The organism is Pseudomonas caspiana (assembly GCF_040224095.2).
Classification (GTDB): domain Bacteria; phylum Pseudomonadota; class Gammaproteobacteria; order Pseudomonadales; family Pseudomonadaceae; genus Aquipseudomonas; species Aquipseudomonas caspiana.
In genome coordinates this window covers 1669966-1727636 of sequence record NZ_CP167995.1, presented here as the reverse complement: position 1 = coordinate 1727636, position 57671 = coordinate 1669966, and the positions used below count along the sequence as shown (strand labels likewise).

Annotated in this window: 52 protein-coding genes, 4 tRNA genes and 1 riboswitch (2 of these 57 only partly in view); of the genes, 16 read left to right on the top strand and 40 right to left on the bottom strand. The window is 56.1% G+C overall.

The annotated features are described in order from the left end of the window. From ABRP31_RS07815 to ABRP31_RS07785, 7 genes are all read right to left on the bottom strand, one after another. Window positions 1–7, bottom strand: partial view of a flagellar hook-associated protein 3 gene (locus ABRP31_RS07815; RefSeq protein ID WP_087273173.1) — the 5' end (the start) only. The gene continues 1586 nt to the left of window position 1, outside the view; only the first 7 of its 1593 coding nucleotides appear in the window; it begins with the start codon at window positions 5–7; its stop codon lies off the left edge, out of view. A gap of 13 nt (window positions 8–20) precedes the next feature. Continuing rightward, complete coding sequence (flgK, locus tag ABRP31_RS07810; protein ID WP_349971841.1) at window positions 21–2084, bottom strand: flagellar hook-associated protein FlgK; 2064 nt, start codon at window positions 2082–2084, stop codon at window positions 21–23. A gap of 10 nt (window positions 2085–2094) precedes the next feature. Then, window positions 2095–3309 (bottom strand): flagellar assembly peptidoglycan hydrolase FlgJ, encoded by a 1215-nt coding sequence (flgJ, locus tag ABRP31_RS07805; RefSeq protein ID WP_349971840.1) that lies wholly within the window; start codon window positions 3307–3309, stop codon window positions 2095–2097. Between the two features lie 11 nt (window positions 3310–3320). Next, the gene (locus ABRP31_RS07800) at window positions 3321–4430 is read right to left on the bottom strand and encodes a flagellar basal body P-ring protein FlgI (RefSeq protein ID WP_087273164.1); all 1110 of its coding nucleotides are present in this window, start codon (window positions 4428–4430) and stop codon (window positions 3321–3323) included. A 13-nt stretch (window positions 4431–4443) separates the two neighbouring features. Then, entirely contained in the window at window positions 4444–5127 is a 684-nt protein-coding gene (gene flgH, locus ABRP31_RS07795; RefSeq protein WP_238599626.1) for a flagellar basal body L-ring protein FlgH, read from the bottom strand. Between the two features lie 123 nt (window positions 5128–5250). Then, entirely contained in the window at window positions 5251–6039 is a 789-nt protein-coding gene (gene flgG / locus ABRP31_RS07790) for a flagellar basal-body rod protein FlgG (RefSeq protein WP_087273159.1), read from the bottom strand. Window positions 6040–6086: 47 nt separating this feature from the next. Beyond that, entirely contained in the window at window positions 6087–6824 is a 738-nt protein-coding gene (locus tag ABRP31_RS07785; protein ID WP_087273235.1) for a flagellar basal body rod protein FlgF, read from the bottom strand. Between the two features lie 308 nt (window positions 6825–7132). Here ABRP31_RS07785 and ABRP31_RS07780 point away from each other — a divergent pair, with 308 nt between their 5' ends. Further along, window positions 7133–7324 (top strand): hypothetical protein, encoded by a 192-nt coding sequence (locus tag ABRP31_RS07780; RefSeq protein WP_372489428.1) that lies wholly within the window; start codon window positions 7133–7135, stop codon window positions 7322–7324. Here ABRP31_RS07780 and ABRP31_RS07775 read toward each other — a convergent pair whose 3' ends face one another. The 8 genes from ABRP31_RS07775 to ABRP31_RS07740 all read right to left on the bottom strand — a co-directional run bounded on the left by ABRP31_RS07775 (window position 7325) and on the right by ABRP31_RS07740 (window position 12869). Next, window positions 7325–7609, bottom strand: coding sequence for a flagellar basal body rod C-terminal domain-containing protein (locus tag ABRP31_RS07775; RefSeq protein ID WP_372489342.1), 285 nt, complete (start codon window positions 7607–7609; stop codon window positions 7325–7327). It abuts the gene before it with no gap. A gap of 121 nt (window positions 7610–7730) precedes the next feature. Next, window positions 7731–9086, bottom strand: coding sequence for a flagellar hook protein FlgE (gene flgE, locus ABRP31_RS07770; RefSeq protein WP_349971839.1), 1356 nt, complete (start codon window positions 9084–9086; stop codon window positions 7731–7733). Window positions 9087–9114: 28 nt separating this feature from the next. Then, the gene (locus ABRP31_RS07765) at window positions 9115–9795 is read right to left on the bottom strand and encodes a flagellar hook assembly protein FlgD (protein WP_349971838.1); all 681 of its coding nucleotides are present in this window, start codon (window positions 9793–9795) and stop codon (window positions 9115–9117) included. A 14-nt stretch (window positions 9796–9809) separates the two neighbouring features. After that, window positions 9810–10250, bottom strand: a complete 441-nt coding sequence (gene flgC / locus ABRP31_RS07760) for a flagellar basal body rod protein FlgC (RefSeq protein WP_087273143.1) — start codon at window positions 10248–10250, stop codon at window positions 9810–9812. A gap of 3 nt (window positions 10251–10253) precedes the next feature. Beyond that, window positions 10254–10661 carry a flagellar basal body rod protein FlgB gene (gene flgB, locus ABRP31_RS07755; protein WP_087273141.1) on the bottom strand — a complete coding sequence of 136 codons (408 nt, stop codon included), beginning with the start codon at window positions 10659–10661 and terminating at the stop codon, window positions 10254–10256. Continuing rightward, complete coding sequence (locus ABRP31_RS07750) at window positions 10658–10903, bottom strand: hypothetical protein (protein WP_349971837.1); 246 nt, start codon at window positions 10901–10903, stop codon at window positions 10658–10660. The genes flgB and ABRP31_RS07750 overlap by 4 nt, the downstream gene beginning before the upstream one ends. A 161-nt stretch (window positions 10904–11064) precedes the next feature. After that, on the bottom strand, window positions 11065–11892 hold the full coding sequence (gene cheR / locus ABRP31_RS07745) for a protein-glutamate O-methyltransferase CheR (RefSeq protein WP_167384390.1): 828 nt from the start codon (window positions 11890–11892) through the stop codon (window positions 11065–11067). 44 nt (window positions 11893–11936) lie between these two features. Then, window positions 11937–12869, bottom strand: a complete 933-nt coding sequence (locus ABRP31_RS07740) for a chemotaxis protein CheV (protein ID WP_087273137.1) — start codon at window positions 12867–12869, stop codon at window positions 11937–11939. 79 nt (window positions 12870–12948) lie between these two features. On the opposite strand from ABRP31_RS07740, the gene flgA reads away from it, so the two are divergent. The 4 genes from flgA to ABRP31_RS07720 all read left to right on the top strand — a co-directional run bounded on the left by flgA (window position 12949) and on the right by ABRP31_RS07720 (window position 15540). Then, complete coding sequence (gene flgA, locus ABRP31_RS07735) at window positions 12949–13707, top strand: flagellar basal body P-ring formation chaperone FlgA (protein WP_349971836.1); 759 nt, start codon at window positions 12949–12951, stop codon at window positions 13705–13707. 172 nt (window positions 13708–13879) lie between these two features. Continuing rightward, the gene (gene flgM / locus ABRP31_RS07730; protein WP_087273131.1) at window positions 13880–14197 is read left to right on the top strand and encodes a flagellar biosynthesis anti-sigma factor FlgM; all 318 of its coding nucleotides are present in this window, start codon (window positions 13880–13882) and stop codon (window positions 14195–14197) included. 49 nt (window positions 14198–14246) lie between these two features. After that, entirely contained in the window at window positions 14247–14711 is a 465-nt protein-coding gene (locus ABRP31_RS07725) for a flagella synthesis protein FlgN (RefSeq protein ID WP_087273128.1), read from the top strand. Between the two features lie 82 nt (window positions 14712–14793). After that, window positions 14794–15540, top strand: a complete 747-nt coding sequence (locus ABRP31_RS07720; RefSeq protein WP_087273232.1) for a flagellar brake protein — start codon at window positions 14794–14796, stop codon at window positions 15538–15540. A gap of 244 nt (window positions 15541–15784) precedes the next feature. Here ABRP31_RS07720 and ABRP31_RS07715 read toward each other — a convergent pair whose 3' ends face one another. After that, window positions 15785–17155, bottom strand: coding sequence for an MFS transporter (locus ABRP31_RS07715; RefSeq protein ID WP_349971835.1), 1371 nt, complete (start codon window positions 17153–17155; stop codon window positions 15785–15787). Between the two features lie 54 nt (window positions 17156–17209). Beyond that, the gene (locus ABRP31_RS07710) at window positions 17210–18451 is read right to left on the bottom strand and encodes a glutamine synthetase family protein (protein ID WP_349971863.1); all 1242 of its coding nucleotides are present in this window, start codon (window positions 18449–18451) and stop codon (window positions 17210–17212) included. Between the two features lie 377 nt (window positions 18452–18828). On the opposite strand from ABRP31_RS07710, the gene vioA reads away from it, so the two are divergent. The 3 genes from vioA to ABRP31_RS07695 all read left to right on the top strand — a co-directional run bounded on the left by vioA (window position 18829) and on the right by ABRP31_RS07695 (window position 24266). Continuing rightward, window positions 18829–19947 carry a dTDP-4-amino-4,6-dideoxy-D-glucose aminotransferase VioA gene (vioA, locus tag ABRP31_RS07705; RefSeq protein ID WP_349971834.1) on the top strand — a complete coding sequence of 373 codons (1119 nt, stop codon included), beginning with the start codon at window positions 18829–18831 and terminating at the stop codon, window positions 19945–19947. Further along, on the top strand, window positions 19947–20669 hold the full coding sequence (locus ABRP31_RS07700; RefSeq protein WP_349971833.1) for a class I SAM-dependent methyltransferase: 723 nt from the start codon (window positions 19947–19949) through the stop codon (window positions 20667–20669). The genes vioA and ABRP31_RS07700 overlap by 1 nt, the downstream gene beginning before the upstream one ends. Window positions 20670–20747: 78 nt before the next feature. Next, a complete protein-coding gene (locus ABRP31_RS07695) occupies window positions 20748–24266 on the top strand; it encodes a glycosyltransferase (RefSeq protein ID WP_349971832.1) in 3519 nt (1172 codons plus the stop codon). Between the two features lie 65 nt (window positions 24267–24331). Here the strand turns inward: ABRP31_RS07695 and ABRP31_RS07690 are convergent, their stop codons facing one another. From ABRP31_RS07690 to ABRP31_RS07660, 7 genes are all read right to left on the bottom strand, one after another. Next, entirely contained in the window at window positions 24332–25360 is a 1029-nt protein-coding gene (locus tag ABRP31_RS07690) for a ketoacyl-ACP synthase III (protein ID WP_349971831.1), read from the bottom strand. Next, on the bottom strand, window positions 25360–26001 hold the full coding sequence (locus ABRP31_RS07685) for an acetyltransferase (protein WP_349971830.1): 642 nt from the start codon (window positions 25999–26001) through the stop codon (window positions 25360–25362). The genes ABRP31_RS07690 and ABRP31_RS07685 overlap by 1 nt, the downstream gene beginning before the upstream one ends. Beyond that, complete coding sequence (locus ABRP31_RS07680; protein WP_349971829.1) at window positions 25998–26762, bottom strand: SDR family oxidoreductase; 765 nt, start codon at window positions 26760–26762, stop codon at window positions 25998–26000. The genes ABRP31_RS07685 and ABRP31_RS07680 overlap by 4 nt, the downstream gene beginning before the upstream one ends. After that, window positions 26763–27854, bottom strand: a complete 1092-nt coding sequence (locus tag ABRP31_RS07675; protein ID WP_349971828.1) for a ketoacyl-ACP synthase III — start codon at window positions 27852–27854, stop codon at window positions 26763–26765. 61 nt (window positions 27855–27915) lie between these two features. After that, the gene (locus ABRP31_RS07670; protein WP_349971827.1) at window positions 27916–28125 is read right to left on the bottom strand and encodes an acyl carrier protein; all 210 of its coding nucleotides are present in this window, start codon (window positions 28123–28125) and stop codon (window positions 27916–27918) included. 234 nt (window positions 28126–28359) lie between these two features. Beyond that, window positions 28360–29052 (bottom strand): HAMP domain-containing sensor histidine kinase, encoded by a 693-nt coding sequence (locus ABRP31_RS07665; RefSeq protein WP_349971826.1) that lies wholly within the window; start codon window positions 29050–29052, stop codon window positions 28360–28362. Next, a complete protein-coding gene (locus ABRP31_RS07660; RefSeq protein ID WP_087273102.1) occupies window positions 29049–30653 on the bottom strand; it encodes a response regulator in 1605 nt (534 codons plus the stop codon). Before ABRP31_RS07660 ends, ABRP31_RS07665 begins: the two co-directional genes overlap by 4 nt. A 671-nt stretch (window positions 30654–31324) precedes the next feature. Between ABRP31_RS07660 and ABRP31_RS07655 the strand changes: the two genes are divergently transcribed. From ABRP31_RS07655 to ABRP31_RS07645, 3 genes are all read left to right on the top strand, one after another. Next, window positions 31325–33727 carry a TonB-dependent receptor gene (locus ABRP31_RS07655; RefSeq protein WP_349971825.1) on the top strand — a complete coding sequence of 801 codons (2403 nt, stop codon included), beginning with the start codon at window positions 31325–31327 and terminating at the stop codon, window positions 33725–33727. A 320-nt stretch (window positions 33728–34047) separates the two neighbouring features. Further along, window positions 34048–35052, top strand: coding sequence for an AraC family transcriptional regulator (locus ABRP31_RS07650; protein ID WP_349971824.1), 1005 nt, complete (start codon window positions 34048–34050; stop codon window positions 35050–35052). A 747-nt stretch (window positions 35053–35799) separates the two neighbouring features. Further along, a complete protein-coding gene (locus tag ABRP31_RS07645; RefSeq protein WP_349971822.1) occupies window positions 35800–39285 on the top strand; it encodes an autotransporter domain-containing protein in 3486 nt (1161 codons plus the stop codon). Between the two features lie 161 nt (window positions 39286–39446). Here ABRP31_RS07645 and ABRP31_RS07640 read toward each other — a convergent pair. Further along, window positions 39447–39523 (bottom strand) — tRNA-Arg (locus ABRP31_RS07640). A gap of 316 nt (window positions 39524–39839) precedes the next feature. On the opposite strand from ABRP31_RS07640, the gene ABRP31_RS07635 reads away from it, so the two are divergent. From ABRP31_RS07635 to ABRP31_RS07625, 3 genes are all read left to right on the top strand, one after another. Continuing rightward, window positions 39840–40091: a hypothetical protein gene (locus tag ABRP31_RS07635; RefSeq protein ID WP_349971820.1), complete on the top strand. Its 252-nt coding sequence runs from the start codon at window positions 39840–39842 to the stop codon at window positions 40089–40091. Window positions 40092–40145: 54 nt separating this feature from the next. After that, window positions 40146–40331: a PA3371 family protein gene (locus tag ABRP31_RS07630; protein ID WP_349971819.1), complete on the top strand. Its 186-nt coding sequence runs from the start codon at window positions 40146–40148 to the stop codon at window positions 40329–40331. A gap of 419 nt (window positions 40332–40750) precedes the next feature. Further along, entirely contained in the window at window positions 40751–41080 is a 330-nt protein-coding gene (locus ABRP31_RS07625; protein WP_027900088.1) for an Arc family DNA-binding protein, read from the top strand. 155 nt (window positions 41081–41235) lie between these two features. On the opposite strand, the gene mgtE is transcribed toward ABRP31_RS07625, so the two are convergent. Further along, window positions 41236–42678 carry a magnesium transporter gene (gene mgtE / locus ABRP31_RS07620; RefSeq protein WP_349971818.1) on the bottom strand — a complete coding sequence of 481 codons (1443 nt, stop codon included), beginning with the start codon at window positions 42676–42678 and terminating at the stop codon, window positions 41236–41238. 320 nt (window positions 42679–42998) lie between these two features. On the opposite strand from mgtE, the gene bamE reads away from it, so the two are divergent. Continuing rightward, window positions 42999–43493, top strand: coding sequence for an outer membrane protein assembly factor BamE (gene bamE / locus ABRP31_RS07615; RefSeq protein ID WP_372489427.1), 495 nt, complete (start codon window positions 42999–43001; stop codon window positions 43491–43493). A 43-nt stretch (window positions 43494–43536) separates the two neighbouring features. Here the strand turns inward: bamE and ABRP31_RS07610 are convergent. The 7 genes from ABRP31_RS07610 to ltaE all read right to left on the bottom strand — a co-directional run bounded on the left by ABRP31_RS07610 (window position 43537) and on the right by ltaE (window position 49480). Then, a tRNA-Arg gene (locus tag ABRP31_RS07610) sits at window positions 43537–43613 on the bottom strand. Window positions 43614–43684: 71 nt separating this feature from the next. Continuing rightward, window positions 43685–43761, bottom strand: a tRNA-Arg gene (locus ABRP31_RS07605). Between the two features lie 108 nt (window positions 43762–43869). Continuing rightward, a tRNA-Ser gene (locus ABRP31_RS07600) sits at window positions 43870–43960 on the bottom strand. Window positions 43961–44022: 62 nt separating this feature from the next. After that, complete coding sequence (gene csrA / locus ABRP31_RS07595) at window positions 44023–44211, bottom strand: carbon storage regulator CsrA (protein ID WP_002554426.1); 189 nt, start codon at window positions 44209–44211, stop codon at window positions 44023–44025. 166 nt (window positions 44212–44377) lie between these two features. Beyond that, window positions 44378–45610 (bottom strand): aspartate kinase, encoded by a 1233-nt coding sequence (locus ABRP31_RS07590; RefSeq protein ID WP_087273066.1) that lies wholly within the window; start codon window positions 45608–45610, stop codon window positions 44378–44380. A gap of 96 nt (window positions 45611–45706) precedes the next feature. Then, window positions 45707–48331, bottom strand: a complete 2625-nt coding sequence (alaS, locus tag ABRP31_RS07585; protein WP_349971816.1) for an alanine--tRNA ligase — start codon at window positions 48329–48331, stop codon at window positions 45707–45709. Window positions 48332–48475: 144 nt separating this feature from the next. Then, on the bottom strand, window positions 48476–49480 hold the full coding sequence (gene ltaE / locus ABRP31_RS07580) for a low-specificity L-threonine aldolase (RefSeq protein WP_349971815.1): 1005 nt from the start codon (window positions 49478–49480) through the stop codon (window positions 48476–48478). Between the two features lie 181 nt (window positions 49481–49661). Next, window positions 49662–49807: riboswitch (FMN riboswitch) on the top strand. A 126-nt stretch (window positions 49808–49933) separates the two neighbouring features. On the opposite strand from ltaE, the gene ABRP31_RS07575 reads away from it, so the two are divergent. Next, window positions 49934–50443, top strand: a complete 510-nt coding sequence (locus ABRP31_RS07575) for a 6,7-dimethyl-8-ribityllumazine synthase (protein ID WP_087273057.1) — start codon at window positions 49934–49936, stop codon at window positions 50441–50443. Between the two features lie 491 nt (window positions 50444–50934). Here ABRP31_RS07575 and astE read toward each other — a convergent pair whose 3' ends face one another. The 7 genes from astE to ABRP31_RS07540 all read right to left on the bottom strand — a co-directional run. Next, the gene (gene astE / locus ABRP31_RS07570; RefSeq protein WP_349971814.1) at window positions 50935–51942 is read right to left on the bottom strand and encodes a succinylglutamate desuccinylase; all 1008 of its coding nucleotides are present in this window, start codon (window positions 51940–51942) and stop codon (window positions 50935–50937) included. A gap of 33 nt (window positions 51943–51975) precedes the next feature. Continuing rightward, window positions 51976–52260 (bottom strand): hypothetical protein, encoded by a 285-nt coding sequence (locus ABRP31_RS07565; protein ID WP_027900080.1) that lies wholly within the window; start codon window positions 52258–52260, stop codon window positions 51976–51978. A 62-nt stretch (window positions 52261–52322) separates the two neighbouring features. Continuing rightward, entirely contained in the window at window positions 52323–53669 is a 1347-nt protein-coding gene (astB, locus tag ABRP31_RS07560; RefSeq protein WP_087273896.1) for an N-succinylarginine dihydrolase, read from the bottom strand. A 207-nt stretch (window positions 53670–53876) separates the two neighbouring features. Beyond that, complete coding sequence (gene astD / locus ABRP31_RS07555) at window positions 53877–55346, bottom strand: succinylglutamate-semialdehyde dehydrogenase (RefSeq protein WP_349971862.1); 1470 nt, start codon at window positions 55344–55346, stop codon at window positions 53877–53879. After that, a complete protein-coding gene (gene astA, locus ABRP31_RS07550; protein WP_087273892.1) occupies window positions 55343–56368 on the bottom strand; it encodes an arginine N-succinyltransferase in 1026 nt (341 codons plus the stop codon). The genes astD and astA overlap by 4 nt, the downstream gene beginning before the upstream one ends. A gap of 75 nt (window positions 56369–56443) precedes the next feature. Further along, complete coding sequence (gene aruF, locus ABRP31_RS07545) at window positions 56444–57475, bottom strand: arginine/ornithine succinyltransferase subunit alpha (protein WP_349971812.1); 1032 nt, start codon at window positions 57473–57475, stop codon at window positions 56444–56446. Window positions 57476–57622: 147 nt separating this feature from the next. Next, window positions 57623–57671, bottom strand: the end of a protein-coding gene (locus ABRP31_RS07540; RefSeq protein WP_349971811.1) for an aspartate aminotransferase family protein. The gene runs 1172 nt beyond the window's last position; the window shows 49 of its 1221 coding nt (coding positions 1173–1221); its start codon lies beyond the right edge, outside the window; its stop codon occupies window positions 57623–57625.

Sequence of the window (57671 nt, the reverse complement as noted above, 5' to 3'; positions counted from 1 at the left end):
TACGCATGATTTACGATTCCTTAAAGGCTGTTGAGCAGCGTCGAGAAGATCGACTGCGCTGCTTTGATGATTTGCGAAGACGCGGTGTAGTACTGCTGGTACTTGATCAGGTTGGCCGCTTCTTCATCCAGGGAAACGCCCGAGACGGAATCACGTGCAGACTTGGCCTGGGTCAGAACGGCCGCGGTCGCGGTGACGTCACTTTTACCCTGACTTGACCGGGTACCCACCGTGCCCACCAGATCACCGTACGCACCGGACAGGCTGGTGCCCACATTGCCATTGTTCACACCGACCGTCTTGGCGGTCTGCAAGGCTACAGCGGCCGTAGCATTGCGGTTATCCGAAGAGCCCCCGCCTGTCATCGAAATGCTGAAGGTGTCATTGGGTTGCGGCGTACCGGACAATGACATTTCAATGGTCAGTGCGGTTTGTGAAGCCGGAGTGGTGCTGTTGTCTGTGTAGCCCACGTTGAGCTTGAGGCTGTTGCTCTGGCCAGGGATGATCGTGCCGGTGATAGCCGTACCATTCTGATCGAGCACTGGTGCGCCTTGGGCATTCACCAACGAATAGCTTTGCACGCCACTAGTGACCGTTCCCATGACAATACGCATCGGCGTATTGCTCTGAACAGCGTTTCTCCAGTCGGTCACTTTGGTCGTGTCGTAGATATCGACAGGGCTGCTAATCGACGGCTGAGTGAAACCGCCGGTGCCGGAGTTGCTCGCACCGGCAGTCGCCGTCAGCGGCGCAGCAGCAGCGATGTCTTTGGGATCGGTCAGCGCTACAGCCAGGCCCGAGGCGCCATTGCGCGTCGGCGTCACTTTGAATACGTCGCCGGCTTTCACCGCTGCCCCGCTGAGGGACAGGCTGAAACCTTCGAATTGCTTGGGAGGATCGTCGGTCAGCGAACCCGTACCGACAGACTCACCATTGGGCAAACGGCGCACCAGATAGTCGTTATCGGTAGGGCCGGTGAAGGTCACTTCGTAATCGTCAGCGGTCAACGCACTGGCATTGCCGATCGTCACGCTCAGGTTGCCGGAACCCGCACTGTTGGTCGTTGCACCGGTGCTGCGCTGGGTGATCAGAGCAGCATCGTTGATGCTATTGAACAACGCGGTGCCGAAGTTGCCTTTGCTGTCGATACCCTGCATCAACTGTTTGTTGATCTGATCGGACAAGACAATAGCAACCCGACCCAGCTCGTTGGTTGCAGGCGTCAACACTTCGGAACGGTAACGCAGCAAACCACCAATCGAGCCGCCCGTGATCACTGACGTCACATCGGTATCAGTGTTTCCATAAGTGATCTGGACGTTGTACTGCAGCGGATCTTCTTTACTCGGTGTAGCCGACATTTTGTACGCCGACGAGCCGCTGACCAACGATTGTCCGGTACCGGTATAAACGTCGTAGTTACCATTGGTTTCAATGACTTTAACGCCCACCAGGCCGCTGAGCTGGCGTACCGCTTCGTTGCGCGAATCAAGCAGGCTGTTTGGCGAAGTGTTGCCGCCAGACGCCTGGGTAATCTGTTTGTTCAGGCTGGCAATGGTCGTGGTCAACTCATTGACTTGAGTCGTAAACGTACTCAATTGCGAGTTGACGTTTTCGTTCTGCGAAGACAGCTGCGCAGCCACTGAGTTGAAGCGAGCCGACAGTGCATTTGCCTGCGTCAAAAACGAAGAACGCTCCGCCGACTGCGTAGGGTATGTCGCAATACTTTGCAGGTCGGTGAAGAACTTCGACAACTGCGCCGCCACGCCGGTCGTGCTGTCAGACAGCAATGTGTCGGTCTTGCTGGCCTGCCCGGAATAGGCAACCGCGTCCGCACTGAGTGAGGTACTGGACTGCAATTGGGCGTCAAGATAGCTGTTGTAGATGCGGCGCACATCGGACAGGGTCGTGCCTGTACCGATGAAGCCAACACCAATGCCGATATTGCGCTGTGCCGATGCAGTGGTCATCACCTGCTGACGCGAATAACCAGCGGTATCCACGTTAGCCGTGTTGTTACCGATGGTATTGATCGCGGCACTGCTCGCGTTAATCCCGGACAACCCAATTGAAAGCAGCGACATGATTAAAACCTTATAAAGTCGTGGAAGAGCCCGTAGCGGCGGCGTAGTTCTGGTAACTCTTCATCTGTTTCGCAATCTGCGAAATTTTGCTGGCATAGTCTGGATCGGTAGCGTACCCAGCCTTCTGCAACTCTTTTACAAACTGTTCCGGGTTATCGGCAGAATTAACCACTTCTTTATAGCGATTGTTGTTCTGCAACAGGCTTACCAGGTCGTGGAAGCTGTCTGCGAAGGAGTCGTACGAACGGAAGTCCGCCGTCTCCTTGACCATCTTGCCGTCACGGAACTCGCTGGTGATTGCCCGGGCTTGCGCCCCGTTCCAGCTACCCGTGGCCTTGATACCGAACAGGTTGTGACTGCTGCTGCCATCCTGCTGACGCATAATCGATTTGCCCCAACCGGTTTCCAGCGCAGCCTGTGCCACCAATATCGCCGGATCCACGCCGATACGCGCGGCAGCGTCCTTGGCCAGCGGCAACATCGTGGCCATGAACTCATCGGAATTACCGAACGTGCGCTTGGCCGGAGCCAGTGGCGGCTGAGCCATGCTGCGCACATACTGCGGCGTCGCTGGGGCTAGGTTCGGATCCATCGTCCAGTCGCCATTGCCCGTGCTTTTGCTCGCCACATTATTGCGGGCAAGAGGCGCCAACTCAGTCGCGCTCGACGGCACGATGCCCGCCAGCAAACGATCAGTGAGCTTGCTGGGCAACGCCAGACGCCGGGAATTGAGCGCGGCCATGTCGTTGCGTCCTTCGGCCACAACAGCGGACTTATCGCTTGAAGCAGAACGGGTTGCCCACAATGGCCGCTGCTGGACGCTGGCAGCCAGGCCGTTTGCTGCGGCCGAAGCATCGCCCTTGGCCGCGTCAGCTGTTGCAGCGGTGTGCATGTTGCGGGTCTTGGACAACTGACGCATCAGCACGTCTTGCAGACCAATGCCGTTACCGCGACCGGACAGGGTCACGGAGAGCTGCTGGTCATACATGTCCTGATACTGCCGGGTTGCGGCAGTGTTCATCGGGTTATCCTTGGCCAGCACTTCGTTGGCAGAACGCATTGCCTTGAGCATCTGACTGACGAACAGCGACTCGAACTCCTGCGCCACCTTTTTCAGGTTGGCGTCGCTGTTCACGTCACCGGTTTTCAACGAGCTCAAACGATTGAGGTCGGTGTACGCACCTGAATCGACACCTGAAGAAATCGGGCTCTTTGGCATATCCATCGACAACGTCCTCAGATCACGATCAGGTCGGCTTGCAATGCACCGGCCTGCTTCAATGCTTCAAGAATTGCCATCAAGTCACCGGGCGCAGCCCCCACCTGGTTAACCGCACGGACGATCTCGTCTAGCGTGGTACCAGGGCCGAACTTGAACATCGGGTGCAGCTCTTGCTGGGCGTTAACCTTGGAGCGCGGAACCACCGCCGTCTGACCACCGGACAACGGTCCTGGCTGGCTGACAATCGGGTCTTCGGTAATGGTCACCGTCAGGCTGCCGTGAGTCACCGCCGCAGGCGAGACCTTGACGTTCTGCCCAATCACAATGGTGCCCGTACGCGAGTTGATAATGACTTTGGCTGCAGTCTGACCCGGATCGATTTCGAGGTTTTCCAGCACCGACAGATAGTCAACGCGCTGCCCCGGATCCAGTGGCGCAGTCACTCGGACCGAGCCGCCATCCAGCGCCTGAGCAACACCTGGACCAAGCAGATCGTTGATCTTGTCCACCACGCGCTTGGCGGTGGTGAAGTCCGAACGATTCAGGTTCAGCGTCAGCGTGTTGCCCTGGTTGAAGCCGCTTGGTACGGCCCGCTCTACAGAGGCGCCGCCAGGGATACGACCGGACGACGGAACGTTGACAGTAATCTTCGAACCGTCTCGACCTTCAGCATCAAAACCGCCCACGACCAGGTTGCCCTGAGCGATCGCATAGACGTTGCCGTCGACACCTTTCATCGGCGTCATCAACAAAGCACCGCCCCGCAGACTTTTCGAGTTACCGATCGACGACACGGTAATGTCGACGGTCTGACCCGGCTTGGCGAACGCAGGCAAGTCTGCATACACCGCTACTGCCGCAACGTTTTTCAACTGCACGGTGCCGGAGCCAGGCGGCACCTTGATGCCAAACTGGGCCAGCATGTTATTGAAAGTCTGCAGGGTAAACGGGGTTTGCGTGGTCTGGTCACCCGTACCATTGAGCCCCACCACCAGGCCGTAACCGATCAACTGGTTGGCCCGTACGCCGGAAATACTGGCGATGTCTTTCAAGCGCTCGGCATGAGCGCCGAACGTGGTGGACAACAACAGGACTGCCGCGAGCAGTTGCTTGAGATTGATCATGTTTATCCCGCTATCAGAAAGGGAACAACGGGCTGAGGAAGAACCGGTCGAACCAGCCTGGCTGACTCGAATCGGCAAATGCACCAGTACCTGAATACGTAATGCGCGCATCGGCCACACGAGTGGACGAAACGGTGTTATCGGTTGCAATGTCGTCGGCACGAACCAGGCCCGCGATGCGCACCAGCTCATCACCGGTGTTCAGGGTCATCCACTTTTCACCACGAACCGCGAGGATGCCATTGGGCATCACGTCAGCAACGGTCACGGTGACCGAACCGGTCAGGCTGTTACTTTGCGCAGCCTTGCCGTCACCCTCAGTGGAACGCGCGCCGTTATAGCCAGCGCTCAGGCTCAAATCGTTACGACCGATCGGGTTGTTGGTAACCAGACTGGAACCGAACAGCGAGGTCAGACCGATATTGGCCGTGCTGTCTTTGGTAATAGCCGAACTGGCTGCCTTACTCGCTGCCATACGCTCGGACAGGGTAATGGTAATGATGTCGCCCACACGGAAAGCCTTGCGGTCGCCATACATGTTCTGCTCAAAACCCGCCTGATAAATCGAACCGTTGTTCGCCGCAGCCGGCAACGGTGTACGCGGCATCACCGGCGCGTAATAAGGGTCATTAGGCTTGGCATTGGGCGCAACGCAGCCTGCCAGCAGAGCAACTCCACAGAATGGCACCACCAACATTGAAAACCGCAGAACAGATAGCCGTTTCATGACACTTAAAACCTCGCGGTGTAGCAGGCGCCGGGCAGACGCCTCATCGAATTGAGCGGGTACAGCAACAGGTCAAACAGATGGATCAAGGTGTTACAGATTCTGCGTCAGGTTTTGCAGCATCTGGTCAGCGGTGGAGATGACTTTGGAGTTCATCTCGTAAGCGCGTTGAGTGGTGATCATGTTGACCAGCTCTTCAACGGTGCTGACGTTGGAAGCTTCCAGCGTGTTCTGCAACGTAGTACCCAGACCGTTCAAGCCAGGCGTACCGACTTGCGGTGCACCGCTGGATGCAGTTTCCAGGAACAGGTTGCCGCCCTGAGCCTGCAAACCGGCCGGGTTGATGAAGTCAGCTGTCTGGATGTTGCCGATGATTTGTGGCGTTGCAGTAGCACCCGCCAGCGTGATCGATACGGTACCGTCCTGGCCGACCGTGAAGGTCTGGGCGTTTTGTGGCACGACGATGGCTGGCTCCAGCGCATAGCCGTTGGCGGTCACGATCTGGCCGTTGCCGTCCAGGTGGAACGTACCGTCACGGGTGTAAGCGATAGTGCCGTCCGGCTGCATGATCTGCAGGAAACCACGACCGTTGACCGCGATATCCAGCGGGTTTTCAGTGGTCTCAAGGCTGCCAGCAGTGAAGCTTTTCTGCGTGCCGACAATGCGCACACCGGTACCCAGTTGCAGACCGGACGGCAATTCGCTGTCCTGAGTCGACTGAGCGCCCGGCTGACGCTTGATCTGGTAAAGCAGGTCCTGGAATTCGGCGCGATCACTTTTAAAGCCTGTGGTCGACACGTTTGCCAGGTTGTTGGAAATGGTCGTCAGGTTCATGTCCTGAGCGGCGAGACCGGTTTTTGCAACGTACAGTGCTGGAAGCATTCTTGAATCTCCTCGAGCGTCGGATTATCGACGCAAGCTATCAATCGTTAGCCTTGCAAGATGCGAGTCGCGGACTCGTCATTGGTCTCGGCGGTTTTCATCATCTTGACGTGCAACTCAAACTGGCGGGACAGCGCCAGCACGGCGGTCATTTCTTCTACGGCATTAACGTTGCTGGCTTGCAGGAAACCTGACTCGACCTGAACGTTGGCATCTGCCGGAGCAGCAGCCCCGCTCTTGAGGTGAATCAAGCCATCAGGACCTTTCTCCATGGTGGATACGTCAGGTCTGACCAGCTTGATGCGGTCTACCTGAGCCATCACCTGAGCACTTTCACCCAGCGACCGAACGCTGATAGTGCCGTCAGCGCCAATTTCAATCTGCTGCTGAGGCGGCACGGCAATCGGACCGCCGTTGCCCATGACCGGCAAACCGTTGCCAGCACGAAGCACGCCCAGCGCGTCAATATTCATACCTGCGCTGCGGGTATAAGCCTCGCCACCGTCAGGGGTCTGAACTGCGATCCAGCCATCACCCTTGACTGCGATGTCCAGTTCACGACCGGTTTCGATCAATGCGCCGCCACTGAAGTCAGTACCGGGACGTTCGCTCATGGCATAGGCACGCGAAGGCTGAACCTCGCCAAATACCGGCATCGAACGCGCCTGCTCCAGGTCACGCATGAAGCCATTGGTCGAGACGTTTGCCAGGTTGTTGGCATGAGCCTTTTGCGCAACGGCGTTTTCAGATGCACCGCTCATCGCGACGTAAAGCAACTTGTCCACAGTCATCCTCCTCTGACAGACGCTTGCCGCCTGTAGCTGTTCTGACAGAGAGATAGCAATATCCGGACCAACTTGTCAGGCGCGATACAAAGCACTGATTGCTCAGCAAAAACGGACGCGCCTGAGTCACTCGCCAAAGTCAGCAGCGCGAATGCGGCGGAGGATTGCCACATTTCAAGAATTGCAGCGCACTGGCCGCCAAAAAAACTACTCTGATGATCCACCCGCGCCAGAAAATGACTCTTAATCCACCCAACGCGGTGATAGGCTTGGGCCCAACTGAATACCGAGAACGCCAGACAACCGACATGAAAAATCATGCAGGTTTTGCCCTGATCATTGCTGCAATCCTTGCGATGACCACAAACGTCACCCAAGCCAAGAACGCCCGCTATTACAAATGGCAAGGCGCAGAACGCGTCGTTTGCGCGCAAACCAGCCCCGGCAAGGGCTGGAAACGACTTAATGGCTCCTTTATCAAGTCAGACTGCTCGATCTGATCAGGTCGACTGAATCAACGTCTGCATCAACGTCACTTCGGTGGAAATCGCCTTCGGGTTGGCCTGATAGGCTGCTTGCGCCTGAATCAACGCGATCAACTCGTCAGCCAGCGTGACATTGCAATCGTCCATCGCCCCTCCGACAATCCCGCCCAGACAATCCGCGCCCGGCGTATCGTAATCCGCCGCGCCTGAAGCAACGGGTCGGGTCCAGCGAGCATTACCGGTATCGGTTTTTAGTGAGGAAGTTTTTATTCTCACACCATTGTGCGTGGAAATTTCCATAGTAAGTGCGTGACCAACCCTCACTTCAAGACGCGCTGTAGGGCCACCTTTTATTATTTAAACGCCCATAAAAAAGCCCCTTCGAAAAGGGGCCTTTGTGCAGCTTAAACAGCGACTCTCATCAAGCCATCTGGATAGTGGTCTGCATGATGGTGCTCTGGGTCGAGATGGTCTTGGCGTTTGCCTGATAGTTGCTCTGCGCCTTGATCAGGTTTACCAGCTCCATGGTCAGGTCGACGTTGGAGTCTTCCAGCGCCTGCCCGGTGATATCACCCAGAGTGCCCGACTGAGGAGCGCCAGTTACCGCCACACCCGAAGCGAAGGTTTCACGCCAGTTAGTACCGCCCGCAGGGGACAGACCTTGAACGTTAGCGAAGTTGGTCAAGGAAACCTGACCAATCACTTTCGACTGACCGTTGGTGTAGGTCGCGAACATGTTGCCGGTAGCATCAACGTTCATCGAGCTGATCTGGCCAGTTGCATAGCCATTCTGGCTCTTGGTAATCGCACCAGACACCGATGCCGTTTGAGTGGTCGCCAACATATCCAGCTCAATACCGCCCGTTGCAGCGACAGCACCATTCCCAACCCAGTTCGGAACAGTTGCGGTACCCGTGTTGAGAGCCGGCTTCCAGTTATTGATCTGGAGCGTGCCGTCAGCATTGACCGAAACGTTGGCCAGCGCTGGCGGGACAGGTATTGGCGACTTCACTGTCGAACTGGTCAGCTTCCCGGCGGAGTCGAAGGTCAATGTAGTCACATCAGGAGTTACCACATCCGGGCTGGTGGTTTCCGGACTATCAATAGTACGACCGTCAATCAGGGTATACATGTCCCAGGTATTGGTGCCAGTCTTCACGAAATACTGGTTCAGCGAATGCTCATTACCTTGAGAGTCATACACCGGCGTGCTGAACGTGCTGTTGTAAGACTTGGTATTGGACGGGCTGAAAGGGCTGACAGTAGGAGCCACTTCGGTAGAGTTCAGGTTCGACGCAATCGTCACATTGTTAGTCGGGTTAGGTGCCAGGTTGGAAGAGTCGACACGCAGGTTCGACAAAACACCCGTCACGACGTTGCCGTTGGCATCTACGTTGTAACCTTGCAGGTTCATACCCGAACTGTTGACGATAAAGCCTTCTTTGTCGGTATGGAATGCTCCAGCACGGGTATACAGACTTTCGCCGTTGTTGCTGAGCATGAAGAAACCATTACCGTTGATCGCCAGGTCCAGGCTGTTCGCGGTACCGGTAGTCAAGGTGCCCTGCGTGAACTGCTGGGAAACCGCAGCAGTTCTTACGCCGCTGCCGACGTTGGTATTGCCGGAAGTACCACGAATGGATTGCGCGTATTGGTCGGCAAACTCCACACGGGAAGCTTTGAAACCCGTGGTCGCAACGTTGGCAATGTTGTTGCCTGCCACGTCGAGGCTTTTATTTGCTGCGTAGAGCCCACTAAGACCGGTATTGAATGACATGTAACACTCCTTCGCCGTCGAGTCGGCTCTAAATTCCGATTGTTTTTACTTGGGACAGACCGATACTTTGGCCGCCGGCCAGATTGAGTACCATTTCTGCACCGTTAACGCCGGTCGTTACGCTATTGACCGTTGCAGGGAGGTAAGTCGCCAGCGAGGTGGGCTTGCCTTCCAGAGAACCGTTAGCCACAAAGCTGTAGTTACCTGCAGCCACTTTTTCACCGGCATCATTGGTGCCGTCCCAGGTGAAACTTGCATTACCGGCAGACTGAGTCCCCATATCAATGGTCTTGACCAGGTTCAGCTGAGGGTCATAAATCTTCACAGTTGTAACGGAGCTGGCCGACGGCACAACAACCGAGCCAGTCATGCCCTTGGTCGTATCGACCGAGGTCGAACCGGCATTGACGATGACCGAACGCCCGACCAGCGAAGACGCCTGCAGTGCTTGCGACGACTGGTAGAGGCCAGCAATGCTGTCAACCGTCGTGGTCAGGTTCTGCATGCTTTCCAGACTACTGAACTGTGCCAACTGAGCAACGAACTCACCGTTGTCCTGCGGCTCCAGCGGGTTCTGGTTCTTCATCTGCGTAACCAGCAACTGCAAGAAAGCATCTTTGCCCAGCGCGTCATTCTTCGACGAAGAAGACGCCGCAGGGTTTTGCAACCCATTTATAAACTTCGTTGATACATCGTTTTCAACGGCCATTTATTCGCCCCTTATCACTGACCGAGGGTCAGAACCTTCTGCATCATGGATTTGGCGGTGTTCATAATTTCCGCGTTGGTCTGGAACGAACGGCTGGCAGAAATCATGTCGGCCATTTCTTCAACGACATTCACGTTCGGGTAGTACACGTAGCCATTGCCGTCAGCAGACGGGTGATTGGGCTCGTAGCGCGCTTCAAGGTTGGAAGCATCTTCGATGATGCCGTTGACCTGTACGCCCTGCCCGGCTTCACCCTGCTCTTGAAACAAGGAACCGCCACCCTGTTGGCTTTGCTGGAAAACCGTCGCGAACACCGGGTGACGGGCGCGATAGGTTTGATCCATGCTCGAAGACACGGTTTCGGCGTTGGCGATGTTACTGGCAGTGGTGTTCAACCGAGTGGTCTGAGCACTCATGCCGCTACCGGCAATATTGAAGACGTTAGCTAGAGACATGAATTACTCTCCGCGAAGGGCTGCAACCAGCCCCTTGAATTTACTGTTGAGCAGGGTGAAGCTGGCCTGGAAACCTACGGAGTTCTCCGCGTAGTTGGCGCCTTCAACCTGAGCGTCGACGGTGTTCTGATCCAGCGACGGCGCAGACGGCGTGCGGTACATCAACGTACCGTCTGTGTTGCCCAGACCTTCAGCTTCGATATGACGGCTATTGGTCATGTTCAGGCCAAACTTGCCGTTTTTTGCCTTGTCGCTCTCAGCGGCCAGCACGGACGAGAAGTCCAGATCACGAGCCTTGTAATTAGGCGTATCGGCGTTGGTGATGTTGTTGGCGAGCACTTCGGCACGCTGAGCGCGGAAGCTCAGTGCCTTTTCGTGAATGCCTAGCGCTTTATCGAAGCTGATGCTCATTTCGGGAAACCTTTACCGGTTGACCAGATTTTCTTGATAGAGACATAGCAATCAGCGTGCCAATCTTTGAAAAGCCCATTTTCAAAGGGCTGCGAGACTGAGAGGCAGGCGTGATGCCAGAAAAGCGGCAAGCCATTTCCGCCGAAAGCGGCATAAGCGGCAAGGTGAGTGCCGTAAAGTTGCCAGTTGCCGGGGTATGCCTGCGATTTGCGCTTTAGCCACATCGACGCCTTCGCGGGCAAGCCTCGCTCCAACAGTCGCTATCCGCTGGAGCGAGGCTCGCCCGCGAAGGCAATGGAACAGCTAGCAAATCAAAATCTGGCACATCCAGGCGCACCGCGTCACTGCAGGGTAAAAACAAAAAAGAGACCCGAAGGTCTCTTTTTCTGAACAGCAAAGAAGCTTATTTGGCCTGGTAAATAATGCCCGGGCTGCATTGCACCATCTGGTAATGGTCCGGCAAACCGTTCAACGCCTCGGAAGCACCGAGGAATAAATAGCCACCCGGCTTGAGCGTGCCGTGAATGCGCAGCAGGATGTCCTTCTTCACTTCAGCCGAGAAGTAGATCAGCACGTTGCGGCAAAAGACGATGTCGAACTTGCCCAGGCTTGCGTAGCTGTCCAGCAGGTTAAAGGCGCGGAACTCGACCCGACTCTTGATCGGAGCCTTTACGACCCACTTTCCCGGCCCCTTGACGTCGAAATAACGTTGCAACCGGTCCGGAGACAGCCCCCTGCCGATTGCCAGGCTATCGTACTCGCCCGACTTGCAGTTGGTGAGCATCAAGCCTGACAGATCAGTGGCAACAATTTGCGCTCCGGACTTGAGCTGACCAGGATTGCTGCGCTCGAACTCATCGATAGTCATCGACAGCGAGTACGGCTCCTGCCCCGAAGAGCAGGCGGCCGACCAGATGCGCAAACGCTGACCAGGGGCCGCCTTGATCGCCTCTGGCAACACCTTGTTCTTCATCACTTCGAACGGATAGGTGTCGCGAAACCACAAGGTCTCGTTGGTCGTCATCGCATCCACCACCTGCTCACGCAAACCGCTGCGTGGCTGAGACTGAATCCGCTGAATCAACTCCCCCAGAGTTTTGATGCCTTGCTGTTCCATCAACTTGTTGAGGCGACTGGAAACCAGGTATTGCTTGTTTTCACCCAAAAGGATGCCACAGGCTTTTTCCAAAAATACCCGGAACTGCTCGAAATCCAAATTACCCGTAGCCAAAATGCCGCCTCTCAAATCATGTAAAACCACCAGGAACGACGCCCCTAGCTGATGTCTGCTGCCTTGATTCTGTCCACGACTCGCGCTGCCAGGTCGTCAGGCCGGAATTTGGCAAGGAAGTCATCCGCGCCAACCTTCTTCACCATAGCCTGATTGAACACACCTGACAGGGATGTATGCAAAACGATGTGCAATTTCTGCATCCGGGGATCGTTACGGATCTCGGAAGTCAACGTGTAGCCATCCATTTCCGGCATCTCGATGTCGGAAATCATCATTAAAAACTCTTCTTCAGGTTTTTTGCCCTCAGCGACCAGCTGCTTCAGATACTCCAAAGCCTGACGACCGTCGTTAAGCGCTACGACCTCCACACCTACGGTCTGCAGGCAACGGCTGACCTGCTTGCGCGCCACCGAAGAGTCATCGACTGTCAGTACCCGCAAGGAAATAGCCTTGTGGTGCGTCTCTTCGTCAATAACGCCAATGGAAACCGACTCCGACATAGGCGCTACTTCGGCGAGAATCTTCTCGACGTCGATAATTTCCACCAACTGGTTGTCGACACGCGTCACCGCCGTGAGGTAGTGATCGCGGCCAGTGCCCTTGGGTGGCGGATGGATCTCTTCCCAGTTCATGTTCACGATGCGCTCAACCGAGTCCACCAGAAAGCCCTGAACCTTGGTGTTGTACTCAGTGATGATCACGAACGCGTTATCAATCGACATCTGCCCTGGCAAACCGGTTGCCATGGCCAGATCGAGAATAGGAATCGTGCCGCCACGAATATTCGCCACACCGCGTACGATCCGACTCGATTTGGGCATTATGGTGAGCTTGGGGCATTGCAGCACCTCTTTCACCTTGAAGACGTTGATCCCATAAAGCTGTTTTCCGTTCAGACGGAACAACAACAGCTCAAGGCGATTCTGTCCAACCAGCTGCGTGCGCTGGTTCACTGAATCCATTACACCGGCCATGCTCCGACTCCCCTATCAAAGTAACCATCGCCACAGCACCCGATCAGGTAAGCGGCACGGGCCTTGCTTTTTATACGTCATGAATGCAAAAACGACAATTTCCCGACACACGATTTCAATGAACCGCAGCCTGCTCTGTTCGTTGGCCTTGCTGTGCCTGTCCACCCTGGTCAATTTCGGCCGGGCGGACAGTTTCACAATGCCTGAACAGCTTATCGGCGTCACTCAGGGGTTTCTTGAATTCACAGTCGAAGAGTATTTAGCGACCGCCCAGATCGAAGGTCGCTATGAAATTGAAGTGCGCCAGCTAGACCCGCGCATGCGCATGCCTTTTTGCGACAAGGAATTGACAGCGAGCCTGGAGAGCCCACGCCCCGTAGGCCGGGTCTCAACCCGCGTACGCTGCGATGGCTCGTCACCGTGGACGGTGTTCGTGCCCGCCCAGGTACGCCTGTTTCGCAACGTTGTGACTGCCATTCGCCCGCTCAAGCGCGATGAAATCATTACCGAGCAGGATATCGCCATGCGCGAGCGAGATATCGGCCTGTTGGGTCAGGGCTTTTTATCCTCGGAAGATCAGGCGATAGGACAGAAAATTCTCCGACCAATGGTCATCGATCAGATCATTGCTCCCAATTTTCTGGAACAGCCGCAGATGGTGCGCAAAGGCGACCAAGTGGTGATTACTGCGCGAAGCGGCTCCATTGCTGTACGGATGCCTGGAGAAGCGCTCTCCGACGGGACTTTCAACGAGCAAATACGGGTGCGTAACCTCAATTCAAAACGAATTATAAAGGCCAATATTACGGGCCCTGGACAGGTGGAGGCACCTATGTGATCCGATAGAACGCTGGCGTCAAACGCTTGTTTTTCCTAGACTGCGAAACAACGTCTGAGGTTTGGGGTCCATTTTCTGCGTATACGCAAATGGATTTCACTTAGCAGGCTAAAGTTTTTCTGCATTTGGTCGAAACCATGGCAAGCGTCCAAACACCAGAGGAGTTTCTATCATGGTCATCGACTTCAACCGACTTAACGGCGGCACAGCAGTAAGCGGCGCAACCCGTACCGGTAGCGCCAAAGAAGCAGGCAAGACAGATGCAACGGTTGCGACCGCCGCATCAGAAAAAACCAGCAGCACCGGCGAATCCGTAAAGCTGAGCAGTGAGGCTCAACAGTTGCAAAAGATCACTGATAAGTTGGGCGACCTGCCAACCGTCAACAGCGCCCGCGTGGCAGAGTTGAAACAGGCAATCGCCGATGGCAGCTATCAAGTGGACAGCAAGCGCGTAGCCAGCAAGCTGCTTAATTTCGAAGCCCAGCGCTAGCCCCATGCTCGCGCTGGATCTTCTGGACGCTTAAAAACCAGAGCATGCGATGCAAGACACTACTTTGCTCCAACTGATGATCGACGACATGGTTCCTGCCCAGCAATTGCTGGAAATTCTGCAGGCCGAATCTCTCGCCCTCCACGGCCGCGACATGGTCGAAATGGAGCATGTGCTTGCCAAAAAGCATGCATTGGTGATTTTACTCGAGCAACATGGCCGCAAGCGCAGCCAGATTCTCAGCGGGTTGGGATTAAGTCAGGATCGTCAGGGCCTCAGCACACTCGCCGAAAATTCGTCTGTGGGCGAGCAGTTGATGAAGGCTGGAGACGAGTTGAGTGCACTGATCAGTCAGTGCCAGCTTCTGAACACTCAAAACGGCAGTTCAATCCAGATGCAGCAGGCCTCTACTGCGCATCAATTACGGATACTGACCGGCGATATGCCGACGCTGTATGACAGCCGGGGATCGACATCGGGGCGTGCAAAACCACGTCCGTTAAGCCAAGCGTAGTTTTCTGTATCAAGGCGCTCTGCATGCTGGCAAAATGCCTGCCATTGCGTTGCTGTCGTATTTTGCCTGGAGATGGAAAAAAGTGAATGGCTCAAGCGCGGAAGATGCTCCGCAGCCTCCGAAGGTACTGAATACGCCTTTGGAAATTGCCGCCAACTTGCGGCTGCTACTTGAAAGTCATGATCCTCTGATCATTACTTTTCATGAGCGCACACAGCGCTTTCAAACTTATCTGATCGAGGTTGATCGCGAGAGCGATGTCATCGCCCTCGATGAGATGATCCCGCGCGATGGCGAAAAATTCCTGGCCAATGGCGAACCGTACCGCATCGAAGGCTTCCACGATGGCGTGCGTATCGCCTGGGAAAGCACTCAGCAGATGACGATCCACGAAGTCAATGGCGAGCGCTTCTACCGCGGCCCCCTGCCAACAGAAGTCATCTACCATCAACGTCGCAATGCGTTTCGTGCGGCACTGAAGCTGGCTCAACTGGTCAGCATCGAGATGGGCGGCGATCGGCTCAAATTCCCGCTAAGCGGCAAATTGCTGGATATCTCGGCGACTGGCTGCAAGCTTCGTTTTGAAGGCGATGTTTCAGAGCGTATGCAACTGGGTCAGGTATACGAGCGCTTTGTCGCTCAGTTGCCATTTGGCACCATGACTGCCCCCGTTGAATTACGTTATCTGCATTTCGAAGAAAGGGTCAACACTACGTTTGCCGGGATTCGCTTTCACAATATGAGCGGATTGGTGCAGCGCCAGGTTGAACGCTTCGTGTACCAACTGCAGCGTGAAGCGCGTCGCTTCGACAAAGACGACTTCTTCTGACAGCGATTTCAAGCTGCTAAAAAGGCGATTGCGCGGTGAGCGTAATCGCCTTTTTTGTTTATACGAATCTATTTATCAAGGCTTGCCTCTGTAGGAGCGCACGAGCAACGCGAGGCTGCGATGGCGGCAGGTCAGATATACCGCCATCGCGGCCTCGCGTTGCTCGTGCGCTCCTACAGAAAACACATTTCAATTCAGTCAAAAGAGCCTGGCTTGCTCGCGATCGCGATGATGCAGGGCAATCCTAAGGCCGATTGATCTCTTCGTCTTTCACATCCACCACAGCCTCGTCTTGCGCCCTGGGCTCAATCGGCGGTTCAACTTCAACCTCTGGCTCAACTACAGGTTCAACCGTGGTCTGCATCTGATCCTGAACCACCTGCTCGTCAACCCGCGGATCGAGCGCAACCACCAGCGGCGAACTGGACATGCTGTCCGGCATCGCCACGTGATGAAGCGGCGCATCGTCCACCTGGTGCAAGTGAGTCACAGCCTTAGGCCGGATCAGAAGCACCAACGCCAGCGACGTCAGGCACACGAACGCATAGAGCATGTTGGCCCCGAACGTTTTCATCAGAGCACCAGCGGCCAGCGGGCCGATACTTGCGCCAATACCGAAGGTCATCAATAACATGGCCGTCAGCGAGACCCGGCGCTCGCCCTCAACGTGGTCATTGGCAAAAGCGACGGCAAGCGGATAAAGGCTGAACTGGACCAGCGATACAACGAAGCCCACTACAAACAACACTTCCAGCGGCATGCTTGGCAGCAACGCCAGTGGCAACGCCGCCAAGGCCAGAACCCCGGCAAACGCCCGCATCAATTGCGCACGATCATAGCGGTCTGACAGCAAGCCGAGCGGCCACTGCACCAACAGGCCAGCCATGATGCAAAACCCCATGAACATACCGACATGCTCGGTAGACAGCCCCTGCTCCGCCGCATACAGCGGTGCCAAACCGTAGAAGGCGCCGACAATCAGTCCAGAGCCCAGCACAGTGGTCAACGATTGCGGCACCCTGCTGATAAAAAACCGCGGCTCCAGCGGTGCCGGATGCAGTGGCGCCGGGTGAATGCTGCGCGTCATGGCCACAGGCACAAGACACAAGGCAAAGCACATGGCGACCAGCATCAACAACTCAGGCCCTAATCCTGGGTGAACGACCAGGATCATCTGCCCCAGGACCAACCCCAGGTAAGAGGCAATCATGTAGCCGCTGAACACCATGCCGCGCTGCTTGGCAGCAGCCTGCTCGTTCAGCCAGCTCTCGACCACCATGTATTGGCACATCATTCCGAGGCCGACAATCATCCGCAGAAACAGCCACGCCGGCAGCCAGTCAATCAGACCCAGCCCCAGCACGGCCGCGCCGACAATCCCCGCACAGGTTGCATAGGCACGAATGTGCCCGACACGACCGATCAGACGGTGCCCGACTTTGCCACCCAGCACCAGGCCCACATAGTTGGCGGCCATCAACGCACCGATCCACAGACCGTCAACCTGATCGGCGGACAATCGCAAGGCAAGGTACGTACTCAGAAGACCGGAGCCGGTCAACATCATCAGGGAGGCGAAATACAGACCCTGAAAGGACTTCCAGATTTGGCGCATCGACTTTCCAAAAATTAGGAGCCGTCAGAAGGGACAGCTCCTGAAACACGATTCTTAAGCCTGGGCAGCCAGAATGCGCCGTTCCCAGGGGGTGATTTCATCAAAGAAACTGGTCAGCTCCAGAGTCTTCGATGCGATGTAGCCTTCGATGAACTCAACGCCAAACAGTTCCTTGGCCAACTGACTGCGTTTCAGACGCTCCAGAGCGGCATGCAAGGTACATGGCAATGACAATTCATCCGGCACATGGATATCTCCTTGAGTCGCAGGCGTCGGCTCCAGTTGCTGCTCAATGCCATGCAGCCCCGCGGCAAGACTCGCGGCTATCGCCAGATAAGGATTGGCGTCAGCACCCGGCAAACGGTTCTCGACGCGTCTGGCCACCGGTTCACTGGCGGGAATGCGCAACCCCGCAGATCGATTGTCATGGGACCAGCAGGCATTATTCGGCGACGCGAAAGGATGGCACAGGCGCTGATACGAATTCACATTCGGCGCAAACAGTGCGGTGAAGTCAGCCATGCAAACTTGCTGACCGGCAATAAAATGCCGGAACAGCGCGGTCGGTTCGCCCTGCTCGTCGCTGAACACGTTCGCGCCTGTCACGCAATCAACAACGCTCTGGTGGATATGCATCGAACTGCCTGCCGTTTGCGCCAATGGCTTGGCCATGCATACCACAATCAAACCGTGCTTGAGCGCAACTTCCTTGAGCAGGTGCTTGAAGAGAAACGTCTGGTCGGCCAGCAGCAACGGATCGCCGTGGAGCAGATTGATCTCGAACTGGCTGACGCCCATTTCATGCATGAAGGTGTCGCGGGGTAAACCCAGCGCCGCCATGCATTTATACACTTCGCTGAAGAACGGCCGTAAACCGTTGTTGGAGCTGACACTGAAGGCCGAGTGCCCGTCTTCACGACGCCCATCAAGACCGCTGGGAGGCTGAAATGGCTTGCCCGGATCAGGATTCGGCGCGAAGACGAAAAACTCCAGCTCGGTCGCCACCACCGGTGCCAGTCCACGCTCGGCATAGCGGGCAATAACCGCTTTGAGCTGTGCGCGGGTCGACAGGTTGCATGCCCCGCCGCTTAGCTCCTCGGTATCGCAGATCGCTAACGCGCGGGGCTCGACACTCCACGGCAAACGATGAATCTGTTGCGCATCGGGGACCATTGCCACGTCACCGTCATCGCTCCCGTAAAAACGCGACGGCGGGTAGCCGCCCATGATGCATTGCAGCAGCACCCCACGCGCCATCTGCAAACGGCGCCCTTCGAGGAAGCCTGCTGCAGTCATAACCTTGCCGCGTGGCACTCCATTCAAATCCGGAGTGACGCATTCGATTTCATCTATGCCCGTCAGCTGTTGCGCGAGATGGGCGTCATAGCCAGTCATCAGTCAATCCTTGAACCGTCAGATCGCCTGCTGGCGAGCTGTACAAAATACGCATCGGCTGTTCAGGATTTCAAGCATCGGATGAAAAAATCTGACCGATCCAGTCAGCGTCCCGACATTTGCCCAACCACTCCCCGACCACCCCCCAATATTGGCCGATTTTTTGCTTTGTTCAACCTGGATTCTTTGGCTGCCATTTTTATGTCAAAGAGCAGGGCCGGAAGATTCGATCGCTGCACTGCCGAGACCGCTAGGTCCACATAATTAGAGATTTGCCCATGAGTAAAACGATTCCGGTTACCCGTCCTCTGCTGCCTCCCCTAGAGGAGTTCATGCCCTATCTGCAGCAAATCTGGGACAGCAATCAACTCACCAATGGCGGCCCCTTTCACCAGCAGCTTGAGCAAGAACTGGCGCAGTATCTGGGCGTAGAACACCTGTCGCTATTTTCCAACGGCACCCTGGCTTTGCTCACGGCGCTGCAGGCGTTGCGCATCACGGGAGAGGTGATCACAACGCCCTACTCGTTCGTAGCCACTGCGCACTCTTTATTGTGGAACGACCTGAAGCCGGTGTTCGTTGATATCGACCCCAACACCTATAACCTGGACCCTGATCGCATTGAGGAGGCCATTACCCCGGCCACTACTGCGATCATGCCCGTGCATTGCTATGGCATCCCGTGCGATGTCGAACGTATTCAACAAATTGCCGACCGCTACGGCCTGAAAGTCATTTACGACGCCGCCCATGCCTTCGGTGTGCGTCATCAGGGCCAGAGTCTTTTACGACATGGCGATCTTGCCATCCTGAGTTTCCATGCGACGAAGGTATTCAATACCTTCGAGGGCGGCGCTATCGTTTCTCACGACGCCAAAACCAAACAGCGCATCGACTATCTGAAAAACTTCGGCTTTGCCGATGAAGTCACCGTCGTTGCGCCTGGCATCAACGGCAAGATGAGTGAGGTCAATGCGGCCTTTGGCTTGTTGCAGCTCAAGTACATTGATGACGCACTGGCCAAGCGCAAACGCATCGACACACTTTATCGAGAAGCACTCGCAGCGATTCCACATGTTGAAGTGGTTTGGGAAACCCAGGATCAGCACAACTATTCCTATTTCCCCGTCCTGATCAAACCAGACTTTCCACTGCGCCGCGATGCGCTGTATCAGCTATTCCGCGATCAGGACATTCTGGTTCGCCGCTATTTCTATCCGCTGATCTCTGAGTTCCCGATGTATCGAGGCCTTGAATCAGCCAGGCCGGGACGGCTGCCCATTGCAACGACCATCTCCAGCCAGATCTTGTGCCTGCCCATTTATGACAGCCTCACTGATGAGGCCTTCGAGAGCATCATCGCCGTGCTCGTCTCCGCCAGTAACGAGAATAAATAATGCGAACGTGCCCCGTCTGCTCAAACCGCTTCCCGAATTTTTATCCGTTTTCGCCACAACCGCTGCAAGTACTCCATCGCCTGAACGTATTTTATTCAGCGGACGACTTTGAAACCCTCAATCTCGGCCAGTACAGCTGCCCTGAATGCACGGCCTCCGATCGTGACCGTTTATATGCACTGTTTGTGTCGAATCTTTTAAATCATCCGGAAGGCAAACCACTACGGATCCTGGATATTGCACCAGCCCCGGTGCTGTCGCAGTTCCTGCGTAACCTGCCGGATGCGGTGTACCGCTCAGCTGATCTGTTCTCTCCAATGGCCGACGATATCGTCGACATCATGGACATGAACATCTATGCCGATGAGTCCTTTGATTTCATCGTCTGCTCACATGTACTTGAACACGTCTCCGATGATTCCCTGGCGATCGCCGAGCTCTATCGGGTGCTGGCAAAAGGCGGCGCTGCCGTCCTTATGGTCCCGTTGCTGCTGACCATCACCGAAACCGATGAAGACCCGAGCGAACAGAACGTGGATGAGCGTTGGGCACGTTTTGGCCAAGACGATCACGTACGCATGTATGCCAAGCAGGACTTCATTGCGCGCCTGAAAAAAGGTGGCTTTCAAGTCGATGAGCTGGGCACCGAAGCCTTTGACCGCGGCACCTTCAAGAAGCACGGCATCACTGAGCAGTCCGTTCTGTACATAGGCCGCAAATGACGCACTCTGCCTGCACGATCGTTTGCCCGCGCGCTTGAACGGTTTGTAGTTTCTACCCCATTCCTACCTGGTATTCAGATGAACTCTCCAAGCCTGGTCAGTATTGTTATCCCGGCCTACAAACCCGACTTCTTTGAAGCCGCGCTGCTGAGCGCCCTTCGTCAGAATCACGATGATGTCGAAGTCATCGTTTGCGACGACTGCCCCACCGACGCGATAAAAGTGATTGTCGAAAAACTCAGCGTGAACAGCCGCTGGCCTATTCGCTACTTCAAGAATGAAGTAGCGCTCCGTGAAGCCGCCAACGTGGCGCGTGGCATCCGCGAAGCTCACGGTGAGTTCATCAAGTTTCTGTACGACGACGACATTCTGGTCCCGGACTCTGTACGGCTGTTGTACGACGTGCTACACGACAGCCCCGACATCAAGCTGGTAGCGTCTGCTCGTAAACGCATTGATGGCGAAGGCAATTTCCTGCCTGACAACCTTTCGACTCTCTACCCGTTCGGCCACAACGTCGTTTTGAATGGACCGGAACTGGTGTCGTTTCTATGCCAGACCCCTGTGAATTTCATCGGAGAGCCCAGCTCTGTCATGTGCCGCCGCAGTGATCTGCTGCCCTTCGGTACAGACCTCATGTCTCTGGAAGGAACGCCTATCTGGTCGTTTGGCGATGTTGCGCTGTATGTGAAACTACTTCGCCAGGGCAATCTGGCAATGCTTGCGCGTCCGTTGTCATACTTCCGCGTCACCGGAAACCAGAGTACCCAAGCGTTCGTTGCTGACCCGACACTCGCACGCGAAGGCCACGCCAACTTCCGCCGAATCACCCGCGAGCTGGGTTGGATACGTCCTGCTGATTCAAACACCACAGTGAAAATCGCGCCGCTGTCCAAACGCGACAATGTTCAGGAAATGCAACTGCTAAGCTACTTCGACCGTAGCCCGGCAACCGCGGTCAATAACAAACAGATCATTGCTCGCCTCGAGCAACATCAACCCTCTGCTGCGCAGCAACAGTTACTCCGGGACTATCTGGCGATTCATGAAGGCGGCCCGGCGGTAGCCATTGTGGTTTCGGACTTTGCCAATCAACCCGAGCGAGTACTGGCAACGCTGCAAAGCCTGGCCTCGGAAAACCCATTGCTTGATCGGCTCAAGGTTTTCATTCTCGCGGACTACGACAGCCAGACCCAGAGTGCCTTGCAAGCACAATTACCCTGGATGGCTGCAACTCTGGAAAGCCGCCCTGCCGTCCTGAATAGTCTGATGCAGGATAATGACCACGACTGGTGGGTAATGGTCGATGCCGGTACCACGTTCACCAAAAGTGGCCTGCTTTGCGCGGTCATGAAAGCTCTGGACTCACCAGATTGTGATGCCCTGTTCGCTGACGAGATAACGCTCAATGACCAAGGGGCTGCAAACCTGGAGTTCCGGACTGACTTCAATCTGGATTACTTGCTGAGCTGCCCAATGGCTGCGAGCCGTCACTGGTTGTTCAACAGGAAACCGACACTGAATGTTGGTGGTTTTGACCCGGCTTACGCGCACGCGATGGAGTTCGATCTGATCCTGCGCCTGATCGAGCACGAGAACTTCAGCTCGTTCGCTCACGCCAGCGAACCGTTGCTGATCGCGGCTCAAGCACCACAGCAAGACAACCCTGACATCATTGAAACCTTGCAGCGCCACCTAAACGCGCGTGGCTACGCTTACAGTCAGGTACACGCTTCAATTCCCGGCCATTACCGCCTGGAATATGGACATAACAGCACACCGCTGGTTTCCATTATTGTCACAGCGCAGGATCAGCTCGACACGCTATTACCCTGCATTGAAAGCATCCTGCAAAACACCACCTACCCGCATTACGAAATCATCATCAGCGACAACAACAGCAAAAGCCCGGAGACTCACCAATGGCTGGCGACCATTGACTCAATGCAGTCCGCCAAAATCCGCGTGCTACGTCATGGCGAAACACTGAATGCGTCGGCCATCAGAAACTCAGCGGTCGAATACGCGCTTGGCGAGTACGTGCTGATGCTCGCAAACGATATGTTTGTCGTGCAGGCGGACTGGTTGGAGAACCTTCTCAACCATGCATTGAGGCCTGAAGTTGGTGCGGTGGGAGCAAAACAAATTTCACCCGACGGCAGCATCGAGCATGCAGGGCTGATTCTGGGGCTTAATGGCACAGTAGCGCCCGTTACCGCGAAAGAGGGCGCAGGACCCGGTTACATGCATCGCCTGATCAGCGACCAGAACTACAGCGCTGTCAGCGGTGATTGCCTGCTGATGCGCAAGTCCTTGTATGACGAACTGGGCGGCCTTGACGAGCAGAGCTTTCCAAACCGTTACAGCGACGTAGACTTATGCCTCAAGGCTCGCGACAGCGGCCTGCTGGTAGTGTGGACTCCGCACGCAAGCATCGTTCGCAGGAAAACAGACGCAGGCACACCAGAAGCAGCCTACGATGATGAAACGCGCGCGCTGTATGACAAGTGGTTGCACTATCTCGCATGGGATCCGGCCTACAGCCTGAACTTCTCGCTGCAAGCCTCGAGCTTCACCGCTCAGTCCAATCCCGAACTGACTTGGCGACCGTTGATCCACAGGCCGCTGCCAGTGGTTCTGGTGCAGCCTGGCGATCATTCCGAAAGCGGGCGACGCATCGAAGGGCCTTTGCACCTGCTGCGAGACACGCAGGCAATCGACGGGGTAGTTTGCCACTCATCGCTGAACATTCCGGAAATCGCCCGCCTGAGCGCTGACACCATCGTTGTCCAACGCCCGCTGAGCGACGCCGAGATTGTTTCCATCCATGCGATCAAGACTCACACTAATGCGTTCGTGGTTTATGACCTGAACGAATACCCGTCATTCAGCCCACTGGAAAAGAAGGCTGCGCCATTTGCCGCTATACAGGCGTCGTTGCAGCTTGGCCTGGAGCAGGTCGACAGAGTGACCGTATCGACACCGGCCCTCGCCGAGCTTCTTTCTGGTCTGCATGGGGACATCCGAGTCATTGAAAGCAGGCTTTCGCCCGCGCTGTGGCAAGGCCTGCAAAGCACACGCAGAACTCGTGACAAGCCTCGTGTTGGCTGGGTGGGCAATGCCGATCAAGGCGCAGATCTGCTGCTGATCGAACGCGTTATTCGTCAGCTTGCGGACAAGGTTGAATGGGTCATCATGGGGCCTTGCCCGGCACGCTTGCGGCCTTTCATCCATGAACTGCGCAGCCCGGTGGAGGGCCCGTTGTTACCCGGTATTCTTGCCAGCCTGAACCTGGATCTAGCCTTGGCACCGGCCCAGCGAAACCTGATCAACCAGAGCAAAAGCCCGATCAGCCTGCTCCAATACGGCGCTTGCGGCTATCCAGTGATCTGCAGCGACATTCTGTGCTTTCAGGGTAATTTGCCGGTCACTCGCGTCAATGATGAGCCACAGGCCTGGGCTGATGCCATCGAGGCACATATCGACCAGTTGGACACATGCGCGCGTATGGGCGATGAACTCAAACGTGAAGTGGAGCAAAACTGGATGATGGATGCTGATTACCTGCAGATCTGGCAGCAGGCCTGGACGCGCTGATTGGCAAAAACTGAACAGGGCCCAAAGGGCCCTGTTTTTTTATGCAATTGCCTGCCAATGGATGATCACCAGTGGATCACACACGCCCCCCACGAATAACCCACTCCGAAACCCACCGCAGCCATTTTGGTGCCCGGCTTGATAACCCCTTTGTTCAACGACTCTTTCAGCGCGATCGGGATCGTACAAGAAACGGTATTGCCACTGTGCTCGAATTCTGTGACGAACTTGTCCACCGGCAACTTCAAGCGACGACGCAATGACTCAAGCATGAATTGATTGGCTTGGTGAAACACAAACAGGTCCATGTCCGCAGCAGCAAGCTGTTCGTCAAACAACGACGCAAACAGTTGCGGCACCCGAGTCATGGAGAACTCAAAAATCGCAGGCCCATTCATATACAGATCAGCATCAGTTCGAACGTTACCGCTCTCATCACGACGCTCAACGGGATTCAGGTTTACAGCAGCAGGCCGACGCGCACCGCCAATCGGAACGATGAGATTCTCGGCACCCGCACCGTCACTGCCATAGCGGAATCGATCCAGATAAGGCCCGCCCTCGCCTCCGTCGGCAACGATCAGAGTAGCGGCCGCCGCGTCACCAAACAGCGTACGGACGCTTTTGTCTTGGGGATTGATATAGCGGCTGTAGGTTTCGGCGGTAACCAGAAGAACGTTTTTGCACTGGCCTGACTCGATCATGCCCTTGGCAATGCCCAGCCCATACACATAACCGGAGCACCCCTGATTGAAATCAAAAGCTGCGCATGTCGTAGGCAGTTGTAAGCGGTGCTGCAAGACACAGGCTGTTGCAGGCAACAGGTAATCCGGACTCTGGGTGCAGTAGATCAAGGCATCAATACTGTCACGCGCAACATCGCCATTGAGGAACAACTTCTCGCATGCCCGAAACGCGAGATCGGAAGCTGTCTCTGCCTCATCGATAATCCGCCGATCACCGATTCCGGTCTTGGCGAAAATCTTGTCGACGCCCCATTCCGGAAACTCGTCAGCCAGCATTTCATTGGTCAACGAGTGAACAGGCAGTTCATATTCAATATTCTGAATTCGGGCATAGGAAGTCATCTGCATCACCCTGAGATACGTTTGGCAGGAACGCCAAAGACTGTGGTGCCCTCAGCGACATTGCGTATGGCGACACTGCCTGCACCGATGACTGCCTGACGCCCGACTCTGACCTTTGGCAAGACACTGGCGTGCGTCCCCATAAAGACCTCTTCTTCGAGAATCACACCACCGGTTACATCGCATTGCCCACTCAACGTACTAAAGTCACCGATGAAAGCGTCGTGGCCTATGGTGCAAGAAACATTGATCGTGACAAATGCGCCAACGGTCAGATCAACCGAAAGCAAAGCAAACGGGCAGATGACGGTCCCTTGGCCAATTTTGACATTTTCTCCAATAACCGCCGACGGATGGACCAGACTGAAGAAGACACTCCCCTTGGCGAGCAGTTTTTCGACAACCTTTCGCTTATCCGCCGGGTTGGCGATCGCGCAGACCAGATGCTCGTCATGCTGAGGGACATAAGCATCCACCGTCGAGACGATGTCAGGATAATGATTGAACCGATTCAACGAACCCTCGCCATCGTTGATGAATCCGGCGATGCTCCAGCCCGGATTCAACTCAACCCAGTCAGTCAACCACGCGTGTACTTCACGTCCGAATCCGCCTGCACCGACTATTAGCAGCTTCTGGGTTTTCATTGCGCAAGGTACCCCCCGTCGACAACCAATGATGTGCCTGTTACCCAGCGCGCTGCCGGAGAAAGCAGATAGTTGACGGCATAGGCCACGTCTAGCGCCTCGCCAATACCCAGTACATGCTTCTGGGCGATATCTGACATAGCGTTTTTACCCACAATCTGATCAAGACTCTGGGTCATCTCGCTATTGACGACACCCGGCGCAACTGAGTTAACCCTGATCTCCTCCCGAGCGAGTTCCAACGCCGCGACCCGAACCATGGAGTCCATTGCGCCTTTGCTCGCGCAGTAAGCAAGCAACGCAGGTTCAGCGACACGAGCCATGACGGATGAAACCAAAACAATGCTGGAGCCTTTGTTACAGACTCCTTTTTGCCGGAAAGCCTTGATCAGTAGAAAACTCGAGGTCACGTTAGTAGCCATCAGAGTTTCCCAGTGATCCAGACTCAATGCACGAATCGGCATAGGCATCAACACACCCGACGCATGAACCAACCCGTCAAAGGGAGTGGAACTGGACTTGACCTGAGCCTTCATCCAGGCGGACACATCCTCACCGCTCAAAAAATCGAATGAAGCAATGCTATGAGCGCCACCGCTGAGTTGATGAAGAGTTTCTTCCAACCGCTCCTGATTTCGGGCGACCAAGGTTATTCTTGCGCCTTGCTTACTGAGCCAGATGGCCACTTGCCGACCGATACCGGAAGAGGCACCGGTAACCATGATCGACCTTCCGTTCAGAGAGAAGGGATTAACGTCCAATCAATCTGCGCTCCCTTGTTTATCCATTATCAAGACAGGACTTATCCAGGTGTCGGTGAGTTGTAAAACACATCCGGCCCACGAATAACCGACGCCAAAACCAGCCAACATGTATCGACCGCTTAAAGTCGACCCTGAGGCAGCACTCATGCAGAGAGCCAGCGGAATGGAAACCCCGCTGGTGTTGCCTACATCTTTCATGTTCAAGACAACCTTGTCGTGTTGCATGCCAATCTTTTTCGCTAAATGCTCCAACATAAACTTGTTGGCTTGGTGAAATACATATTTGTCGATAGCGTCGCTGCCGCTTTCAACAGCACCGTGAAGCGCCTTGACCATCCCTGGGATCCGCGCCAGCGTAAAGGCGAATATCTCCGCCCCATTCATGTACAAATCGAAAGGTCCTCGCACGCCCTCTTCCGAAGTCGACTTGTCGTTGCCCGCCGGATCTCGAAAAGCACCACCGGGAACAATCAGATTTTTTTCGCCACGCCCGTCACTTCCCAGCACAAATGGAGTCGCTACAGCCTGCGAATCATGATCGAGCAATGTCGCAGAGCCTGCATCACCAAACAATGCTGCGACAGTTCGGTCATCCTCGCCAACAAGCTTGCTGATCGTATCGCCTACCAGCAACAACACACGCTGACTAGCGCCGGATGCCAGTAGCGAAGAAGCCAGCCATAGCCCGTATACATAGCCGGAGCAACCCAACCCGACGTCAAATGCCGCCGTGGAAATGTTCAACCCCAAACGTTGCTGCAGCGAACATGCAGTAGCCGGCAGTACGTGATCGCGGGTCTGGGAAATAAAAATCAGAGTGTCAATGGTTGACTTGTCGATCGCCAAGTCTTCAATCAATCGTTCAGCGGCAGCAATACACAGATCTGAGGCGCATTCGGTATCGACCACATGACGAGACTCGATACCGGTACTGCTTATAATTTTGTTGATAGCGTCTGCACCGAACTTGTCGGCCAGATCCGCGACCTTCGAAATTGCAGGAGGCAGCGCACATGCAATGCCACTTACTTTTACCTGCGATAGCCTGCGTACAGGATAATTTTCGCCAGCTGGCGACACGTTACTCATGAAGCGCCCTCTTGCTAACGTCAAACATGACTACGCCTTTAAGTTCGTAGTCAGCAGAGGCTTAATTCGAATTGACTAGCGAAACTACGTCATCAACGGTCGTACAGCCGCTCAGTCGGGACGCGGATAATGTGATGCCCAAGTGCTCATCGGCTAACGCCATGAACGCAACGACAGCAATAGAATCCCAATCCAGAGGTTGACCCAACGCCAAAGTCCCCTCATCAGCTTCCATGGCTTCTTCGATCAACTTGATTACTTTGTCTTCCATCGCCTCAACTCCCGAAACGAACTGCAGAATGGGTGTGCGCCAGCAAATTGCGTACGCTTGAAGGTGTAGAAGCAATAATCGAACCAGAAAAAACTTATGGCTTGAGTGGCCGCAGCCGGGCGACCCGGATGCATGTAGCAGGTCCGGCTGAAGCGCCGACGACAATAAAACGACGGTTACGACGCTATCTGGGGATCGCAACCGATAATGAGGCGTCAAAAATCAGCGTAATAATCACGGCAGGTAAATACTAAACACGCCCCCACCCAACGGACCGCCATTCGCCAGCTCAATACGTCCATGCACGCCGTTACGCTGATGCTGCTCAGCAATGCGTGCCGCGAAATAAAGTCCCAGGCCCGTGCTGCCGCTGACCTGGTTGATACCCAATGCATAATCCGCCTGCTTTTCAATCATGCTGGCCGGATAGCCTTCGCCGTCATCATTGATAACGATGCAAAGCTGCCCCTCGTCTTCCCTGACGCTGACGGCGATGGTTTTGTCCGCGTGGCGAATAGCATTCACCAGGATGTTGCCCACCACTGTGCCAATCAGCTCACGATCAAAGAAACCCAGCGGGATGAGCGCATCCACTTCACTGGTGGCGACGATACCGCGACTGTTCAGCACTTCCTGATGATGCGCCAACTGGCTTTCGATGAAGTCATCCATCTCGTGGTAATCAGGACGCAGCGGCAGCTGATTGACGTCCAGCTTGTAGAGGCCGAGCAGTTGCACGAGCATGCCGTTGAGCCTGGCGAACTCGTACTCTATGACGCCATGCTCAGGAGTATCGCGCTGCTCCTCGGTCAACTGTTCGAGCCATCGATTATGGGACTGGCTCAGTGTCGACAGGGAGTTCTTCATGTCATGCACAGTCGAGGCAATCACCATGGAGAAATCCATACTTGCTTGGTTGTCGCTCATACTCCAAACGCCTTGCTCTGCAGTTTTTGATAGCGCTCGAAACGCGGATCGCTTTCGGGCATCTTGCCGACCATCTTCAGGCAACTGCGACACTCTTCCAGCTTGGCTGCATTGGGAGCCGATGCCATGGAGTGAAGTAATGCCTGCGCCAGGTTCAAGGCAATACTGATGTTCTGGGCCTGCAGCGCCAATGCGCGACGGAACAGGTCCTGAGCCTCGTTAAGATTGCCAGCCTTGTAGGTACGAACGCCTTGAATATTGAGTTCAATGGCGGCCTTGTTGGCACCGAGGATCGCCGGATCGTCAGTTTGCTTGGCAATGCTTTGCATCACCGATGGATCATCACCGTAAATCTCGGCGCAGCTCTTCAACACATCTGCACCGGCCTCGGCCTGACCAAGGCTCTGCAACTGGGAGGCGACCGCCAAAGCGGCATCAGCACTGAGAAATTGCTCCATGTCCTGCAACCGGCCCACCGCATCTGCGGTCAGCTTGGCAGCCATCTCTGGATCGGAATGCTTCACGCTGGCAGCTTTCATCAGCCGTGTGCGGACTTGCAGCCCCTGATCTGCACCGTTTTCTTTGGCAACCTCACTGAGCGTCTGGTTGATCTCTACCCGCGTACGCGCATCAAGCCCCTGATCGCCGCCCCGGGAAATCAACGCCTGAGCAAAACCAAGATTGGTCTCAGGGTTTTTGAAGCGAGAGAACTGGCCTTGATTGACCGCCTGACGATAGGCTTTGGAAGCCCCTTCAAAATCGTTGTTATCCAGCGCCAGCTTGCCCAGCAGCGTTTGCCGGCGCACTGCCAGAGGCGAAATTTTCACCGCGTCTTCCAGCACCTTTTGTGCGCGGACTACATCGCCGCGCGCAACCAGCGCTTCGGCAAGGCCGTCGTAAAGGATTGGCATGCCCGGAAAGGCTTTTACTGCCGCATCGAAAACCGCTTGCGCATCGGCGTGCTTGTTGCGCTTGAGCATCAAATTGCCGAGCGCGGCATACGCCCAAGGCGCAGGGCGATCGGCAAGAATGGATTTGAGCAACGCTTCAAGCGGCTCATATTGCTTCAGATCACGCAGCGCATCGGCTTTATAGCGCAGGCACAGCGGCGCATAACGCGGGTCCTGTTTGGTCAGCGCCACACAGGCGGCAAGTACTTCGGCAGGCTTGCCGCGGTCCAGCGCTTGCAGGATTGGCTTGAGCAAGCCCTTGCGCTGCACCAGTTTTTCAAGACGTTGCGCCAGCCCTGCACGGTTGAACGGTTTGGTCAGGTAAGCATCCGGTTCCCATTCCAGCGCGCTCATCACCATCGCCTGGCTGTTCTCGGCCGTGACCATGACAAACACGCTTTCGTGACTCAGCAACCGGTCAACCATCAGATCTTCGAGTACATGCTGGCCGTTTTTCTTGCCGTCACCAAGATTGAAGTCATGCAGGACAAAATCGTAGCGCTTTTGCGAACACATCTTCAGCGCCTGCTCTCCGGTGTCGGCGGTGTCCACATCCCTCACCCCCAGTTCGCGCAGCATAGAGCGCACCGAACTGCGGAAGTCGGAGAAGTCGTCGACGATCAGAAAACTCTTTTGGTTGTACGCCAGCATCAGGGGTCCTGTCGGGGAAGAAAGAAGATGAGCCCAAAGGCAAACATATAGACGGGTCCAGCTTCGCTGCCCACTTTTGGCGTGCAATAACCACCCAATAGCACTAAGCCATCACGTAAATTCTACACCAAAGCCTTGTTCCATGGCTCTGACCGGCACCTTGCAGCCCCTGCTCATTTCACTCATATCAACGTCGCGTGAAATATAGCGGGCTATCGCCGATAGGCAGTTTATCGGCAACGTGCCAGTTTTCTGGAGTCAGAATAATGACTGCGGATGATGTTTGATGGATATTCCTGACGGGGGCAGATGAAACCATGCAGGGCCCTGATCTCTGAATCTCACACAGGTCAATTGTCTGCGTGCCAGCGCTGTACCGAGAACACCAGGCGATAGCCCTTTAAAAACGCCATGCAGGCCACTGATTTTCTGTTGGAGCTGCCGAAGGCTGCGATGCAATTTTCTTGACACACCGCCATCGCAGCCTTCGGCAGCTCCTACAGGCCCAAGTATTCGCTGTGCGGTAGCGCTGAGCGAGGGACACCGTGGTCCCACCGACAAAAAGCTGCCCCTCAAAAAAGCTCCTTCGAAAAAATTTGCATAAACCCTGTCCCCTTTTTTCGTCTCACCGGTCATCACAGGTAAGTGAACAAATATGAGAGCTTACTTCCATGCCCCCAGCGTCGCCTTATCGTTTGCGCCCCTTGCTGCATTTCAGTCTTTTGCTGACTTTGAGCTCCAGCCCGCTTTTCGTCTCGTCCAGCTGGGCCGAAGGCACAGACCGTCGCACCTACGAGGTACCGGCAGGCAGCCTGAGTGCTGCGCTGAACCGTTTTGCAGGTCAGGCTGGCGTCAACCTGTCCGTGGATCCGGCACTGGTCAGCGGTCGTAACAGCGCCGGGTTGTCTGGCGACTTCGCGGTAGAAGAAGGCTTCTCGCGCTTGCTGCAAGGGTCTGGCCTGCAGCTGGTTCCGGTGGCAGCTCAGTCTTACACCTTGATCCCCGCGCCGGAGGGTAGCAGCCTGCAACTGGCCCCCACCTCGATTCTCGGTACCGCAGGCACGACAGGTGAACAGGCTTATGCCGGTGGCCAGGTCGCTCGCAATGGTTCGCAAGGTTTGCTGGGTTCGCGGGACTTCATGGAGACGCCGTTCAGCATGACCACCTACACCAGCAAAACGGTGAAGGATCAACAGGCAAGAACCTTGGGCGACCTGATTGCCAGCGACCCTTCGGTGCGTGCCACCAACCCGGCAGGCGGGCGCTATGAACAGTTCACCATTCGTGGCTTGAGCCTGTTCAACAGCGACGTTTCCTATAACGGTCTCTACGGCATTTTGCCGACCTACACCATCGACATGGAAATGGCCGACCGGGTCGACATTCTCAAAGGTCCGAGCCAGTTGATTAATGGCATCTCACCACGAGGCAGCGTCGGTGGCGGCATCAACGTGGTGCCCAAGCGTGCCACGGAAAAACCCATCACCGAGATCACGGGCAGTTACGCCTCCAACAATCAGCTGGGAACGGCCGTGGATGTTGGCCGCAGGTTTGGCGACGAAGACAAATTCGGGATTCGCTTCAACGGCGTAAAACAGTCGGGTGATACCGAATGGGACCACCAGAGCGTCGACCGTGAGATGGCCGTTTTAGGCCTGGATTTTCGGGGTGATCGCCTGCGCCTTTCGACAGATATCGGGCACACCGAACGCGACACCGATGCGCCGCAGGAACGTGTGCAAATCGGTGCAAACGCGAACGTGCCAAACGCCAATGATGTCCGTCGCAATTACGCTCAGGCCTGGAGCAAGGCGCGTACCAAAGATACATTCGGAGCAGTCAATGCCGAGTATGACGTTAGCGACTCAGTGATGGTGTATGGCGGCGTAGGCGCCCGTAAAAGTAATCACGACTTCCTTCGCCACGCTGTTTCAATCACTAATAACGCCGGGGATTTCAGCGTCCAGCCACGCGACTTCACCCGTGATGAAAACGTCCGTACGGCCACTGCCGGTGTGCGCAACTGGTTCCAGACCGGTCCTGTGAGCCATGAAGTCAATCTGGCCGCCAGCTACTTCTACATGGATTTCGAAAATGGCGGCGCGCGCTATGCCGCGTCACCGAGCAATCTGTTCGATCCAGTCGACACGCCGACACCCAGCAACCCCACCCGCCAGGACGACAAGGTCTATACCGAGAACCGCTACAGCGGCCTGGCCTTGTCCGACACGCTGGGTTTCTTTGATGACCGCTTGCTGCTGACGCTGGGCGCCCGCTGGCAGCGGGTAAAAGTCGATGACTGGACCAACAACGTCAAAGGTGACACCGCCTACGACGAGGAAAAGATCTCACCGTCGGGCGGCATTCTGTACAAGGTGACCGATCAATTGTCGGTGTATGCCAACTACATGGAAGGCCTGAGCCAGGGCAAGATCGCACCGTCCACCTCGATCAACGAAGACGAGATTTTTCCACCCTTCATCAGTCGTCAGGTCGAGGTCGGGGCCAAGTATGACCTGGGCACCTTCGCCTTCACCGCCAGCGCCTTCAGAATCAAACAACCGGCTTACGAGACTAACGCGACGACTCGAGTCTTCGGGCCAAACGGCAAGCGGGAAAACAATGGCGTGGAATTGACCATGTTCGGCGAACCGCTCAAGGGCTTCCGCCTGCTTGGCGGTGTGATGTATATCGACAGCGAATTGACTGACACCCTCAACGGTACTTTCGACGGTAAACGCGCCCCCGCAACACCCGAATACAACGTTAATCTGGGTGCTGAATGGGACGTGCCAACGGTTCAAGGTCTGACCCTGACCACCCGCGGCATTTACTCCAGCTCACAGTATCTGAACCAGGCCAACACCAAGGAAATCGATTCCTGGGAGCGGTTTGACGTAGGCGCCCGTTACGCGTTCAAGGTCGACGACAAGGACGTGACTCTGCGCGCCAACATCGAAAACGTCATGGACAAGCGCTTCTGGAGCTCAGCGGGGGCGTCGGATGACAGCGAGCCAGGTTTGACGCTGTCTACGCCACGGACTTATCTGGTTTCGGCGACTATCGGGTTTTAAGCGACCCATCCTGCCAAGCGCCCAGGGACGGGCGCATGCAGATCGATCTTTTTTGCTCGCACGCCCTCCCCCCCCTAACATCCAGCTCCTGCTACTTTTCTTCCAGTGCTGCCAGCGGGCTTACGTCAGCGAAGGTCGCCTTCAACTCACTTGCCTGACGGGCCGCGTCACCACCACGTCGCTGCCATGGCGCAATCCACGCATCTGCCATCTCTGTGATCCCATACCGTGACTTTGCTGGTTCCCTTCCCATCAGATAACGAATTTCACCTTATCCAATAAAAACAACACGGGTTCGACAAACACGATATGGAAAAGACATGCAGAGTATTTCCCTCACGTTCGCCCGTGCCTTGGCAAGCGCGCTATGCACCGGCGACGAGCGCATGCGCTCACTCGCAGTAGAGTTTGAAAAAGAAGCTGCTTCATGTGCGGCTACGCATCTACCGATGAGCGAGCTCTGCCGTTTTTTTGACCACGCACAATTACGGAGTGGTAATGAGGACCTGGGATTGCTGGCTTATCAAAAAGCCCATCCGGGCCATCTTGGAGTACTGGGCTACGCAATCATGTCCAGCCCCACACTCGGTGACGCCATGACACGCATGGTCGAACATCACTCCATGATCGGCACTGGCTTCTGCATGTTTCTGGACAGCAGTGCAACCACCCTCAGGATCGCCGGATTATCGGCCGACACGCAAAGCGATATTCTGCCCAGAGCCTTTGTCGACGCCGTGGCCGCTATTACCCTAGGCCTGCTGCATTGGCTAACCCCTTCTGTACTGATCAGGCCGGTCAGAGCCGAATTCACCTATGAAAAACCTCGGGATACGCGACAACTGGAGCAACTGTTTGGCCACGACCTGAGGTTTTCCTGCGTCGTAAACGCGATGACCTTTCAGAGAAGCGACGCTGATCTGGCCGTCGCCACCTTCGATCCATCTCTGCAACAACTGCACGACAATTACTTGAAGCGACGCCAGGACGAGTTACCCGCCGACAACACCGTTGTAAAAATCAAACGTGCGATCTTGCAACACCTCAATCAGGCAAGGCCAATCGGCATGGCAGACATCGCTCAAACGCTGGGGATGTCCACTCACCAATTAATCAGGACACTGGAAAAAGACGAGCAGAGTTTTCAGAAACTGGTAGACCTCGTTAAAAAACAACACAGTCACCAACTGCTGATGAATACAACACTCAGCCTTAAACAGGTTTCTTACAACGTAGGCTTCAAGCACCCCAGTGCCTTCAACAAAGCCTGTGAGAGATGGTTCGGAATGTCCCCTGGGAGTTATCGCTCAAGCAAGCAGGCGTGAGGGTTGGCAGGGCTTCATTCACGGGTACGTATCGTCGACCGCCTGGAAAAAGCTGACGTATATCGCCGAGCATAATTTTGTATGTGAGCAGACGCTCCCACGCCCCTCTTTCGTACCCACGCTGCACCGTTGCTCACGCCTTAAGCTGGAGCGGCACTGGACAGCCCCGATCTATCAACGGCTCCCCGTCGCCCTCACCTGCCAGACGGTATAAGCCCCTTAAACCACCGATACATCTACGCCCTGAATCGCCAACTGTCGCGCGGCGCGCCTGTGACGCGCAGAGCAAATAACTGGGCCTTGGCAAGCGTCAAGTTCCGCGCCATCGCGCCGATATCGACTCAAGACAGCCAACGCTAAAAGGACTTCCTTACGCTACCGCTCTTTTCACGGTGGCCCCCTCAAGTCACGCCCAAGCACTCGCTTCGTGAATACGCATAAAAACGGCTGTCGGGTTCTCTGACCCTGTATAGAAAAGTTAATGATCAAACGCTGAACTCTGGGTGAGAAATGGCGGGTATATCGTTCAAGCACTGGCTCTCTGCCGGGATGGCTTCGGTTGTTTTAACAGTGCTTTCTGTTCCTTCGGCGTTCGCACTATCAAACGGCTGCACGGCCGTTAATAACTTGTCAGGTGCCACGTCACTGTCGTACGCCTCAAACAGGTATCTTGCTTCCCAGTTTTTACCTGGAGACGCTCTGACGCTGACGTTTAACGATAGCGGGTCGGCGCTTGGCGGCAGCGTAATGAGCGCAGACAGTGTCAGTGTGGCTCGCTACAACCTATCCAATGCCCAAACCTACAACTCGGCCAATACCACGAGTAACACGCCTCACGCTGTCACCATAAGTGTGCCGGCTGGCAGTCTGGAGGCCAACGGAGTTGCTATTCGCGCCACGACTACTTTTGGCCAAATCAGCAACCTGATATTCAGATGTACCAATAGCTCCCAAGTGTCCTCTGACGCTACGCTATCTGGCCTCTCACTCTCGGCAGGCAGCCTGTCTCCCGGGTTCGCCAGCGGTACCACCAGCTATACCGCCTCTGTCAGCAATGCTACATCCTCAGTCAACGTCAGACCCACCGCGACAGACAACACGAGCACAATCACGGTCAATGGCACGCCGGTAACCTCAGGTAGCGATTCAGGACCTGTCAATCTGGTGGTCGGCTCAAACATTCTTTCGCTCTCAATCACGGCTGCCGATGGCCTGACTACCAAGTCCTACTCCATCAACGTAACCAGGGACCAGGGCGCTCCTGTGGTCAGTAATGTTACGGCCACCGTGGCGGCCAACAGCTCGAACAACCCGATCACTTTAATCATCGCAGGTAACGCGACCGCAGTTGCCGTCGCCTCCGGAGCCTCCCGTGGCAGCGCGGTCGCTTCGGGTACAACCATCAGCTACACGCCAACAGCCGGTTACTCTGGCAGTGATTCATTCACGTACAACGCGTCCAATGGTTCTGGCACTTCCTCGCCTGCCACCGTTACAGTCACTGTATCCCCGCCAACCCTGATCGTCACACCATCATCCGGGACGTTAACCGCAGGGCAGGTCGGCGTGAACTACAGCAGAACGCTCAGCAGTTCAGCGGGCACTTCGCCGTACGCCTGGTCAGCTAGCGGCTTGCCTGCCGGTATCAGCCTGCATCCGTCCACCGGAGTACTCAGCGGCATACCGACCACAGCAGGCAATTTCAACCTGTCGGTGCTTGCCACGGATGCCAATGGTGCGACAGGATCGGCCAGCTATACCTTATCCATCGCTGCTGCACCGCCAGTGACCGGGCCAGTTTCAGCAAGCGTCGCAGCCAATACCAGCGGCAACGCCATCACGCTCAATCTGTCCGGAGGTGCAGCGGATTCCGTTGCGATAGCGACTGCAGCCAGTCATGGCACCGCGTCGGCATCAGGCTTGTCGATTACCTATACACCGAGCCCCGGATTTTCCGGAACGGACAGTTTTACCTACACCGCCAGCAATGCAACCGGCACCTCTGCACCCGCTACCATCACGATAACGGTTAGCTCATCACCCCTGACCTTCAGCCCGGCGAGCGGTGCACTCCCCCGCGGCGAGGTTGGTACGGCCTACAACACGCAGATCAACGCGACAGGCGGCGTCGCCCCCTACCATTACTCCGCTACCGGGCTGCCAAGCGGCCTAAGTCTCAACACATCCGGGGCAATAAACGGCGTTGCTACCGTCGCAGGCAACTTCAACGTGTCGGTGACAGCAACTGACAATGCCGGCGTCCGTACCTCCGGCACCGTTAATTACACGCTTGAAATCGCGGAACAATTGCCGATCGTTGCGCCAGTCACTGTCACCGTAGGCGCCAACACGTCCAGTAATCCGGTGGCGTTGGCGCTCTTCGGAGGAACAGCTGTCAGCGTTTCGATAGTCTCAGCGGCGTCCCATGGTACGGCGACCGCCTCAGGAACCAGCATTCGCTACACGCCAACTCCGGGTTTCTCAGGCAGCGATAGCTTCACTTACACAGCTACGAATACGGCCGGCACCTCTTCCGTTGCCACAGTAAACGTCACCGTAATAGCGTCAGCATTGGCCCTCTCACCGGCGGCCGGCTCACTGCCAGCGGCGCTCGTTGGAACGGCCTACACTCAAGCCTTCAGCGCGACCGGGGGCGCCAATCCTTATCACTTCAGCGCCGCCGGTATCCCGGCAGGCCTGACGATAAACCCGGTCAGCGGAACTCTGACCGGAATACCTGCGACTTCGGGCAGCATTTCGCTTTCAGTCACCGTAACCGACGCTAATGGTGTGCAAGTGAGTGCCACCTACAGCCTGACTATTGCTGCTACGCCGAACGCACCAAATGCCGCCGACACCGCAGTCGCCACCCGTGCAGGCCAAGACGTGACTGTAGATTTGAGCGCAGGAGCCACTGGCGGGCCGTTCATATCCGCCACGCTGGTTCAAGTACCCGCGCAGTATCTGGGCACGGCCAGACTCAATGGGCTTAGATTGAGCTTCACCCCGACAGCGAGAGCAAGCGGTTTGCTGACGTTGCGCTACACGCTGACCAACCAACAGGGCACGTCGCAGCCAGCGACCCTGACCATACAAATCAGTGCCCGGCCTGATCCTGGCCAGGATCAGGAGGTCGTCGGGACCGTGAATGCCCAGACACAAAGCGCTGCGCAGTTTGCGAAGGCACAAATCAGCAATTTCAACGACCGGCTCGAGCAACTACATGGCAGGGATGGCCACAGTAACGCGTTCAACCTGCGTTTCGGCTTGACTCAAGCTGAAGCACTACACGAGGCCGACGATGATTTGGATATCTTCCGCTCGCTAGCTGCGTTTCAAGCAGCACCGGATGAACAATGGACACTCCAGCGGGCCTCTCAGGCAAAGGCATCGGACCAGCCCCCTGCGGGTGACATATCCCTCTGGACAGGCGGTTATGTCGACTTCGGCAAAACCCAACGAAGCGGCACGAAAGTCAGCAACACGCTGATCGGCATCAGCGGCGGTATCGACTATCGGTTGTCCAGATCAATGACGGTAGGTGCAGGCATAGGCATTGGCAGGGATAAGAATGATATTGGTTCGTCGGGCAGCAGCAGCCGCGGGGAATCCTACAGCGCAGCGATCTATGGCAGCTACCACCCTGGGCCCGTATTCCTTGATGCCCTGCTTGGGTACAGCTGGTTGACCTTCGACAGCGACCGCTATGTGTCAGACGTCTCGCGCTACGCCAGCGGCAGTCGTCGGGGCGATCAATTGTTCGGTTCGTTAAGTTCGGGCTATGAAGCTAGAGGGGAAAACTGGTTGGTATCCCCGTATGGCCGACTGGATGCTTCAACCACTTGGCTGCATGGTTTTACCGAATCTGACGCTGCTGACTACAACCTCGACTATGCCGATCAGCGCATTTCCTTGCTCTCCGGAATCGCAGGGTTGCGCGGGCAGTACGGCATACCGCTGGGCTGGTCCTACGTAAACCTTCGCTCGCGCGTGGAATACAGTCACACGCTTAATGCCGGCAGCACAGCCAAAATGGGCTACGCCGACCTCGCTGACGACGCCTATTCAATCAGGACCGAAGGCTACAGTCAGAACACCATTCTGGGTTCACTGGGGCTGGACTTCCTTTGGGCATCAGGCCTGAGTACCGGAGTTACCTATCAAGGGACCCGGGCTTTGGGTGACCCGTCACGCTCGGATTCGTTGGCGCTACGGGTTGCTTACAGGTTCTGACGAACAGATAGCCGCCAACCGGCCTTGATGGAGTGCTACAAAAAGAGCCGGACTTGGTTGAGCCTCGGTGGGGCTTTTTCTGCCTGCGCCACTTTTGCTAAGCCCTGCCAGCCCCACTAGAGGCAAGAAATATTGCGAAAAGTGCTGGAGGCCTTGATATGTGGTGTCCCAGGGCAGGTTCGAACTGCCAGCCTTCCCCTTAGGAGGGGGATGCTCTATCCAATTGAGCTACTGAGACACAGCGGGCCAGCACACAGATTGGTGCCGGCGAGGACGGCGTGCATGTTAACGACACAGGAGCACTTTGTCATGTCGTCTTTGGCTTACACGGCTGTGGTCCAAATCCGTTTATTATGCCGGGAATCTACACGACCATGCATTTTGCAATGCACCACATCGCCACCATTGCAAAACGCATGCAGCACGGGCAATCAATCAATTTTAAGTAATTGATTTATAAGGACTTTATACATCTTGCGAGTTGGCATGCAGACTGCAATACCTCATACGGTAGAGCCCCTTCCTTAAGAAAGTTCCGTTGGAGGTAATTGAAAATGAACATCGCCCTTTCAGTGTTGAACGTTGCAGCGCTAGTTACACTGGTGGCTTTTCATTTTCAAGACGACGGTAAAGCGGAGCAGACAGCTCTACAGGCTCAGCCGCACCACCTGCTGCGTCAGGCCCCTCAGTTGGCGATCATGACCGATCGCAGTAATCACCCTCAAGCGGTCACACTCGCTAATGACTCCGAGGCACCTGCTTCGAACTCAGCCAGCGTGAGAGCAGAGCCTCGCTGGGTTTTTTAAAAGACGTTCTGAGCCTCTGATTGCCCCAACGAAACCACGGAAAAGAGAATCGCCATGTCCAAGTCAGCTTTATCGTTCATCACCCTGGCCCTGTTGGCTGTAGTGTTCGATTACCAGCTGCCCGCCACAGCTGAAGGCTTGAGCAGCGCTGCAAAAATCGCAGCCGGAGTTTTCGGCGTATTGTTTGTGGTAGCACTGGTTCTCGGGCGCCGCATCAAGTTTGATCCTGTTCTGCGCTAAGAATCACTCCTTTCTGACGGCTCACCCGAGCCGTAATTCTGCGAATCGACCAAAGCTCCAGTGGACTATCGTCACGTCCGTCGGCCAGCGCTCGTATTCCATGCATATCCTTCTAAGCTGACAAATAGCCATCACGGCAGTCTGAGCCCCGGTAAATCGGCACGAAATCGAACCTTGCTGATGAGTGGATGGATAAGCGCTTTGCAAATTCGTTCGCAATTCTGATAATCGGTGCTGGCTAATCGCCTTTATCTGAGTCAATATTTGTCACAGAATTGACGCCAAGGATCTGGCAGATTGGGGCATGATGCTGGCCTCGTTGAGAATACGGTTGAACATTTCGCTAAATGGGCTGTCTCAGATTTACATCCATGCGGCGACTTGCAAGAACCGCTCCCCTGAACTAACCGGTTAAATATATGAGCCCTATGAAACAGGCTACTTATTCCAGCCGCACGGCTGACAAGTTCGTTGTACGTCTACCAGACGGCATGCGTAATCGTGTGCAAGAGGTAGCTAAAAACCACCATCGCAGCATGAACTCAGAAATCATTGCTCGCCTCGAACAAAGCTTGATTCAGGAAGGTGCTCTGGGCGACGAACCTAGCCTGCGCCTTGATAGCCCTGAGCTGTCACTGCATGAACGCGAGTTGCTGCAGCGCTTTCGTCAGCTGTCGCACCGTCAACAGAACGCATTGGTGTCACTGATTGCACACGACACCGAGCTGGCTGCAGACAACGAAGACTGATCGCCACACCGAAGTTTTCAAGCCAGCTTAATTGCTGGCTTTTTTATGCGTGGTCTTTTAGTTGTTTTTATTTGCGCAGTACCGCGCCGCAAGGCAAAAACGCTGCGCACAAAAAACCGCCTGTCAGGGCGGTTTTTTTTATGCAGGCTAAACAACTAAAGCAGGAAGATAGTGGCGAGCCCGAGGAAGATAAAGAAGCCACCGCTGTCGGTGACAGCTGTAATCATGACACTTGCTCCCATCGCCGGGTCTCGTCCGAACCTGGAAAGCGCCATCGGGATCGTGACCCCCATCAGTGCCGCCAGCAGCAAGTTGAGTGTCATGGCCGCCGTCATCACGACGCCCAGCGACCAGCTGCCATAAAGCAGATAGGCAACCACACCAATCACCCCACCCCAGACCAGACCGTTGATAAGCCCCACTGCCAGCTCTTTGCGCAGCAGCCGCTTGGTATTACCGGTATTGACCTGGTCGAGCGCCATGGCGCGCACAATCATCGTAATGGTCTGATTGCCCGAGTTACCGCCAATCCCGGCCACAATCGGCATCAAGGCTGCCAGCGCTACCAGCTTCTCGATAGAACCTTCGAACAGGCCAATCACACGAGAAGCCAGGAATGCAGTGATCAGGTTGATCGCCAGCCACGCCCAACGGTTATGCAGTGAGCGCCAGACGGAAGCAAAAATATCTTCCTCTTCACGCAAACCCGCCATGTTGAGGACTTCGGTTTCGCTCTCTTCACGAATGAGGTCAACCATTTCGTCGATGGTCAAACGGCCGATCAGCTTGCCGTTCTTATCCACCACCGGCGAGGAAATAAGGTCATAACGTTCGAACGCCTGAGCGGCCTCATAGGCATCGCCATCCGGGTGAAAACTCACCGGATCATTTGCCATGACCTCCGATACCTGCTTCTCGGGGTCATTGACCAGCAGACGTTTGATCGGCAGCACGCCTTTGAGTACGCCGTCGTAATCGACCACGAACAACTTGTCGGTGTGCCCTGGCAACTCTTTCAGGCGACGCAGGTAGCGCAGAACAACTTCAAGACTCACATCCTCACGGATAGTGACCATCTCGAAGTCCATCAACGCGCCGACTTGCTCTTCGTCGTACGACAGAGCAGAACGGACACGCTCACGCTGCTGAGTGTCCAGAGCCTCCATCAGCTCATGGACAACATCGCGAGGCAGCTCGGGAGCAATATCCGCCAGTTCGTCGGCGTCCATTTCCTTGGCGGCAGCCAGAAGCTCGTGATCGTCCATGTCGGCGATCAGCGTTTCCCGAACGGAGTCGGACACTTCCAGAAGAATATCGCCGTCGCGCTCAGCCTTGACCAACTGCCAGACCGTCAGACGATCTTCAAGCGGCAAGGCTTCCAGGATATAGGCGACGTCGGCGGAGTGAAGATCGTCGAGCTTGCGCTGCAATTCGACGAGGTTCTGCCGGTGAACAAGATTTTCTACACGGTCTTGATTCTGACCTTCCTGACGGTGGGTCAGATCTTCAACGACACGCTGGCGCTGCAGGAGCTCGATAACCTGAGCCAGACGATCCTGCAAACTATCCTGCGTTTTCTTTACTTCAATTTCGGACATAGGCGAACTCCACTCCCAGCAGCGGAGCACGCCGGGAGATCAATCAATTAATGCATGATTGCTTAAAAAATCGGTTGAGTAACTACTGGGTAAGTCCATGGAGGTTTTCCACAAGCCCCGGCGGGGCTGACGGGCGCAATCATACACCGCTTGCCCCTATTGCACGCTACAAAATTCTGGTCAGAACAAGCGCTTGCAACACAGAGTTAATGATCTGTGCGGCAATAGACGTTGGACGACACATCCCGCCAACAAAACACCCCACTCAATGAAATGACCTTGGCTAGGCTTTTACGACACTGGTCATGGAAGACGCCAAAATGCGCCACAAGCCCGCCTGTCTTTTGGGGTTCGCCCTGCTCTGTTCATCCACCCTGCTTCAAGCGTCCAGCGTTCTGCGCTGCGAAGACGCCACCGGCAATATTACCTTCACCACCCTCGGTTGCCCGAGCGGACAGAATATGCGACGGCAGGAGGCTTACAACGCACCGCCCGGTAGCTCAACACCCCTACTTCCCGGCGCGGAGCAGGCGGATAGATCTGCTCGCAAGCCAGCACCACCAAAAGAACTGGTGATTGTTGGTCAGCGTGACGACGGATGCGGCAATCGCCTGAGCGCCGAACAGCGTCGACGCGCAATCATCAACCAGCAAACGCCACCCGGCATGACACGCAAGGATGTAGAGAACTTGCTGGGCAGCCCCGACAAGGTCGTGAGCAGAAATGGAGAGACGCGATACGTGTATCACGAGAAGAAAGGCCGCAGTAGCCAGGTCACATTCGACGAGCATGACTGCGTAAAAGGTAAACGCTAGAAAGCAAAAAGCCCGTATCAGACGATACGGGCTTTTTGGTGTTTGGTGCACTCGACAGGATTCGAACCTGTGACCGCTCGGTTCGTAGCCGAGTACTCTATCCAGCTGAGCTACGAGTGCATTAGCGCTTGATAAACCAGATCACTGCTGGTTGAAGCAAGTTATCCGCATTACTGCAAACAACCTTTAAATGGTGCACTCGACAGGATTCGAACCTGTGACCGCTCGGTTCGTAGCCGAGTACTCTATCCAGCTGAGCTACGAGTGCATTTGTTGCCGCGCATTATAGGCCGTCGAATCTTTTGGTCAAGAACTTTTTTCTAGTAAATTCAACAACTTACCGATTAAAGCCAGATACAACGTACTACGCAAATAATGGCGGAGAACGGGGGATTCGAACCCCCGACACCCTTGTGAGGTGTACTCCCTTAGCAGGGGAGCGCCTTCGGCCACTCGGCCAGCTCTCCGCAACACGGGGCGTATAATAACCACCCTTTTCCCCGTTTGCAAACCAAAAATTCAATAAAAATTAATGGCTTGGTTCTTCGTCCTTCTCTTTCTTGATGCGCAGGTAAATCTCTTCACGGTGAACAGCGACTTCCTTGGGCGCGTTGACACCGATACGCACTTGATTACCTTTGACGCCCAGCACGGTCACAGTGATTTCGCCATCACCAATGATCAGGCTTTCTGCGCACCGACGAGTCAGAATCAGCATACCTTTCTCCTCACGCAATACATTCAGGGACAACAGTCTGCAAATCGAACGCGACACCCGCGAGTAGCGCGGCTGTAATCAGAGTATCGACCGGGGAAAGTAAAAGAACAGTTTTCGCCCGGCAAGAACGCAAAGGACGCAGTCAGACCGCGCCCCTGCCGATACATCACTCGCCCTGTCGAGGCGCATCCAGCTCAAACGCCGTGTGCAGTGCACGCACCGCCAGCTCCAGATACTTCTCTTCGATCACCACCGAAACCTTGATTTCCGATGTCGAGATCATCTGGATATTGATGCTTTCCTTGGCCAGCGATTCGAACATACGGCTGGCAACACCGGCATGAGAACGCATGCCCACACCGACGATCGATACTTTGGCGATCTTGGTGTCGCCAATCACTTCACGGGCATTGATTTCACGCGCGGTGTTTTCCAGTACCTGCGAGGCAGCCTGGTAGTCATTGCGGTGGACCGTGAAGGTGAAGTCGGTGGTGTTATCGTGCGCAACGTTCTGCACGATCATGTCGACTTCGATGTTCGCGGCGCTGATCGGCCCGAGAATTTTGAACGCCACACCCGGGGTGTCTGGCACGCCACGGATGGTCAGCTTGGCCTCATCGCGGTTGAAGGCGATGCCGGAAATGATCGGCTGTTCCATGGATTCCTCTTCATCAATGGTAATGAGGGTCCCTGGACCCTCCTTGAAGCTGTGCAAAACGCGCAGCGGGACGTTGTACTTGCCGGCAAACTCCACCGCGCGAATCTGCAATACCTTGGAACCGAGGCTGGCCATTTCCAGCATCTCTTCGAAGGTAATCTTGTCCAGACGCTGAGCCTGGGAGACCACGCGTGGATCTGTGGTGTAAACACCATCGACATCGGTGTAGATCTGGCACTCATCGGCTTTCAACGCCGCAGCCAGCGCCACGCCGGTGGTATCCGAACCACCACGACCCAGGGTCGTGATATTGCCGTTCTCGTCCACACCCTGGAAACCGGCGACCACAACGACACGGCCAGCCTTCAGGTCAGCACGAATCTTCTGGTCGTCAATCTGCAGAATACGCGCCTTGTTATGCGCGCTGTCCGTCAGGATGCGGACCTGATTACCGGTGTACGACACTGCAGGCACACCACGCTTCATCAGCGCCATCGCCAGCAGGGCAATCGTCACCTGCTCACCCGTCGAAACGATCACATCCAGCTCGCGAGGAACCGGTTGATCGCTGATCTGCCTGGCAAGGTCGATCAGGCGATTGGTTTCGCCACTCATGGCAGAAAGCACAACCACGAGGTCATCGCCCTGCTCACGGAATTTCTTGACCTTGTCGGCAACCTGCTCGATACGCTCAACAGAGCCCACCGAGGTGCCTCCAAATTTCTGTACGATCAAAGCCATCTCAAAGCCGCCTCTGCCCCCTTGAGGGCGCCCATTAAACGTTAAATCCAAGCGCCGGGCTGCCGCACTTGTGCGCGGCAGCTACGGAAGGTCGACTTAAATACCCTGCTCGACGAAAGGCACGGTCAATGCCAGCGCTGCATCCAGCGCACCTGCATCCACACCACCACCTTGCGCCATGTCAGGACGACCGCCGCCTTTACCACCTACGGCCGCAGCGGCCTGTTTCATCAAATCACCGGCTTTGAGTTGGCCAGTCAGGTCCTTGGTTACGCCTGCAACCAGTACGACCTTGTCTTCATGCACACTGCCGAGCAGGATCACTGCGCGGCCGAGTTTGTTCTTCAACTGATCGACAAGCGCCAACAGCGCTTTGCCATCCTGACCGTCCAGGCGCACGGCCAGCACTTTCACGCCTTTGACATCCAGTGCCGAGGAAGACAGATCGTCGCCCGCTGCGCTGGCCGCCTTGGCCTGCAATTGCTCCAGTTGTTTTTCCAGCAGACGGTTACGCTCTATGACGGCCGTCAGCTTGTCCAACAGGTTCTCGCGGTTGCCTTTGACCAGGGTCGCGGCTTCCTTGAGCTGATCTTCTGCAGCATTGAGGTAACCCAGCGCCGCTGCACCGGTGACCGCCTCGATGCGTCGTACGCCAGCGGCGACGCCGCCTTCGCTGACAATCTTGAATACCGCAATGTCGCCGGTGCGATTGGCATGAATACCACCGCACAGCTCAACGGAGAAATCGCCACCCATGCTCAGCACGCGCACGCTGTCGCCGTATTTCTCGCCGAACAGCGCCATTGCGCCACGCGCCTTCGCGGTTTCGATGTCGGTTTCGACCGTCTCGACTGCGGTGTTCTTGCGAATTTCGGCGTTGACGATGTCTTCCAGCGCTTTAAGTTGCTCAGGCTTGATCGACTCAAAATGGCTGAAGTCAAAACGCAGGCGCTGACTGTCGACCAAAGAACCTTTCTGCTGGACGTGCTCGCCCAGTACCTGACGCAAAGCGGCGTGCAGCAAGTGAGTCGCGGAGTGGTTCAACGCCGTAGCGTTACGCACCTCAGCGTCCACCTCGGTGTTTACAGAAGTGCCGACCGTCAATGAGCCGGAGGCCACAACGCCGTGATGCAGGAACGCGCCACCGGTTTTGGTGGTATCACGGACATCAAAACGCACCTCACCAGCACTGAGGTAGCCGCCGTCACCAATCTGACCGCCGGATTCGGCGTAGAACGGCGTGGTATCGAGAACTACAACGCCCTCTTCGCCTTCGTTCAACTGCTCGACTTTCTGGCCTTCTTTATAGAGAGCGACGATCTTCGCTTCGCCACGGGTTGCCTTGTAGCCGGTGAACTCGGTCGCCACATCAACCTTGACGAGGCTGTTGTAGTCCATACCGAACGAACTGGCAGAACGGGCGCGAACACGCTGTGCATCCATCTCGCGCTCGAAACCTTCCTCATCAAGGGTCAGGTTGCGCTCGCGGGCGATGTCACCGGTCAGATCCATCGGGAAACCATAGGTGTCGTAGAGTTTGAACACCACGTCACCCGGCACCACGCTGCCTTTGAGTTCAGCCAGATCCTGCTCGAGGATTTTCAGGCCCTGCTCCAGCGTCTTGGCGAACTGCTCTTCCTCAGCTTTAAGCACGCGCTCGATGTGCGCCTGCTGTTGAACCAGCTCAGGGAACGCAGTGCCCATCTCGGCCACCAGCGCCGCGACGATCTGGTAGAAGAAGCTGCCCTTGGCACCCAGCTTGTTACCGTGACGGCAGGCGCGGCGAATGATCCGACGCAGCACATAACCGCGACCTTCATTGGACGGCAGCACGCCATCAGCAACAAGAAAGCCACAGGAACGAATGTGGTCAGCCACGACTTTCAACGAGGCCTGACCGTCGTTGCTGCAACCGATCGCTTGGGCCGAAGCCGCCAGCAGGCTCTGGAACAGGTCAATTTCGTAGTTGGAATTCACGTGCTGCAGAACGGCACTGACGCGCTCCAGGCCCATGCCGGTATCGACCGACGGCGCAGGCAGCGGGTGCAGCACACCGTCAGCGGTACGGTTGAACTGCATGAAAACGTTGTTCCAGATTTCGATGTAACGGTCGCCGTCTTCTTCCGGCGAGCCCGGTGGGCCGCCCCAGATTTCAGGGCCGTGATCGAAGAAGATCTCGGTGCAAGGACCGCACGGGCCTGTATCACCCATGGTCCAGAAGTTGTCGGACGCATACGGCGCGCCTTTATTGTCACCGATACGGACCATGCGCTCAGCGGGTACGCCGATGTCTTTGGTCCAGATATCGTAAGCCTCGTCATCGCTGGCGTAGACCGTTACCCAGAGTTTGTCCTTGGGCAGGTTCAGCCATTTTTCCGAGGTCAGAAAGGTCCAGGCGTAGGTAATCGCATCACGCTTGAAGTAATCACCGAAGCTGAAGTTGCCCAGCATTTCGAAGAATGTGTGGTGACGCGCGGTGTAGCCGACGTTTTCCAGGTCGTTGTGTTTGCCACCGGCACGCACACACTTCTGGCTGGTCACTGCACGGGTATAGGCTCGCTTTTCCTGGCCCAGGAAGCAGTCCTTGAACTGGTTCATACCTGCGTTGGTAAACAGCAGGGTCGGGTCATTGCCCGGAATCAAGGAGCTGGAGGCGACACGGGTGTGGCCTTGCTCTTCGAAGAAGCCAAGGAAGGCTTCACGGATTTCTGCGCTTTTCATAGGTTCTTCCACGGAGACTGCGGCCAGAGGCAAGTGCAAAACGTCATGTGACGTAGCGACGGCAAAGGGCCGCATTATATAGGCGTTGCGTCAACGGTACAGTCTGTTTGTACGATAGAACAAAGCTACTGGACTATCGGCGCCTCAAGTGCGGGAAAAGTCAGCAAATGCTGTGATTACGCTCTCCAGCTGCTGACGGGAAATATCCAAGTGAGTGATCATCCGCAAGCGCGGCGCAGCGCTGAGCGTAATACCACGCTCGGCACAGAACGCCTTGAGCGCCTGAGCGCGATCACCGATCTGCACATAAACCATATTGGTCTGCACCGGCTCAACCGAATAACCCAGCTCTGCCAGTGCAGCACCTAAAAACGCTGCGTTGGCATGATCATCAGCCAGTCGCTCAACCTGATGCTCAAGCGCATACAGGCCGGCCGCCGCCAGCATCCCGGCCTGACGCATACCGCCGCCGACCATTTTGCGCAAACGACGGGCTTTGTCGATAAATGCCTGAGAGCCGCACAGCACTGAGCCAATCGGCGCACCTAGCCCTTTGGACAGGCACACCGACACTGAATCAAAGTGCTGAGTGATCTCGCGTGCGTCAACACCCAGCTTCACGGCGGCGTTATACAACCGGGCACCGTCCAGATGCAGCGAAAGGCCATGTTCTTGCGTGAATTTGCGGGCTGCGACTAGATAGCTCAACGGCAGCACTTTGCCCTGCATGGTGTTTTCCAGTGCGAGCAAACGGGTGCGGGCAAAATGAAAGTCGTCTGGTTTGATGGTTGCAAGCACTTGATCCAGGTCCAGCGAACCATCAGCCTGATTTTCCAGAGGCTGCGGTTGAATGGAACCAAGGACGGCCGCGCCGCCACCTTCATATTTATAGGTATGAGCCTGCTGACCGACGATGTACTCGTCGCCACGCTCACAATGGGCCATCAAGCCCAGCAGGTTGCTCATCGTGCCTGTCGGAACGAAAAGGGCAGCGGCGAACCCGAGGCGTTCCGCCAACCAGCCTTCAAGACGATTGACCGTCGGATCTTCACCGTAGACATCGTCACCCAGCGGTGCCTGCGCCATGGCGGCACGCATTCCGGGAGTGGGCTGAGTCACTGTGTCGCTGCGCAAGTCGATAACCGTCACGATAAAGCTCCCTGAAGAAGACGAACCTCAGTTGTGAGGTTTCAAGGAGAAATAATCAAGGTGCTGACGTGGAATTCCAAGACCTACTTATAAGAAAAAGTCAGGACGACTGTAGGAATACGTCCAAGCACATTCCGCAAAACTGTGATAAAAAATGCCCGCCGCGGAAATATTTCAGCGGCAACGTTCTCAGGGCGGGGTGCAATTCCCCACCGGCGGTAATGACGCGCAATGCGTTTAGCCCGCGAGCGCCTGCAAACGCAGGGTCAGCAGACCTGGTGAGATTCCAGGGCCGACGGTCATAGTCCGGATGAAGAGAGAACGGGATTGGCACCACCGCAATGCATCGCGCATCGTCACGAACGGATTTCGTTCACCTGACTGCCGGGCTTAGCCTGACCTTCCCATTCGATCCAAAGCGCCCTGTTTTTTTATAGACAGGAGACAGAACAGATGCAACCCACCGCAATCGACAGCAAAAGCAAAAGCCACGCAAACGAGCGCATCGCTTTTATCCAGGCCTGCTGGCACAAGGATATTGTCGATCAGAGCAAAATCGGCTTCATCGCTGAAATGGCTAACCATGGCTACACCGAAGCAGACATCGATTTCTTCGAAGTCGGCGGTGCTTTTGAAATCCCTCTGCATGCCAAACTGCTGGCCAACAGCGGCCGTTACGCAGGCGTCGTCGGCGCAGCCCTGGTTGTCGATGGCGGAATCTACCGCCACGAGTTCGTCGCCCAATCGGTAGTCAGCGCGCTGATGCAAGTGCAGCTGGAAACTGAAGTGCCGGTGTTCTCGGTGGTACTGACCCCTCACCACTTCCATGCAGGCGAAGAACACCTGAAGTTCTTCTTCGAACACTTCCTGCACAAAGGCCAGGAAGCAGCAAAAACCTGCGCTGATACCGTCGCCAAAGTGCGTGCGATTCGTCGTATTGAAGGGCAGAAGAAAGTCGGCTAACTGCGATCGGCGACAAACCCTGTGGGGTAATTCATTCGCGAAAGCGGCATTGCAACCGACAGATATCTGTCGAATGTACTGCCCTATTCGCGAATAAAAATTCGCTCCCACAGGTGTTCTGCAATTCCAATATCAGCGCCATCTCGCAGGACCGGCTTTAGTCGGGAGAGCGGTGTTTCTGCCGAAAAAATTTAGTGAACGTTCCGACGTCCTCTCGGCTAAAGCCGGTCCTACGGGATTGCATAGATCCTGTGGGAGCGAGGCTTGCCCGCGATAGGGCCACCACTATTCAGCAGGTTCAACGCGTTATCGTTCATCGCGGGCAAGCCCGGCTCCCACATGAGATTGCGCTCTTGCGCAGGACCGGCTTTAGCCGGGAGAGCGGTGTTTCCGCCGAAAAAATTTAGCGAACGTTTCGACGTCCTCCGGCTAAATCCAGTCCTACGGGATTGCATAGATTCTGTGGGAGCGCCGCAATGATCGCGTCAGGCTCAAACCAGCCCGTCCTCTGTAGCCGGCACAATCAATATCCCCGCCCGCAGGCCATTCTTGACCTTGGGGTTCGGGAAGATGATCCGCGCGCCCTCTTCTTCCACCACCCAGCGCGAATGAGTCAGGTCGTCAGCCAGGACGTAGCCTTTTTCCAGCGTTGAAAAATTCTCAACATCCAGAGGCAGATGCAGCCTGAAGCTATCGCTGTGCTTGATGATTTCCCGGGCGACGCTGAACAGCTGTAACCCTTCAAGGCTTTCTTCCACTGCTGGCTCTGTGCCTTCGATCATTTGCTCCAGACGCACACGCAGACGAGTCAGATCGACTTCCTGATTCTGTCCGAACGGCCGCGCCTTGCCCAACTCCAGCGTGAAAGCCTCGGCCCCCAGCTTGTCGTAGGTATAGGCGCTAAACACGATAGAGGGTTTGTTCTGCAGCAATACCGCCGTCATACCGGCCGCCTTCAGCCGTGCCAGTTCACGACGAGAGTGCTGACGCCCCTCTTTCCACGGGTAGAGCGCGAACTGTTCGATCTTCGAACCGCGAATTGCCGTATGCAGGTCGTAGTGCAAACGGTAGCGGTCCGGAATGCTGAAAAACGTCGCCGCCAGCCGCTCCAGTTCGCAGGCGCGTAACGCCTCCGCACCCTCGCTGTGCTCGTGACGGCCATTGAACAGCCGGTTGACGTCCTGTTCGACATAGCGCTCGCCCCGGCGCATCGCATCGGGGTTGCCAAACAGGAAAAGAATACGTGCCCGCGGCTGTAATTCGCTGCGGGCAATACTGCGGATCAATTCGTCCAGCAGCTCGATGGGTGCCGTCTCATTGCCATGGATACCGGCGGATAACAGCAAGTCCGTGCCGTTATCCCGATCCTGGGCAGGACGCACTTCCAAAGCGCCCTCGCTCAGCCATCGCAGTCGCACTCCGGCGACTGTCACTTGAGTCTTTTCTGCCGGTTCACGTCCAGCCAAAGTCAGGTCAAGCAGTTTACCGAGGGCGAGCATAGGCGCTGTTCCCGTAATGGGTGAAAGTGGGTCTTAGTGATTGCAGTCAGGGCCGTGCACATGCTCTTCGTCTTCACCGACGTCAGCAGGCTCCATTTCCAGTTGCAGGCTGACCAGGTTGGTCGCCAGAGGACGCAACAACAGGTTGGCGTACTCGGCATCACCTTCTTCAACATCGACGCCAATCAGCAATTGGCCGCGGCCATCGTGCTGAATCCAGATTTCCTTGCCCTGCCAGACGACCGCAACGCGGGTGCAGGAAGTTTCCAGCTGGGTGCCATCGGTGTCTTCAAGGATCAACTGCAGGGTGTCGCTCATAATCGGTGTTCTCTATGGAGAGGAAGGACGGCGGGTCGTGCCAGGCACCACCCGCCAGAATTTCAGGCCAGCTGAAAAGGATAAACCGCGCCCAGTTTAAGGATTTGCGTCAATTCATCCAATGCTGCGCGGCATTCAATCAGTAACTGCGGATCAGCCAGATCATCTTCGCTCATGCGATCACGATAATGCCTGTCGACCCACTGCGTCAGCGTGTCATACAGCGGCGCGGTCATGATAACCCCGGGGTTGACGGCCGCCAGCTCGGTTTCATTGAGCGCGACACGCAGACGCAGACAGGCCGGACCGCCGCCATTCTGCATGCTTTGTTTGAGGTCGAAAACTTTGACCTCCCTGACTGGGCCAGCGCCCGCGATCAGCCCTTGCAGGTAACGCCAGACCCGTTCGTTGCCGCGACACTCTTCGGGCACGATCAGCAACATGGTGCCGTCGGGGCGGGACAGCAGCTGGCTGTTGAACAGGTAAGAACGCACTGCATCCTCCACCGAGACTTCAGCGCGTGGCACGCAAATCGCCTTGAGCTGCCCGCCACAACGGGCAAGCTTGTCTTGCAGTTCCGCCAGCATGCGCTCGGATTGGAGGAAGGCGTCCTCGTGATAAAACAACACTTCGCCGTTACCCACAGCGATCACATCGTTGTGAAACACGCCTTGATCAATCACCGCGGGGTTCTGTTGACCGTAAACCACTGCGCTGTCGCTCAAGCCATGCAAACGGGCGACGGCTTGGGAGGCTTCGAGGGTTTGGCGCGCTGGATACTTCTGCGGTTCAGGAAAGCGCGAATCAAAGGCACTACGGCCAAACACGAAAAACTCTACGCCGGCCTCGCCATAGTCACGGCACAAACGTGTGTGGTTGGCGGCACCTTCATCACCAAACTGGGCAACAGAAGGCAACGCAGTGTGATGAGCAAAATGCTGTGAATTGGCAAACATCGCGGCCAGCACGCGGCTGGTGGTCGGGTGCTCGATACTGCGGTGATATTTACAGGCCAGGTTGGCGGCGGTGAAATGCACGCGGCCATCGGCGGTGTCGGCGCTCGGGCTGACGGTTGCAGCGTTGGCGACCCACATGCTCGACGCGGAACAACTGGCTGCCAGCAGAGGTTTGGCCTGTTTGGCAGCCTGCTCGATCACGTGCGCATCGGTGCCGCTAAAACCAAGACGGCGCAGACCGGCAACATCCGGACGCTCTTGAGGAGCAAGCACGCCCTGAGTGAAGCCCATGTCCATCAGCGCTTTCATCTTTGCCAGCCCCTGCAATGCAGCTTCGCGCGGGTTGGAGGACTGCTGGCAGTTGCTTTGCGAGGCGACGTTACCGTAGGACAGCCCGCCGTAGTTGTGCGTCGGCCCGACCAGGCCGTCAAAATTGACTTCGTATGATTTCATCGGCTCGGCTCCGTGGATCTTTTCTTATAAGCGTAAGGTTCAATCATCGCTTCGCAGCCTTGGGCAGCTTTATCAAACAACATATAACTTACTGAACTGACGTGGATTTTTTGTAGGAGCTGCCGAAGGCTGCGATGCATTCCTCCTGACACACCGCCATCGCAGCCTTCGGCAGCTCCTACAGGTCCAGTGCTTACTGCACGACAGTCACGACAACCGCACACCGGGCGTCAGGGTCGCGGGCAAAGTCAGGCTGCTGCTCTCCAGTGATGCCACCGGATACGCGCAATAATCCGCCGCGTAATAGGCGCTCGCCCGATGATTGCCGGATGCACCAACACCCCCAAACGGTGCACTGCTCGCGGCGCCGGTCAACTGTTTGTTCCAGTTGACGATCCCCGCCCGGCTCTCCAGCCAGAACTGTTTGTAACGCGATTCAGAGTCCGAGAGCAGACCGGCAGCCAGACCGTATTGGGTGTCGTTGGCCAGCGCGATGGCGTCATCGAAGTTCGCGTAGCGAAGCACTTGCAACAGAGGACCGAACAGCTCCTCATCAATGGGATCACTGACCTCGGAAACATCAATGATGGCCGGTGTCAGCAACGCCGCCGTCGCGCGAGGCTGAGTCATCTCCAGCAAAGCCGTAGCGCCATTGGCGAGCAGTTGTTCCTGCGCTGCCAGCAAGGCACTGGCGGCGTGCAGTGAAATGACTGAACCCATGAACGGCGCTGGCTGCTGATCGTAAGCGCCCACTTCGATGTTGCGCGTGACCTCAACCAGACGCTCAAGAAAGGCGTCCCCCCACGGCCCTTGCGGCACCAGTAAACGCCGGGCACACGTACAACGCTGTCCGGCAGAAATGAAAGCGGACTGGATGACCGTGTACACCGCCGCTTCTACATCGGTAACTTCGTCGACGACCAGCGGGTTATTGCCACCCATTTCCAGCGCAAGAATCTTGTCGGGACGACCGGCAAACTGCTGATGCAGAGCATTGCCGGTACGGCTCGAACCGGTGAAAAACAGCCCGTCGATGCCTGAATTGGCGGCCAGGGCAATACCGGTTTCACGACCGCCCTGTAGCAGGTTCAACACCCCGGCAGGCAAACCGGCCTCGATCCAGCACTTGACCGTTAGCTCAGCGACTTTCGGGGTCAGCTCGCTAGGCTTGAATACAACGGCGTTGCCCGCCAGCAAAGCCGGGACGATATGGCCATTGGGCAGATGCCCGGGAAAGTTGTACGGCCCGAACACTGCCACCACGCCATGTGGCTTGTGGCGCAGCACCGCATTTGCGTCGCCCAGCGGACCACTTTTCTCGCCGGTACGCTCCCGGTAGCTCTGCACGGAAATAGCGATTTTGTTGACCATGCTGGTCACTTCAGTCGCCGACTCCCAGAGTGGCTTGCCCGTTTCTTCACCAATGCATTGCGCCAAGGCATCGGCCTGGTTTTTCAGTTTCGCGGCGAAAGCTTCCAGCACAGCGATACGCTCCTCCAGGGTCCGGCTGGCCCAGGCAGGAAAAGCCTGTCGCGCAGCGCCCACGGCAGCCTCTACTTGAGCAGTCGTTGCGCCTTGCCCGGACCACACAACCTGCTGAGTCACTGGATTGAGCGACTCGAATGCATCGCCCTGCCCGGCCTGCCAGTTACCTGCGATATACAGAGTGCTCATCAGACAGTCTCCCGTGCAGGCGACAGCGGAACCGCCCGGACATTGTCGCCCGCACTCAGGCGCAGACGCTTGGCCGTCGCCGGAGCGACCACCAATGTGCCGGCAGCAAAACGCGCCGCGCCCACGGTAATACGGCAATCTTCGCGCTTGCGGTTGTGAATCAGGAACTGCGTCGCATCGTCGCCCGGAGTGCCGATAGCCAGCACCAACGGGGCGCTGTCACGCACAGCGCGGATCTTCGCGGTTTCACATTCAACCGCCGGACCTGCATCGAAGATGTCCACGTAACCCTGATAGCTGAAGCCCTCGGCCTTGAGCATGGTCAGCGCTGGCTCGGTATCGGCGTGCACGCGACCAATCACGTTACGAGCGTCTTCAGAAAGGAAGCAGCTGTACAGCGGAAACTTGGGCATCAGTTCAGCAATGAACGCTTTGTTGCCGACACCCGTCAGGTAGTCCGCCTGACTGAATTCCATTTTAAAGAAATGTCGACCCAGACTTTCCCAGAACGGCGAACGACCATTCTCATCGGACATGCCACGCATCTCGGCAATGATCTTGTTGCCGAACAACTGCGGAAATTCAGCAATGAACAACATCCGCGCCTTGGCCAGCAGACGCCCGTTCAACCCGTTACGGTGATCGCTGTGCAGGAACAACGAGCACAGCTCGGAATTACCGGTCAGGTCATTGGCGAGGAACAGGGTCGGGATTTCGCGATAGATGTTCAACTCTTGAGAGGCGCTGACCGTCAGCCCCACTCGATAGTTGTACCAAGGCTCGCGCAGGCCAACCGCCCCCGCAATGGCGGAAATACCCACTACGCGGCCATCATCGTCTTCAAGCACAAAAAGGTAATCCGCATCACCGCGCCCGGCTTCGCCGCGAAAGGTCTTTTCCGCCCAGCCGACCCGGTGCGCCAAGCGTTCTTCATTGGCGGGCAAGGTCGTCAGGCCAGCGCCTGTGCTGCGCGCCAACTCGATCAGCGCGGGCAGGTCACTGCTGCTTACGGGACGAACGATCATGCTATCTCCTCAATGCCGCTTCCCTCGGGAAACGGCGAAACTCGCTAAACCAGCAATCCACATTCAAATGGCGTATCAGACCGCCACGACCCGCACGCTCGCATCTTCACCGACACCCAGCGCTTCAGCTGCCGCCAGACTCAGGGCCACCGGCTTGCCTGGCGCCCAGTCCAGTTCCAGCAATATCGCCCGATAATCCTGCAGCAGACCATTGGCAACCAGATACAAGCGGCCGCCGGAGCCGGTGTCAGTGGATCGTTGAGAGTCGATTTTGACGGGCACCAGGCGGCTCTGAGCGATAGAGCGAATCCCGGAAACACGCGCATGCAGAGTCGGGCCACCGTCGAAGATGTCGATGTAGTGATCCGTTTCGAAACCTTCGCGCATCAGGATGTCGAAGGTGATCTGCGCCCGCGGATGTACCTGCCCCATGGCTTCCTGGGCAGCGTCCGGCAGCAGCGGCACGTAGATCGGATAATGCGGCATCAGCTCGGCGAGGAACGTCCGGCTTTTCAGCCCGCACAGGCGCTCGGCGGCGGCGTAGTTCAAATCGAAGAAATTGCGGCCGATGGCGTCCCAGAACGGCGAGTCGCCATTTTCATCGCTGTAACCGACGATCTCGGTCACCACCGAATCCGCGAAACGCTCCGGATGGCTGGCCACGAACAGCAGGCGGCCACGGGAATTAAGCTCCGACCACGCGCTGCCCACCAGTTCAGGCACCACATAAAAACTGGTCAGCAAACTATTGCCGGTCAAATCGTGGCACTGGGACAGGACGTGAATCTTGTTGTGAATTTTCAGCTCACGAGAGGCGTGAACGAAGGTTTCGTTGCGGAAGCTATAGAAGGGTTCGGAATAACCCGCCGAAGCGACAATCCCCGAACAGCCCACCAAACGCCCGCTTTCACTGTCTTCCAGCACGAAGAAGTAGGTCTCTTCGCCGTTGAAGCTCACTTCGGCCGCGAATGAGGCTTCCGAAGCGGCGATCTTGTCGCCCAGACGACCCGCATCGTCAGGCAGGGACGTGACACCAATCGGGCTGTCGGCAGCGAGGCGTTGAACCTCGGCCAGATCAGCCATTTGCGCGGGGCGCATCACGAGCATGGTGCCACTCCTTACCAGAACACAGACCGGTCAAACCCGGCACAGAAAAAAAGCGCCACATGGATCAACGCCACATGGCACAGGAAAATGTCCGACGCTTACCGTGCAGGCAAACGTCGGAAGATGTTGCGTTGAATCAGCGCGACATCAAGCCTGAGTCAGCTTGGCCACAGCGCGCTCGAAGCGATCCAGACCT

Coding starts and splice junctions, on each gene's coding strand:
- flgK (WP_349971841.1), bottom strand. CDS start 2,084: ATGTCGCTGCTTTCAATTGGGTTGTCCGGGATTAACGCGAGCAGTGCC.
- flgJ (WP_349971840.1), bottom strand. CDS start 3,309: ATGGATATGCCAAAGAGCCCGATTTCTTCAGGTGTCGATTCAGGTGCG.
- ABRP31_RS07800 (WP_087273164.1), bottom strand. CDS start 4,430: ATGATCAATCTCAAGCAACTGCTCGCGGCAGTCCTGTTGTTGTCCACC.
- flgH (WP_238599626.1), bottom strand. CDS start 5,127: ATGTTGGTGGTGCCATTCTGTGGAGTTGCTCTGCTGGCAGGCTGCGTT.
- flgG (WP_087273159.1), bottom strand. CDS start 6,039: ATGCTTCCAGCACTGTACGTTGCAAAAACCGGTCTCGCCGCTCAGGAC.
- ABRP31_RS07780 (WP_372489428.1), top strand. CDS start 7,133: ATGAAAAATCATGCAGGTTTTGCCCTGATCATTGCTGCAATCCTTGCG.
- ABRP31_RS07775 (WP_372489342.1), bottom strand. CDS start 7,609: ATGGAAATTTCCACGCACAATGGTGTGAGAATAAAAACTTCCTCACTA.
- flgE (WP_349971839.1), bottom strand. CDS start 9,086: ATGTCATTCAATACCGGTCTTAGTGGGCTCTACGCAGCAAATAAAAGC.
- ABRP31_RS07765 (WP_349971838.1), bottom strand. CDS start 9,795: ATGGCCGTTGAAAACGATGTATCAACGAAGTTTATAAATGGGTTGCAA.
- flgC (WP_087273143.1), bottom strand. CDS start 10,250: ATGTCTCTAGCTAACGTCTTCAATATTGCCGGTAGCGGCATGAGTGCT.
- flgB (WP_087273141.1), bottom strand. CDS start 10,661: ATGAGCATCAGCTTCGATAAAGCGCTAGGCATTCACGAAAAGGCACTG.
- ABRP31_RS07740 (WP_087273137.1), bottom strand. CDS start 12,869: ATGGCCGGTGTAATGGATTCAGTGAACCAGCGCACGCAGCTGGTTGGA.
- flgA (WP_349971836.1), top strand. CDS start 12,949: ATGAATGCAAAAACGACAATTTCCCGACACACGATTTCAATGAACCGC.
- flgM (WP_087273131.1), top strand. CDS start 13,880: ATGGTCATCGACTTCAACCGACTTAACGGCGGCACAGCAGTAAGCGGC.
- ABRP31_RS07725 (WP_087273128.1), top strand. CDS start 14,247: ATGCAAGACACTACTTTGCTCCAACTGATGATCGACGACATGGTTCCT.
- ABRP31_RS07715 (WP_349971835.1), bottom strand. CDS start 17,155: ATGCGCCAAATCTGGAAGTCCTTTCAGGGTCTGTATTTCGCCTCCCTG.
- ABRP31_RS07710 (WP_349971863.1), bottom strand. CDS start 18,451: ATGACTGCAGCAGGCTTCCTCGAAGGGCGCCGTTTGCAGATGGCGCGT.
- vioA (WP_349971834.1), top strand. CDS start 18,829: ATGAGTAAAACGATTCCGGTTACCCGTCCTCTGCTGCCTCCCCTAGAG.
- ABRP31_RS07700 (WP_349971833.1), top strand. CDS start 19,947: ATGCGAACGTGCCCCGTCTGCTCAAACCGCTTCCCGAATTTTTATCCG.
- ABRP31_RS07695 (WP_349971832.1), top strand. CDS start 20,748: ATGAACTCTCCAAGCCTGGTCAGTATTGTTATCCCGGCCTACAAACCC.
- ABRP31_RS07690 (WP_349971831.1), bottom strand. CDS start 25,360: ATGCAGATGACTTCCTATGCCCGAATTCAGAATATTGAATATGAACTG.
- ABRP31_RS07685 (WP_349971830.1), bottom strand. CDS start 26,001: ATGAAAACCCAGAAGCTGCTAATAGTCGGTGCAGGCGGATTCGGACGT.
- ABRP31_RS07675 (WP_349971828.1), bottom strand. CDS start 27,854: ATGAGTAACGTGTCGCCAGCTGGCGAAAATTATCCTGTACGCAGGCTA.
- ABRP31_RS07670 (WP_349971827.1), bottom strand. CDS start 28,125: ATGGAAGACAAAGTAATCAAGTTGATCGAAGAAGCCATGGAAGCTGAT.
- ABRP31_RS07665 (WP_349971826.1), bottom strand. CDS start 29,052: ATGAGCGACAACCAAGCAAGTATGGATTTCTCCATGGTGATTGCCTCG.
- ABRP31_RS07660 (WP_087273102.1), bottom strand. CDS start 30,653: ATGCTGGCGTACAACCAAAAGAGTTTTCTGATCGTCGACGACTTCTCC.
- ABRP31_RS07655 (WP_349971825.1), top strand. CDS start 31,325: ATGCCCCCAGCGTCGCCTTATCGTTTGCGCCCCTTGCTGCATTTCAGT.
- ABRP31_RS07650 (WP_349971824.1), top strand. CDS start 34,048: ATGCAGAGTATTTCCCTCACGTTCGCCCGTGCCTTGGCAAGCGCGCTA.
- ABRP31_RS07645 (WP_349971822.1), top strand. CDS start 35,800: ATGAGCGCAGACAGTGTCAGTGTGGCTCGCTACAACCTATCCAATGCC.
- ABRP31_RS07635 (WP_349971820.1), top strand. CDS start 39,840: ATGAACATCGCCCTTTCAGTGTTGAACGTTGCAGCGCTAGTTACACTG.
- ABRP31_RS07630 (WP_349971819.1), top strand. CDS start 40,146: ATGTCCAAGTCAGCTTTATCGTTCATCACCCTGGCCCTGTTGGCTGTA.
- ABRP31_RS07625 (WP_027900088.1), top strand. CDS start 40,751: ATGAGCCCTATGAAACAGGCTACTTATTCCAGCCGCACGGCTGACAAG.
- mgtE (WP_349971818.1), bottom strand. CDS start 42,678: ATGTCCGAAATTGAAGTAAAGAAAACGCAGGATAGTTTGCAGGATCGT.
- bamE (WP_372489427.1), top strand. CDS start 42,999: ATGCGCCACAAGCCCGCCTGTCTTTTGGGGTTCGCCCTGCTCTGTTCA.
- csrA (WP_002554426.1), bottom strand. CDS start 44,211: ATGCTGATTCTGACTCGTCGGTGCGCAGAAAGCCTGATCATTGGTGAT.
- ABRP31_RS07590 (WP_087273066.1), bottom strand. CDS start 45,610: ATGGCTTTGATCGTACAGAAATTTGGAGGCACCTCGGTGGGCTCTGTT.
- alaS (WP_349971816.1), bottom strand. CDS start 48,331: ATGAAAAGCGCAGAAATCCGTGAAGCCTTCCTTGGCTTCTTCGAAGAG.
- ABRP31_RS07575 (WP_087273057.1), top strand. CDS start 49,934: ATGCAACCCACCGCAATCGACAGCAAAAGCAAAAGCCACGCAAACGAG.
- astE (WP_349971814.1), bottom strand. CDS start 51,942: ATGCTCGCCCTCGGTAAACTGCTTGACCTGACTTTGGCTGGACGTGAA.
- ABRP31_RS07565 (WP_027900080.1), bottom strand. CDS start 52,260: ATGAGCGACACCCTGCAGTTGATCCTTGAAGACACCGATGGCACCCAG.
- astB (WP_087273896.1), bottom strand. CDS start 53,669: ATGAAATCATACGAAGTCAATTTTGACGGCCTGGTCGGGCCGACGCAC.
- astA (WP_087273892.1), bottom strand. CDS start 56,368: ATGATCGTTCGTCCCGTAAGCAGCAGTGACCTGCCCGCGCTGATCGAG.
- aruF (WP_349971812.1), bottom strand. CDS start 57,475: ATGCTCGTGATGCGCCCCGCGCAAATGGCTGATCTGGCCGAGGTTCAA.